Raw genomic sequence first — 57,378 nt, forward strand, 5'->3', positions numbered from 1 at the left:
CCCACCACCGGCGGCTCCAACCCTTCCTGCTCGGCCTTGCCATGAATCGCATGCTGCATGCCCTGCAGCTCCCATAGCGGGTTGGGCATGGACGCATTCGGGAACACGGCGTTGTTCCAGCCCAGCGGCCGTGACTCATCCACATAGAACGACTTGAGGTAGCTGTAGATCCAGTCGCTGCCGCGCACGCGCGCGATCAGGCTCAGGTCCGGCGGCATCTTGCCGAACCACTTGGTCGCCTCGTCGTGCGGCATTGCCACCTGGATCTGCTCGCCGTAAGCGGCACCGGTGAAGTTGAGGTTGTCCATCACCTGCTGCTCGGTGAGCCCCAGGTCGTCCCCCATCCGCGAATAGCGCAGGTATTTGAGCGAGTGGCAGCCCGAGCAGTAACTCATGTAGGCCTGCGCGCCACGCTGCAATGAGGCGCGGTCGCCCAGGTCATTGCCGGCCTGCATCAGCTTGCCGCCGCCGGAAGCAAACGCCGGGGCACAGAACAACATCGCGGCAGCCAAGGCCAGCCGCACAATCCACTTGTCAGTCATGCGTCGTCACCCGGTCCGGTACCTGCTTGGTGCTGTCGATCTTCGTCCAAAGCGGCATGGTGATGAAGAAGGCGAAGTACAGGAAGGTCAACACGCGGCCTACCCAGGTTTCCCAGATCGCCGTGCCGGGGCCGGAACCAATCACGCCCAGCCACACGAAGCACACCACCAGGATGCCGAGCATCACCTTGGAGATCGGGCCGCGGTAGCGCACCGACTTGACCTTGGCCTTGTCCAGCCATGGCACCAGGAACAGGATGGCAATGGCCGAGAACATCACCATCACGCCACCGAGCTTGTTCGGCACCACCCGCAACATCGCGTAATACGGCGTGTAGTACCAGACCGGCTTGATGTGCTCCGGCGTCACCAGCCGGTTGGCTTCGGTGAAGTTGTCATGCTCCAGGAACAGGCCGCCGAACACCGGCGCGAAGAAGATGATGAAGGCCGCCAGGGTAAGCAGGAAGCCGACCCCAACCAGATCCTTGACCGTGTAATACGGATGGAACGGAATGCCATCGGCCGGTGCAGTCGGCGACCAGCGGTTGCCCTTTGGCCCCTTCTTGATTTCCACGCCGTCCGGATTGTTGGAGCCCACTTCATGCAGCGCACCCAGATGCAGCACCACCAGCAACAGCAGCACCAGCGGCATGGCAATCACGTGCAGCGCGAAGAAGCGGTTGAGCGTGGCATCGCCGGGCAGGTAATCGCCCATGATCCATTCGGTCAACCCATTGCCGATCACCGGAATGGCGCCGAACAGCGAGATGATTACCTTCGCGCCCCAGAACGACATCTGGCCCCAAGGCAGCACGTAGCCCATGAAGGCTTCGGCCATCAGCACCAGGTAGATCAGCATGCCCAGGATCCACACCAGCTCACGCGGCTTCTTGTAGCTGCCGTACATCAGCCCGCGGAACATGTGCAGGTAGACCACGATGAAGAACAGCGAGGCACCGGTGCTGTGCATGTAGCGGATCAGCCAGCCCCACTCCACGTCACGCATGATGTACTCGACCGAGGCGAACGCCTCGGCCGCGCTGGGTTTGAAGTGCATCGTCAGGAAGATGCCGGTGACGATCTGGTTGACCAGGATCACCATCGCCAGCGAGCCGAAGTAGTACCAGAAGTTGAAATTCTTCGGCGCGTAGTACTCGCTGACGTGCTTGCGGTACACCGGCACCAGGCCCGGCGCACGCTCATTGACCCAGTCGGCCACGCCGCTGACGGTGCGGGTAAGAATATTGTCGGCCATGATCAGGCTGCTCCCTGCGGATCAACGCCAATGACAAGGGTGTTGTCATCCACATAGTGGTGCGGCGGCACCAGCAGATTGATCGGCGCCGGCACGTCCTGGAACACGCGCCCGGACATGTCGAAACGCGACTTGTGGCAGGGGCAGAAATAGCCGCCTTTCCACTGCGCGTCGTAAGGCTCGGGGCGGATTTCGGCAACCATTTCCGGCGAACAGCCCAGGTGCGTGCAAAGCCCCACCAGCACCGAGATGTCCGGCTTGATCGAGCGGAACTCGGGATTGCCCTTGAGCACGTAATCCGGCTGCTGGTCCTTGTTGCCGGACTCCGGATCCTTGAGCCGTGCATCCAGGGTAGGCAAGGCCTGCAGGATGGCCTTGGACCGTTTGACGATCCAGATTGGTTGGCCGCGCCACTCCAGAATAAGCCGTTGGCCTTCCTGCAGGGCACTGATGTCGGCAGTCACCGGGGCACCGGCCAATTTGGCACGGGCGCTGGGATTCCACGACTTGATGAAAGGAACTGCGGCGAAACCAACACCAACTGCTCCGACCACAGCGGTGGTCGCTGTCAAAAACCGCCGACGCCCGGTGTTGACTGGATCATTTACCCCATCGTTTGCCATCCGGCACTCCGATATTGATTAGGTAGCGAGATGCTGCCAGCGGTCTGGTGGGGGCCATCCCGCTCTGAATCGAATCGTTCCGGAGTGTAGCGGAACGCTTAACGCTCATACAACGCGATCAAACACCAGTCCGCGAAATTTGTCACGGCCTGTTGCAACAGAAACGGAGGTGGACCTTACTGACGCGTGGCCTGTTCGCCACGGTAGCGGTCGGCCAGCTGCGCAACGCGCTGCACGTAGTACTGGGTCTCCTTGTAAGGAGGCACACCGCCATGACGGTCCACGGCGCCTTCGCCCGCGTTGTAGCCGGCGGCCGCCAGGGTCAGGTTGCCGTTGAAGCGGCGCAGCAGCCACGACAGGTATTGCACGCCGCCGCGGATGTTCTGGCCGGCATCGAAGGAATCGGACACCCCGAAGCGACGCGCGGTGGGCGGCATCAGCTGCATCAGCCCCTGGGCGCCGGCGCGGCTGAGCGCGGTGGGATTGAACGCCGACTCGGCATGGATGATGGCCCGCACCACCGCTTCCTCGACACCGAACTCGCGTGCGGCCGCCGCGATCTCGGTGCTGTAGGCCTGGGTGTTGAGCCGCACCGAACCGAAGTTGACCCGCGACTGCACACCGCAGGCGAAGCAGCGCTCGATGTAGCTGTACTGGATGGTCCGCACCGTGCCGATATTGGCCACCTGGGCCGGCCGGCTGCTGGTGTAGTGGCGCACGCCATCCTTCATATAGGAATAGACCTGCCCACTGATCACCCGCTGCGCGCGCCCGGGCGAGACCGGTGCGGGAGCTGGCGTGGACGGCACCGTAGTGGGCGCGGTGCGCGCTGCCACGGCGGTGCTGGCACCAGCCTCGCTCACCTGGCCAACCGGCAACGCCGACGCTGCGGCTGGCGCTGAGGGAACGGCGGCGGACACCGGCGCCGGCGGCACATACCGCGGCGCTTCGCGCGTGGGCCGGTAGCTGCTGACCACGCTGCAGCTGGCGCCACTGACGCGCTTGCTGACGTAATTGGGCACCCCGTCGCTGCCAATGCACTTGTACAGCGTGCCGGCACTGGTCGGCAAAGCGGCCAATGCAGCAGCAAGAACGACGGTGATCCCCAAAATCCCCTTCATGGGCGGGGAGTCTCCCAGCTTCGCCAGGGCTTGCCAAGTATTTGACGCAGCAGCCTTCGTGCTGGGGCCGGCAGCCCGATACAATAGCCAGCTACGAATGCAGCCCCATGGGCTGCGTGCCCGCCCACCCGTCTGGAATAAGCGCCATGCCCGGGACGCCAGCTGCCCCTTTGCCGATCACGGCCGGTTTTGCCGTGACTACTGAAATGACCACTCCTGAATTGATTCCCCTGCCCGGCGTCAAGCCGACGGTTGCCGGCGGCGCGCGCGGCAAGCTCTACATCAAAACCCACGGTTGCCAGATGAACGAGTACGACTCGACCAAGATGGCCGACGTGCTTGCCGCTGCCGAGGGTCTGGAACTGACCGACAACCCCGAAGAAGCCGACGTGGTGCTGGTCAACACCTGCTCCATCCGTGAAAAGGCGCAGGAGAAGGTGTTCAGCCAGCTCGGCCGTTGGAAGGCGCTCAAGGCCAACGGACGCGACGTCATCATCGGCGTCGGCGGGTGCGTGGCCTCGCAGGAAGGCGAAGCCATCGTCAAGCGCGCACCCTACGTGGACCTGGTGTTCGGCCCGCAGACCCTGCACCGCCTACCGGAACTGATCCGCGCCCGCCGCGAGCAGAACAAGCCGCAGGTGGACATCAGCTTCCCGGAGATCGAGAAGTTCGACCGCATGCCGGAGCCGCGCGCCGAAGGCCCGTCGGCCTTCGTCTCGATCATGGAAGGCTGCTCCAAGTACTGCTCGTTCTGCGTGGTGCCCTATACCCGCGGCACCGAGGTCAGCCGCCCGTTCGAGGATGTGCTGGTCGAATGCGCGCAGCTGGCTTCCCAGGGCGTACGTGAGATCAACCTGCTCGGCCAGAACGTCAACGCCTACCGCGGCCCCTACGGCGACGGTGAGATTGCCGATCTCGGCCTGCTGATCCGCACCCTTGCCGAAATCGACGGCATCGGCCGCATCCGCTTCACCACCTCGCACCCGCTGGAATTCAGCGATTCACTGGTGGACGCCTACCGCGACGTGCCGAAACTGGCCAACTACCTGCACCTGCCGGTGCAGGCCGGCAGTGACCGCGTGCTCAGCGCGATGAAGCGCGGTTACACCGCCCTGGAGTTCAAGTCCAAGATCCGCAAGCTGCGCGCGGTACGCCCGGACATCTCGATCAGCTCGGACTTCATCGTCGGCTTCCCCGGCGAGACCGATGCCGATTTCGAGAAGACCATGAAGCTGATCGAGGACGTGGGCTTCGACCAGAGCTTCTCCTTCATCTATTCACGCCGCCCCGGCACCCCCGCCGCCGACCTGGAAGACAGCACCAGCGAGGCCGACAAGCACGCCCGATTGTCGCGGCTGCAGGCGCATATCAATGAGCACGCCGCCGGCATCTCCAAGGCCATGGTCGGCAGCGTGCAGAGCGTGCTGGTCGAAGGCCCCTCGCGCAAGGACCCGAACGAGCTGACCGGCAAGACCGAGAACATGCGCTCGGTGAACTTCGCCGCCAGCCCGCGCTTGATCGGCCAGTTCGTCGACGTGCTGATCACCGAGGCCTTCAGCAACTCGCTGCGTGGCAGGGTGGTCACACAGGACTGACGGGTCGCCGCAGCCTGCCATGGCGCTGGCTGCGGTTGCCAGGCCGGGGGCCTGAGCGGGGGCCTGGTCCGGAGCAGGAGCGCCCCCCCCCTGCCTCCGCTCCGCGCCCGGCCCTCGCGCTGGCGCAAGGGCGTTCGATGGGAGCGACCCGTGGTTGGCAAGCTGCCCCTCTCCCGCGTGTGGGGTAAGGGAAAGCCTCCGCTTTCCGTTGTTTCTATAGCCGATGGCTGGCCGCTGGATTGTTTTCCTGGATCTCGTCTTCCTTGCTTGATGCATGAGGCTTTTGCGTCGAGAGGCTTTCTCCCGCCCCCCAGAGCCTGCGGTCATTTATTCGCCACACCGACTCGAGGCCCGCCAATGCTGGGCTGCGCGCGGTTATCCACATGTTCATCCCGGATCGATCCACACAAATTGTGGACAACTCGTTAGCCGGCAACCGCCCAATGTGGCAGTTTTTTAACCACCCCGCCAAGAAGCTTATGCCGCAAGGGCTGGGCAGGGATATCCACAGCTTGGCCCACGCCACTTCCACATCGGCTGTGGAGAACCGTGACAGCTCCCAGTGGCTGGTGGTCCGCCTGCCACGGGGGTACCCTTCTCCGGTCCCAGGCACGGCTTCGCCGGCCAGTAACCGTTAGTAAAAATGACCACCACGACGCATCGCGATTTCACTCTCGACCCGGCTGACAACGAGCGGCTGGCCAACCTGGCCGGGCCGTTCGACGAGCACCTGCGCCAGGTAGAACTCAAACTGGGCGTGGAGATTGCCAACCGCGGCCATGTTTTCCGCGTCAGCGGCCCGGGCAAAACCGCGCTGGAAGCGGAAAAACTGCTCAAGGCGCTGTATGCGGAAGCAGGCGAAGCCGTCTTCGACAGCCATGCCATCCACCTGCGCCTGAACCGCGCCAACGTGGACCATGTAACCGAACAGGCCTACGAAGCGCAGGAAGTGGCGATCAAGGTCAAGCGCGGCACCGTGCGTGGCCGCGGCCTCAACCAAGCCAGCTACCTGCACCAGATCGCCACCCACGACATCAGCTTCGGCATCGGTCCGGCCGGCACCGGCAAGACCTTCCTGGCCGTGGCGATGGCGGTGGATGCCCTGAACGAATCACGCGTGCAGCGGCTGATCCTGGTGCGCCCGGCGGTGGAAGCCGGCGAGAAGCTGGGCTTCCTGCCCGGCGACCTCACCCAGAAGGTCGACCCCTACCTGCGCCCGCTGTACGACGCCCTGTACGAAATGCTGGGCGTGGAAAAGGTAGCCAAGCTGCTGGAAAAGAACGTCATCGAGATCGCCCCGCTGGCGTATATGCGCGGGCGCACCCTCAACGACGCCTTCGTGATCCTGGACGAGGCACAGAACACCACCATCGAGCAGATGAAAATGTTCCTGACCCGGCTTGGCTTCGGCTCCACCGCCGTGGTCACCGGCGACCTGACCCAGACCGACCTGCCCAAGCACGTCAAATCCGGGCTGCGCGACGCCATCGAAGTACTGCGCGGCGTGGACGGGGTCAGCTTCACCTTCTTCGAATCCCGCGATGTGGTGCGCCACCCGCTGGTGGCCCGCATCGTCAGCGCCTACGACCGCCGCGACCTGCAGCAGGTCAAACCCGGAGCAAGCGAATGACCAAGGGCCCTGTACGTCTGGACGTTGCCGTCAGCTACGCCCTGCCCCGCGCCGGCCTGCCGGCAGCGGTCAGCTTCCGCCGTTGGGTAGCTGCCGCCCTCAACGGCCGCATCCGCGAGGCCGACCTGGCCATCCGCGTGGTAGACGCCAAGGAAGGCCAATCGCTGAACCGCCATTACCGCGGCAAGGATTACGCCACCAATGTGCTCAGCTTTCCGGCCGACATCCCGGAAGGCCTGCCCAAGGGCGTGAAGTTTCCGCTGCTGGGCGACCTGGTGATCTGCGCGCCTGTGGTGGCCCGCGAGGCCGAGGAACAGGACAAGGCGCTGAACGCGCATTACGCCCACCTCACCGTGCACGGGGTGCTGCACCTGCTCGGCTGGGACCATGAAGATGACAAGGAAGCCGAGGCCATGGAGCAGCTGGAACGCGAGATCCTGGCCGACCTCGGCATTGCCGACCCCTACGCCAACGAGCAGTAGTGCCGAGCCATGCTCGGCATGGGCTTTCCCGGCAATCCCAGGTAGTGCCGAGCCATGCTCGGCAGAGGCCTTATCGATAGCCCAATGGCCCGCGAGGCTGTAGGAGCGGCGTCAGCCGCGAAGCAGATACACCTCTTGATCGCGGTCATGCCGGCCACTCGCGGAATGCCAGCTTCGCGGCTCCTGCCGCTCCCACAACCCGGCGCCAAGCCGCGATGCCGCTATCATCGGCACCAGGACTTCACCGAATGAACGCCGTGCGCCTGACCCGCCTGCTCCCGCTAGTATTTGCCGCCGCCGGTTCGGCCCACGCCCAGCCAGTCATTGACCTGCCCGCGCTGATCGAATGCCGGCAGAGCGTCAGTGAATTCGCGGCGCTGGCGCCCATCGCCAACGACCCGCTGAAAGCCGTGGCACTGGGCTGGCGGCCACTGCCGCAGGGCAACCTGTTCATGGCCGAATACATGCTCAACACCCCGATCAGCGTGTTCGGCCACAGTTCCGACCATATCGCCATGGCCGGCGGCACCATCATCGCCATCCTCGACATGCCGGACCCACGGCCGCTGGCCAAACAGCTGGAGCTGGAAACCGGCTACGACGCCCCGGACAAGTTCATGGCCGGCCGCGAGCTGGTCAGCCGCGATGTCAATGACGCCAAGACCGGCGAAGCCCTGATCGAATCGGTGATCCTGGGCGTCTCCACGGTCAAATCCCACCCCGGCAAGACGCTGGCCGGCTGCACCTACAGCCTGGACCTGCCGGCCGAGGAAGACCTCCCGGCCGCTCCCGGCGAGCCTGCCGACAACCCGGCAGATGTCCCGCCGATAGCGCCCAGCGTGCAGACCCCCAACCGGCCGGCTGCTTGAACAGGCAGCGGCAAACATCCTGCTAGACTTGTCGGCACCGCCCGGCGTGCCGGGTGCAGTCAAACCAAGAGATGTCTGAAGACGACAGTAGTACCTCGCCCGAAAACGGCGAGAAGAAACGCAGCTGGCTGGAGCGCCTGGGTTCGGCGTTCTCCAGCGAACCCCATACCCGCGACGAACTGGTCGCCATCCTGCAGACCGCACAGCAGGACGGCCTGATCGCCGCCGATACCTTGCGAATGATGGAAGGCGCCATTTCGGTGGCCGAGCTGACCGTCGGCGACGTGATGATCCCGCGCTCGCACATGGTGTCCCTGCCGGTGGATTGCCCCTTCATCGAGTTGATGAAGCAGGTGGTCGAGTCCGGCCACTCACGCTTCCCGGTGCACGGCGAGAACAAGGACGACATCCTTGGCATCCTGCTGGCCAAGGATCTGCTGCGCGGTGTGGTCGCCGACAATACCCACGCCAGCGTGCGCGAGCTGCTGCGTCCGGCCGTGCTCATTCCCGAATCGAAGAAGCTCAATGTGCTGCTCAAGGAGTTCCGGCTCTCGCGCAACCACATGGCCATCGTGGTTGATGAGTACGGCGGGGTCGCCGGCCTGGTCACCATCGAGGACGTGCTGGAGCAGATCGTCGGCCAGATCGACGACGAGCACGACGAGACCGAAGACCACACCTCGCAGATCGCCATCCTCGCCGATGGCCGCTACGTGGTGGATGCCTTGACCACCATCGGCGACTTCAACGAGCGCTTCGGTGCTGGTTTCTCCGATGACGACTACGACACCATCGGCGGCCTGGTCACCGAGGCGGTGGGCCACCTGCCGGAAATCGGCGATGAGCTGACCCTGGAGCGTTTCGTGTTCCGCGTGGCCAAGGCCGATGCACGCCGCGTGCAGGCCTTCCACGTCACCATCCTGCCGCCTGAAGACCAGGACGCCGATTGATTACCCTGCGCCTGCCGCGGCTGCTGTCCGCGTTTGCGATGCTGTTCCTGCTGCTGGCCGCGATGGCCAGCAGCGCACAGCCTGTCGCCCCCCCGCCCAGCGCTTCCAGCGCGGCACCGCGCATCGGCGTGGTGACCATGCTGCCGGGCGAAGTGTTCTTCGAGCGCTTCGGCCATGACGCCCTAGTGGTGATGGACCCGGCCAGCGGCCAGGCAACGTCATACAACTTCGGTTTCTTCGACCCGTCCGAGCCGGACTTCATCAGCAACTTCGTGCGCGGCAGGATGATGTATTACCTGGTCGCACTGCCGCTGGAAGAAGACCTGGCCCAGTACGAGCATGTCGGGCGCGGCGCCAGCATCCAGTGGCTCGACCTGCCGCCGGCGCAGGCACATGCCCTGGCCGATGCGCTGGCCGAACGGGCCAAGCCCGAAAACGCGCGCTACCGCTACGACTACTTCACCGCCAACTGCGCCACCATGGTGCGCGACAGCCTGGACCAGGCGATGGGCGGCGCCCTGCAATCGCAGCTGGCCGGCCGCTCACGCGGCAACAGCTACCGCAGTGAATCGGTGCGACTGGCCTCGCCTTCGCCGTGGATGTGGCTGGGCTTCGACCTGGGCCTGGGACCCAACGCCGACCAGCCGCTGTCACGCTGGCAGGAAGCCTTCGTGCCGATGCGCCTGGCGGACAGCCTGCGCGAAGTGCGCAACAGCGAAGGCCGGCCGCTGGTTCAGGCCGAACAACAGCTGCTGCCGCAACGCCTGGCGCCCGAGCCGAAGGAAAAACAGCGTTCCTGGTGGCCGTGGCTGCTGGTCGGGCTGGCGGTGGCGGCGGCGCTGCATGCCGCGCGCCGCAAGCCGCGCCTGATTGCCGCGTTCGCACTGCCGTTCTGGCTGTTCTGCGGTATTGCCGGCGCCCTGCTGACCTTCCTGTGGGGCTTCAGCGAGCACCAGGCCGCCTGGGCCAACCGCAACCTGCTGCTGCTCAACCCGCTGGCCCTGTTGCTGGTCGCGGGCGCATGGAGCCTGCTGCGCGGACGTCAGCCGCGTGCCTGGTTCCGGGTAGTGCTGTGGCTGATGACCGGCATCGCCCTGCTGGCCCTGCCCCTGCATTGGCTGTCACTGCAGGCACAGTTCAACGTGCAATGGATCGTGTTGCTGCTGCCCATCCATCTGGTCCTTGCGCTGATGTTTGGGCGCCGCAGCTTGGCGTCACCGGCCAGCTGAGGCACGATGCCGGGATGACAACCGGCATCACTCCCCAAACCGTACAGGCCAACCCGGCCTGCGTGATCAACTGCACTTGGTATGGCGCCGACGGCACACAGCGTGCGCTGGACCTGGACAGCATCAGCGACGTGCTGGCCGACGATGCCAAGGGTTTTGTCTGGGTCGGCCTGTACGAGCCCAATGACAGCGTGCTGGACAAGGTGCAGGAAGAGTTCAACCTGCACCCGCTGGCCATTGAAGACACGCGCAAGGCGCACCAGCGGCCCAAGATCGAAACCTACGGCAATTCGTTGTTCGTGGTGGTGCATACCGCGCAGGTGGTGGATGAGCGCATCCGCTACGGCGAAACCCATGCCTTTCTCGGCCCGCGCTTCCTGGTGACAGTGCGCCACGGCGCGTCGCTGTCGTATGCGCCGGTGCGCGCACGGCTGGAACGAGAGCCCGAGCTGTTGGCGATGGGGCCCTCGTTCTGCCTGTATTCGGTGCTGGACGCGGTGGTCGACCACTACCTGCCGATCACCGACAGCTTCCGCGACACCCTGGACCTGCTTGAGAAGGACATCTTCGCCGACAGCTACAAGCGGCGCACGGTGATCCGCCTGTACGAACTCAAGCGCGAGCTCAACAAGATGCGCCTGGCGGTAGCCCCGCTGCAGGACGCCCTGGCACAGTTGCAACGCAACCAGGCACAGCTGATCAACGAAGAAGTGCGGCTCTACCTGCGCGACGTGCAGGACCATGCCGCACGCGTCAATGAGGCCATCGACACCCTGCGCGAAATGCTGGGCACCGCCTTGAGCGTGAACCTGTCACTGGTGACGCTGGGACAGGGCGAAACCGTCAAGCAGCTCGGCGCCTGGGCTGCCCTGCTCGCCGCCCCCACGTTGGTCACCAGCTGGTACGGCATGAACTTCGCGCATATGCCGGAGCTGGGCGGGCGCTTTGCCTATCCATTGCTGATGGTCGGCGTTGGCGTGATCTGCGTGGTGCTGTACCGCCTGTTCAAACGTTCCGGCTGGCTTTGAGCCAGCGCACAGCCTTCAATGAGGGAAACCATGCAAGACAAGCAGCCCACACCCGCACGCCGCCGCTTCCTGCGCAACACGCTGATTGCGGGTGCCGCAGCGCTGCCCATGTCGCAGCTGGCGTCGGCCCAAGGTAGCGGCAACAGCGACGCCACGGTGCCGGCGTCGATGCGCGGGCTGAAACCGGTCGCCGCGCAGGTAGTGCCGATCGGCAATGACGAGCGCATTGCGCGGGTAGCCAAGGCCCAGCGGTTGATGGCCGAGCATGGCATCGACGCGGTGTTCATTGGCGCCGGCAGCTCGTTGACCTATTTCACCGGGATGCGCTGGTGGGACAGCGAACGCCTGACCGGCGTGATCCTGCCGCGCAAGGGTGAGCCGGTCTATGTCACCCCGGAATTCGAGCGGGTGCGCACGCTGGAGCAGATCAAGCTCGGCAACGACGTGCGCGGCTGGCAGGAAGATGAAGATCCCTACGCGCTGGTAGCCAAGGTGCTGCGCGACATGGGCCACGCCACCGGCACGCTGGGCATGGAAGAAGCCGTGCCCTATTTCCGCGCCAAGGGCATTGCCGATGCGCTGCCACAGGCCAAGGTGGTACCGGCCTGGCCGGTGGTGTCCGGCTGCCGCCGGGTAAAGAGCGCGGCCGAACTGGCACTGATGAAGCTGGCCAACGAAACCACGCTGGCCGTCTATGAAGCGGTGTGGAAGGCCTTGCAGCCGGGCATGACCGAACAGGACATCAGCGCGCTGCTGGCCATGGCCTATGCGCGCACCGGCCTGAGCGGCGATGCCAGCGTCAACATCGGCAAGTACACCGCCTCGCCGCATGGCTCGGACAAACCGCAACACCTGGTCGAAGGCACGCCGATCATCTTCGATGGCGGCTGCCGTGCCGGTGGTTACACCAGCGACATCACACGCACCGTAGTACTGGGCCAACCGAACGATGAGATCCGCAAGGTGTTCGACATCGTGTTGAAGGCGCAGACAGCGGCATTGCATGCCGCGCGTCCGGGCGTGGCGATGGGTGATGTGGACGCCGCGGCGCGCAAGGTGATCAGCGACGCCGGCTATGGTCCGGACTATCGCTATTTCAGTCACCGCCTGGGTCACGGCATCGGCATCGACATGCACGAATGGGATTACCTGGTGCGTGGCAACAAGCATTTGCTGGAGCCGGGAATGACCTTCAGCGACGAACCGGGTATCTACATCCCGGACCGTTTCGGCGTGCGCCTGGAGGACATCCTCTACGTCACCGAAGACGGCGCGGCACTGATGACGCCGCAGAGCAAGTCCATCGACCAGCCGTTTGGTTGATGAGAGCGGCAATCGCGCTGTTGTAGGAGAGGCGTAAGCCGCGAAGCCCCTGCCAAAACAGAGGCGGCAGAGCCAACCCCTCCCCAACCCTCCCCTTCGCTACGCGAAAGGGAGGGAGCTGCAATGTAGTGCCGAGCCATGCTCGGCAGGGGCTTTCCCAACTGCAGTTGCAGGCTTTCGCAGGCACACACGGACCACCAGCTTCGCGGCTTACGCCGCTCCTACAACCTCAGCGTCAGGCCACGTAAACGGTTTTGATATTCATGAACTCATGAATGCCCGGCCCCGCCAATTCGCGCCCAAAGCCCGAGCGTTTGGTGCCACCAAACGGCAAGCGTGCATCGCTCTTCACCACTGAATTGACGAAGGCCGCACCGCATTCCAGCTGCACGGCGACGTTCTCACCGCGCAGCACATCGCGGGTCCAGACGCTGCCGCCAAGACCGAAGCTGGTGTCATTGGCAACCCGCACCGCCTCGGCTTCATCCTTGACCCGGATGATCGCCGCCACCGGGCCGAACAACTCCTCGTCATAGGCGGGCATGCCGGGCCCGACATTGTCGAGAATGGTGGCCAGGTAGCCGGCATTGCTGTCGGCAACCGGTGCGCCACCCAGCAGCACCTTCGCGCCCTTGCCGATACTGGCCCGTACCTGCTTGTGCAGCTCATCGCGCAGGTCAGCGCGCGCCATCGGCGCCATGGTGGTCGCTTCCTCCTGCGGGTCGCCGTATACGCGCACCTGCGCCGCTTCAACGAAGCGCTGCACGAAGGCATCGGCAATCGAATCCACCAGGATGAAGCGCTTGGCCGCGATGCAGGTCTGACCGGCATTGTCGAAGCGCGAACGCACCGCAGCGGCGGCGGCCAGGTCCAGATCGGCATCGTCCAGCACCACGAAGGCATCGCTGCCGCCCAGCTCCATCACGCATTTCTTCAGCTGATCGCCCGCGTTGGCGGCAATCGAACGGCCAGCGCGTTCGCTACCGGTCAGGGTGACCGCCTTGATCCGTCGGTCACGCAGCACTTCGGCGGCCTGGTCGTTGTCGATATGCAGCACGTCGAACACACCCTCGGGTACGCCGGCGGCGGCCACAATCTCGCGCAGCAGATCGGCACAGCCGGGAACATTGCTGGCGTGCTTGAGCAGGGCGACATTGCCGGCCATCAGCCCCGGGGCCAGAAAACGGATCACTTGCCAGAACGGGAAATTCCACGGCATCACCGCCATCACGCAGCCGATCGGCTGGTAGATGACATAGCTGCGCTGGGCTTCGGTGGGGATGGGCTGCGGCTTGAGATAGTCCGCGGCGTGATCGGCGTAGTACCCGCAGGCTGCGGCGCTCTTTTCGATTTCGGCCAGTGCCTCGCGGCGCAGCTTGCCCATCTCGGCCGTCATCGTGCGCTGGATGTCGTCACGGCGCGCGCGCAGGCCGCCAGCGATGTTGCGCAGATAGTCACCGCGTTGATCCAGCGACAACCCCGCCCATTGCGGGAAGGCCGATGCAGCCGCTGCCAGCCGCTGCTCGATGGCAGCCGCCGTCATCAGCTCGACCGTGCGCACGACCTGGCCGCTGAAGGGATTGATAGTCTGATACGACGCCATGGAATCACCTGCACGCAACGAATGCAGGAATGGTAGCGCCGCAAGTGTTGCGGGCAGGTAAATCCCAAGCGAAGGCCTGCAACTCGGCACAGGGACTCATCTGTAGTGCCGAGCCATGCTCGGCAGGGGGCTTTACCGGTAGAGCCTCTGCCGAGCATGGCTCGGCACTACATCTGGGCGTCAGCCGTTTTCCTGCAGGGCCAGCTGCATGTCGCGCTGGCGGCGTTTTTCGGCGCGGGCCGAGATCCACCAACCCAGCACTGCCACCGTCGATACTGCCAGCACCATCAACGTGGCCAGGGCGTTGATCTTCGGGCTCACGCCCATTCTCACCGAGGCAAAGATCTTCATCGGCAGCGTGGTCGAGCTGGGGCCGGCGACGAAGCTGGCAATCACCACGTCATCCAGCGACAGGGTGAAGGCCAACAACCAGCCCGACATCAGCGCCGGCGCGATGATCGGCAAGGTGATCAGGAAGAACACCTTGACCCGGTTCGCACCCAGATCCATTGCCGCCTCTTCCAGCGAGCGGTCCAGCTCCTGCAGGCGCGAGGACACCACCACCGTCACGAAGGAGATGGTGAAGGTGACATGCGCGATCCAGATCGCCACCACGCCCTTGGACGGCAGCCCGAACAAGCCGCCCATCGATACCAGCATCAGCAGGATCGACAGGCCGATGATCACCTCCGGCATCACCAGCGGCGCCGTCACCAAGGCGCCGAACAGGGTCTTGCTGGGGAAGCGCTTGAAGCGGGTCATCGCCATCGCCGCCATGGTGCCGATCACCATTGATGCGCTCGCTGTCCAGAATGCGATCTTGATGCTGATCCAGGCCGCCTGCAGCAGCTGGCGGTCGCGGAACAACTCGCCGTACCACTGTGTGGAGAAGCCCGCCCATACCGTCGCCAGCCGCGAGGAATTGAACGAGTACACCATCAGCAACAGGATCGGCAGGTACAGGAAGGCAAAGCCGAGCAGCAGGATGCTCCAACCCAACCAGGAACTACGCCGGGTCATGCTCATGCCAGCTTCCCTTCCAGCTCACGCTGCTGGGACCGGTTGAAGATGATGATGGGCACCAGCAGCAACAGTAGCATCACGATGGCTACCGCCGAGGCCAGCGGCCAGTCGCGGTTGTTGAAGAACTCGCCCCACAGCACGCGGCCGATCATCAAGGTGTCCGGCCCGCCCAGCATTTCCGGGATGACGAACTCGCCCACCGCCGGAATCATCACCAGCATGCAGCCGGCGATGATGCCGCTGCGCGACAGCGGCAAGGTGATGCGCGCGAACGCCTGCCAAGGCTTGGCACCCAGGTCGTAGGCGGCCTCCAGCAGGCGGTTGTCCAGCTTGACCAGGTTGGCATACAGCGGCAGCACCATGAACGGCAGATAGCAGTAGACGATGCCGATATACGCGGCGACCGGGGTGTAGAGGATGCGCAGCGGCTCGTCGATCAGCCCGAGGTTCATCAGCGTCCGGTTGATCAGGCCGTTGCTGTCGAGGATGCCGATCCAGGCGTAGACGCGGATCAGGAACGAGGTCCACGACGGCAGCACCACCAGCATCATCGCGATGTTGCGCGCCGACGGTGACATCCGCGAGATCACGTAGGCCATCGGGTAACCGATCAGCAAGGTCAACAACGTCGAGATCACCGCGATCTTGATCGAACTCAGATAGGCGACCAGGTACTGGCTGTCGGTGAACAGCGCGGTGTAGTTGCCAAGATTGAGGTTCACCGTGAACGCGTTGTCCACGTATTCGACGATGGAGGTATACGGCGGCATGGCCACCGCCATCTTGGCGAAGGAGATCTTCAGCACGATCAGGAACGGGATGGCGAAGAACAGCAGCAGCCACAGGTAGGGCACGCCGATCACACCTGCGCGCGCACCGGGCAACCACCGCCGCCAACCGCGGGTGAGTGGGCTGGTCGCGCTCATGAGGTCAGCACCACGCCGTCGTTGTCGTCCCAGGACACCCAGACTTCATCGTTCCAGGTGATGCCGTCGCTGTCCCAGCGCTTCATGTTGGCGAAGTTGGACAGGATCTTGGCGCCACTGGGCAGGCGCACGTGGTAGACCGAGTGGCTGCCGAAATAGGCGATGTCCTCGACCACGCCGAAGGCCTTGTTGGTCTCCCCTTCCGGTTCTTCCTTGGCGATGTGGACCTTCTCCGGGCGCAGCGCGAACGCCACCGGCTGGCCTTCGTAGCCGGTGATGCCGTGGCCTACGTAGATCGGCGCCGGGAAATCCGCGGTGCGCACGGTGACGTATTCGGGCAGGTCCTCGTCGATCACGCCTTCGAAGGAATTCACCGAGCCGATGAAACCGGCTACGAAACGATTGGCCGGCTGCTCGTAGATGTCATCGGGCTTGCCGATCTGCTGGATCCAACCCTGGTCCATCACTGCGATGCGGGTGGCCATGGTCATGGCTTCTTCCTGATCATGGGTGACCATCACGCAGGTCACCCCCAGCTGCTCGATGATGTTGACCAGCTCCAGCTGCATCTTCGAGCGCAGCTTCTTGTCCAGCGCGCCCATCGGCTCGTCCAGCAACAATAGCTTGGGGCTCTTTGCCAGCGAGCGCGCCAGCGCCACGCGCTGCTGCTGGCCGCCGGACAGCTGGTGCGGCTTGCGCTTGCCCAGCTTCTCCAATTGCACCAGCTCCAGCATCTCGCCGACGCGGCGGGCGATGGCGTCCTTGGCCATGCCGTCCTGCTTCAGGCCGAAGGCGATGTTCTGCTCCACCGTCATGTGCGGGAACAGCGCATAGGACTGGAACATCATGTTGATCGGCCGCTCGTAGGGCGGCAGCGCGGTGATCGGCTGGCCGTCGAGCAGGATCGTGCCCTTGGTCGGGGTTTCAAAGCCGGCCAGGCAACGCAGCAGGGTGGACTTGCCACTCCCCGACCCCCCGAGCAGCGCGAAGATCTCGCCCTTGCGCACATCAAGATTGACGTCATCGACGGCGACGAAACCATCGAATTCCTTGCGCAGATCGCGAATGGACAGGTAGCCGGGCTCGCTGTTCAAAGCGATGGCCTCTGGCTTGGCGTCAACGGGCATGTAGGGCTCCGGAAGCAGGCAGATGAACAAACCAGCGTAGTTTAGCCCCCCCTTTTTGCTGACGACACCGCCGGCTGTGGCGGTTGGGGGCGATTGAACCTGCCAGGGCTGCAGGAGCGGCGTCAGCCGCGAAGCTGATAGTGCGTGAAGGCTCCACAAGAGCTTACCCCTCCCCAGCCCTCCCCTTGGCTACGCCAAAGGGAGGGAGACCAGCCGGCGCCTCGATGTTGTAGGAGCGGCGTCAGCCGCGAAGCTGGCAATGCCTGAAAGGCCGCAAGAGCTTACCCCTCCCAAACCCTCCCCTTGGCTACGCCAAAGGGAGGAAGAGCAGCTGGCGCGTCTCGAGCTGTGCGGGCTGTGGGAGCGGCGTCAGCCGCGAAGCTGGCAATGCCTGAAAGGCCACAAGAGCTTACCCCTCCCCAGCCCTCCCTTGGCTACGCAAAAGGGAGGGGGCGGACTTCTGGCTGCGTCGAGTGAAGTCCTGCTCACGCTGCTGCCGCCCCTTGGAGCACCACAAACAACAACGCCTACCCTTGTGAGGGAGGCGTTGTCTGGATCAGATGCGAAACGCGCCTTGGCCCTGATCACCCATCCCTCGGACGCGGGACGGGTGGCAGGCACGGCTTCAGATCAACGACCGGTCTTCACCTCGGTCCACAGACGGGTGTACAGCTTGTCCGTCTCCGGGCTGTTGATCGCATAGGTGAACATCTTGGCGGCCACGTCTTCGGCCGGGTAGATGGTCTTGTCGTCACGGATGGCCGGGTCAACCAGCGAGGTCGCCGACTTCACCGGGTTGGCATAGTGGGTCACGTTGGTGTTCTTGGCCGCGACTTCCGGCTCCAGCAGGTAGTTGATGAAGGCATAGGCATTGCCCGGATGCTTGGCATCCTTGGGAATGGCCAGCATGTCAAACCACTGCGGGGCACCTTCCTTGGGGATGGAATAGGCCACTTCCACGCCATTCTTGGCCTCTTCGGCGCGGTCACGGGCCTGGATGATGTCACCCGACCAGCCCACCACCAGGCAGGTGCTGCCGTTGGCCAGCGAGCCCACGTACTGCGAGGAGTGGAAGTTCTGCACGTACGGACGGATCGACTTGAGCAGGTCGGCAGCCTTCTGCAGCACGGCCGGATCGGCGCTGTGCGGGTCTTCGCCCAGGTAATGCAAAGCCACCGGGATCATGTCCGCAGGCGTATCCAGCAGGGTGACGCCGCAATCCTTCATCTTGGCGATGTTTTCCGGCTTGAACACCAGGTCCCAGCTGTTGGCGATGTCGGCGCTGCCGCCGAAACGCTCTTTCAGCTTGGCCACGTTGTAGCCGATGCCGGTGCTGCCCATCATGTACGGCACGCCGTACTGGTTACCCGGGTCCTGGCCGGCGATGCGCTGCATCACCGCCGGGTCAAGGTTGGCCAGGTTCGGGATCTTGCTCTTGTCCAGCGGCAGGAACACACCGGCCTGAATCTGGCGGCCGAAGAAGTTCAGCGTCGGCACCACGATGTCGTAGCCGCTGTCGCCGGTCAGCAACTTGGTCTCAACCATCTCGTCGCTGTCGAACACGTCGTAGGTGACCTTGATACCGGTCGACTTCTCGAAGTTCGGAATGGTGTCTTCGGCGATGTAATCCGAATAGTTGTAGACGTTGAGGACCTTGGCCTCGCCGCCTTCAGCAGGCTTGGCGCCGGGTTCCTTGCCGCCGCAGGCAGCAAGCAGGGAAATGGCGACACCAACGGTCAGAATGCGCAGATTCATGGGTTCTCCAGTGTGATCCGGGAGCGGTATGGGGGACCGGCCAAGCCGGGAGGTGGGCCATTGTCCCATCTGCGGCGCCTTTCTGTGTAGAAGGCGGGCTGCAGGGGGTTGTGGGAGCGGCGTGAGCCGCGAAGCAGGCAATGCTTGAAAGGCCAAAGAGCCAACCCCTCCACAACCCTCCCCTTTGCTACGCAAAAGGGAGGGAGACAAGCTGTAGGAGCGGCGTGAGCCGCGAAGCTGACATCGGTTCAGCGCCCGAGACACCCGCGACCTGACATCCTGCGAGCTTCGCGGCTTACGCCGCTCCTACAATCCTGCGCGCCCTGCCTTCCTGCGCGGATCACACGTTCAACAGCAGGAATTCACGCTCCCAGGAGCTGATCACGCGGAAGAAAGTCTCGTACTCCTTGCGTTTCACCGAGACGTAGGCACGGCAGAACCGGCGCCCCAGCAGCTCCTGCAGCGCGTCGCAGGCTTCCAGCCCGTCCAGCGATTCACCCAGCGAGCGCGGCAGCTCGTAGCCCAGCTCCTTGGCGTTGCCGCTGATCGGCGGGGTCGGCGTCAGCTTCTCGCGGATCCCCAGCAGGCCACAGGCCAGGGTCGCCGCCATCGCCAGGTAAGGATTGGCATCGGAACCGGCGAAGCGGCTTTCCACGCGGTTGTTTTCCAGGCTGTCCATCGGTACGCGCAGGCCGCAGGTGCGGTTGTCGAAGCCCCACTCAACGTTGCTCGGCGAGACTTCGCCAAACACCAGGCGGCGGTAGGAATTCACGTTCGGCGCGAAGAAACCCATCGCCGCCGGAACGTACTTCTGCAGGCCAGCCAGGTAATTGTCGAAGGTTTCGCTGTACTCACCTTCTTTTTTGCCGGCAAACACGTTCCTGCCATCGGACACACGCACCAGACTCTGGTGGATATGCATCGCGCTGCCGGGTTCGGTTTCCATCGGCTTGGCCAGGAAGGTGGCGTAGATGCCGTGGCGCAATGCCGCCTCGCGCATGGTGCGCTTGAAAAGGAACACCTGGTCGGCCAGCGACATCGCATCATCGTGGGTGAAGTTGACCTCCAGCTGGGCGGCGCCGGATTCGTGGATCAAGGTATCCACGTCCAGCTTCATCGCATCGCAGTAGTCGTACATCAGGTCGAGGATGGGATCGAACTCGTTGACCGCATCGATGGAATACGACTGGCGCGCGGTTTCCGGGCGACCGGAACGGCCCGCCGGCGGCAACAGCGGGAAGTCGGGGTCGGTGTTCTTCTGCACCAGGAAGAATTCCAGCTCCGGCGCCACCACCGGTTTCAGGCCGAGTTCCTCATAGGCGACCAGCACGCGCCGAAGCACGTTGCGCGGCGCCAGCTCATGCGGCTGGCCACTCTTGGTGTAGCAATCGTGGATGATCTGCGCGGTCGGGTCGGTCGCCCAAGGCACCATGCGCACGGTATCCGGGTCCGGACGCAGGATCATGTCCGCGTCGGCCGGCGAAGTCAGCTCGTAGTAGTCATCCGGGTAATCGCCGGTCACCGTGGTGGCGAAGATGCCTTCCGGAAGGCGCGTGCCGTAGTCGTGCGAGAACTTATCAGCCGGGATGATCTTGCCGCGCGCATTGCCGGTGATATCCGGCACCAGGCATTCGACCTCGGTGATGTGCCGGTCCTTGAGCCAGCGCAGCAGCGAGCTTTCTTCCTGTACGGCGGCGGCGGTCTTGCGGTTGCGGGGGCGCGAAGTCATGGGGAACCAACTTGTTTGTGTAACCGATAGCGGCGACAGGCCTCGCCGAAGGCTTGAAAAATACCCAGATAGAACGGATTTTCGGCAACCCGCCATTCCGGATGGAACTGCACGCCAAGCAGGAACGACGGGCCACTGCCACGAAAGGCCTCGATCAGGCCGTCCGGCGCGTGGGCCTCCACCTGCAGGCCTTCACCGAGGCGGGCAACGCCCTGGCCGTGCACCGAATTGACCATCACCTCGGTGCCGCCGGCAATGCCGGCCAGCAGGCCATCCGCACGCAATCGCAGCGTATGGGCCGGCCCGTATTGCACGTCCAGCGATGCCGCCGGGTTTTCACGATGATCAGCCAGACCGGGTACTTCATGCACCTTGGGGTGCAGGCTGCCACCGAAGGCGACATTGAGCTCCTGGAAACCCCGGCAGATGGCCAGGATCGGCATGCCCAGCGCAAACGCCTGCGGAATCAGCCCGAACACATTGGCATCGCGTGCCGGATCATGCGGATTGCCCGGCCAGCTGTCGCCGCCGTTGTAGTGATGCGGCTCGATGTTGCTGGTCGCACCGGTCAACAGCAGCCCATCCAGGGTGGCCAGCCAATCCCCTGCCGGCAGCGGCGGTTGCAGCAGCGGCAGTACCAGCGGGGTGGCCTGCGCGCCCTCGACAACGGCGCGCACATACTTTTCACCGACCACAAGAAAAGGATGGGAGCCGATCGGCTTGCTGTCGGTAGGCAAGCCGACCAGCGGCAGGCTGGCCATGGGTGAAGCTCGTGAGACGTGCTAGCACGCTACCCCTGCCCCGCGGATTAGGCAACCAAGCGCCATCTGTCATTCAAGTTGCAGGGGGCACACTAAGCCGCTTGTTCCCCCGCCTGCGCGCGCCGCATACGCAGGGGTCGTTACACTGCCCGCCCCTGATTCGGCCTGATGTCCGTGGACGCCGCTGCATCCGTTTACCCACCAAGCTGGTACGCCGCCAGTCAACCCGAGCTCGCCGCGCATGCACCGCTGCGTGGGCAGGCGCGTGCCGACGTGGCCGTGCTCGGCGCCGGTTACACGGGCCTGACGGCCGCACTGGCCCTGGCCGAAAAGGGCTACAAGGTCACCGTGCTGGAGGCCGAGCGGATCGGCTGGGGCGCTTCCGGCCGCAACGGTGGCCAAGCCATCGTCGGCTACGGCTGCGAGCAGGACACGCTGGAAGCGCTGATCGGCGACGACGATGCGCGGCTGCTGTTCGATTTCTCGCGCGATGGCATGCACATGCTCAAGCAGCGCATCGCCCGGCATGGCATCGACTGCGATTGGCGTGACGGCCATGCCAGCGTGCCGATCCACCCGCGTCAGGAACGTGCCCTGCGTGCCGACATCGAGCGCATGGCGCAGCGCTACGACTATCCGCTGGAATGGTGGGACCGCCCGCGCCTGCAGCAGGAGCTGGCCAGCGACCGTTACCTGGGTGCGATGTACGACCCTGCCAGCGGCCATCTGCATCCCTTGGCCTATGCGCAGGGCCTGGCCCAGGCGGCGGTGGCCGCGGGCGTCACCGTGCACGAGCATTCACCGGTCACCCGCCTGCAGCGCGGCACGCAGCCGGCGCTGATCACCGACCACGGCCGCGTCGATGCCGATTTCGTCGTATTGGCTGGCAACGCCTGGCTGCAGGGCATCGCACCCGAGCTGGAAACCCGGATGATGCCGGTCGGCACCTATATCGGTGCCACCCAGCCGCTCGGCGCCGAGCGCGCACGCGCACTGATCCGCAACGACATGGCCGTGGCCGATGTGAACTGGGCGCTGGACTACTTCCGGCTCAGCCGCGACCACCGCCTGCTGTTCGGCGGCCAAGCCAACTATTCCGCACTGCCACCGCCGGGCCTGCGCGCCAGCATGACCCGCCGTATGCGCCGGGTATTCCCGCAACTGGCCGACGTCGAGATGGAATACGTGTGGGGCGGCTATATCGACATCACCCGCAACCGCGCCCCGCATTGGGGCCGGATCACCCCGAACGTGTATTTCGCCCAGGGATTTTCCGGCCACGGCGTCGCCAGCACCGGGCTGGCCGGTGAAGTGATCGCCGCCGCCATTGCCGGCCAGGCGCAGCGTCTGGACGTGTTCGAACGCATCCCGCACGGCGTGTTCCCCGGCGGCAAGGCCCTGCGCATGCCGCTGTTGGTGGCGGCCATGTCCTGGTACAAGCTGCGCGACCTGCTCTGGTAAGGCCCGAGCACGGGGCGAGTGCGGCAAGCGGCAATGTCGACCGGTGGGTGAAGGCCAGCCTTCACGCCGGCGCGGCAACCGCAACGCGCGCTCCACCTCAAGTTCTTACGGCAGCTGCCGTTACACGTTCCGATGCTCCCTACTCTCGCCCCTCTTGCCACTCCGCCACAGCTCGCGTTCGACAGCCCGTCGATCACGCCGCTGCCGCAGCGCATTCTGCTGGTGGAGAACTCGCGCACCTTCACCACGATGCTGCGCGAGGCCATCGAGCAACGCCTGGAGCTGCCGGTCAGCGTCGCTTCCAGCCTGGCCGAAGCCGGCGAGCTGCTGGACCGCGAAGACGGTTGGTTCCTGGTGCTGACCGGGCTGGTGCTGACCGATGGCGACCGCGACCAGGTGGTGCAGTACTTCGTCAACCGCGGGCTGCCGACCATCGTGGTCAGCGGGGTCTATGACGAAGACCTGCGCAAGCGCGTGCTGCAGCAGCAGATCATCGACTACGTCCTGAAGAACACACCGGGCAGCATCGACTATCTGGTCTGGCTGGTACAGCGCATGGAGCGCAACCGCCGCATCGCCGCATTGGTGGTGGACGATTCGCCGTCGGCGCGCGCCTATGCCGCCGCCTTGCTGGCGATGTACGGCTACCACGTCATCGAGGCCGATGACGGCGCCTCGGCGCTGCGCGCGATCGAGGCCGACCCGGCCATCCGCCTGGTCATCGTCGATGAGGAGATGCCCGGCATGCAGGGCGTGGAACTGACCCGCCGGCTGCGCGCCCTGCGTGCACGCGACAAGGTGGCGGTGATCGGCATTTCCGGCAACACCGATCCCTCGCTGATCCCGCGCTTCCTCAAGAACGGCGCCAATGACTTCCTGCGCAAGCCGTTCTCGCGCGAGGAATTCTTCTGCCGGGTCTCGCAGAACGTGGACCAGCTGGAACTGATCGGCACACTGCAAGATCTGGCTACCCGCGATTTCCTGACCGGCCTGCCCAACCGCCGCAGCTTTCTGGAACAGAGCCAGCGCCAGCTCGGCGCCGCCGACAACGCCGGCATGGTGGCGGTGGCCATGGTCGACATCGACCATTTCAAGCACATCAATGACAGCCTCGGCCACGAGGCCGGAGACCAGGCCATCCGCGCCGTCGCCTCGGTACTGCAGGCGCATACGCGCGCGCACGACATCAGCGCGCGCTTTGGCGGCGAGGAGTTCTGCCTGATGGTCAGCGGCATGGACGCTGCCGCCAGCACCGACCATTTTGAACAGATGCGGCAGGCGGTGGCCGCCTTGCGCCTGCCGTTCGGCGACAACGTCCTGCGCATGACGGTCAGCATCGGCGTCTGCCGCATGCCGCTGCGTGGCGGCAACCTGCACCTGCTTATCACCGAAGCCGATCGCCAGCTGTACCTGGCCAAGGCAGGCGGGCGCAACCGTATCTGCAGCAGCGATACGCATTGAACGCGATCAGCCCGCGATCTGAACGAAAACCGCGCTGAAAACCCGGCATTGATCCAGATCAACGCGCCGGCCCGGTGCGCTCCCTAAAGTGCAGCTCAACGCACGCAGAGGGAGAAGGGGCGGTGGCATTACTGGTTTGGCAGGACGATCTCAATACGGGTGTGGAGGTCATCGACCACCAGCACATGCGCATCGTGGAGATGCTTAACCACCTGCATGTTGCGCAGAAAAGCCTCGAGCGCGTTGCCGTGGCCGAAGTCATCGACGAACTGGTGGACTACACCATGTCGCACTTCGCTTTCGAAGAAGAATTGATGGAAGAAGCCGGCTACCCGTTCTGCGCCGCGCACAAGCGCGTGCATGAAGTGTTCGGCAAACGCGTCTCCGAATACCGCTTGCGCTTCCAGGCCGGTGAGGACGTCACCGACGAGCTGCGCAACATGCTGTCACGCTGGCTGTTCAACCACATCCGTGGCGACGACAAGGCCTATGCCGAACACGTGAAGCGCCACCTCAACCAGTTTGCGCGTGATCATCAGGAAGGCAGCTGGCTGGGCCGCACGCTGAAACGCCTATTCCGCTGAGCCCTTGTTTGCGGGAGCAAGCAGTTGCCGGCACCTCCACAGATGCCGCAATCGCACCGCTCCCGGGTTTTCCGCCGCAGGTACGCCGCGAGGCGCACAGGTTGCCGATCTGTGTGGGATTGGCGCTGGTCGCGACTTACGGCGTTCCTGCGGCACCCCTGCCCTGCCGCCGCTTGATCGCCAGCAGGGCCAGGCCGGTCAGCAGCGCGGTAGCGCACAGGTAGCCGCCGACAGCGGCGATGCCGAATTTGCCGGCCAACCAGGTTGCCGCATATGGCGCCGGCGCCGCGCCCAGGATGCCGGCAAGATTGAATGACAGCGACGCGCCGGTATAGCGCACCTGCACCGGGTACAGCCCCGCCAGCATGGTGCCGCAGGGCCCATAGGTCAGCCCCATCAGGAACAGCCCCAACGACAGGAACAGCAGTACCTGCAACGGATGACCGGCCTGGAACAACGGCTGGAAAAACAAGCCGAACAGGAAGATGCCCAGCGTCGCCCACAACATTGCCTTGACGGTGCCGTGCCGGTCGCCATACAGCGCCGCCAGCGGTATGCCGGCCGCGAAGAACAGGATGCCGATCATCTGCAGCAGCAGGAAATCCTCACGTGCATAGCCCAGGGTCGAAGTGCCATAGCCCAGCGTGAAGACCGTCATCAGATAGAACAGCACAAAGGTGGCGAACGCCGCCAAGGTGCCGGCCAGCACGGCAAACCCGTGGCCGAGCAGCACCTCGCGCATTGGCAGGCGCACCCGCTGGCCCTGCTCCAGCGCCTTCTGGAAATCCGGCGTCTCGCGGATGTTCAAACGCACCCACAGGCCCACGATCACCAGCAGCGCACTGGCAATGAACGGCACCCGCCAGCCCCAGGCCAGGAAGCTGGCGTCATCCAGTACCCGCCCCAGCACCAGGAAGGTGCCAGCCGACAGCAGGAAGCCCAACGGCGCCCCCAGCTGGGGGAACATGCCGTACCAGGCACGCTTGCCGGGTGGCGCGTTCTCGGTCGCCAGCAGCACCGCACCGCCCCATTCCCCGCCCAGCCCCAGGCCCTGACCGAACCGGCACAGCGCCAGCAGCAGCGGCGCGATCACGCCGATGTCGTGGTAGGTCGGCAGCAGACCGATGGCCACCGTCGACAGGCCCATGGTCAGCAGCGCCGCGACCAGCGTGGCCTTGCGCCCGATCCGGTCGCCGTAATGGCCAAATACCGCCGAGCCCACCGGCCGGGCGATGAAGGCGACGGCAAAGGTTGCCAGCGACTGCAGCAGTGCCGCGTCGTTGCTGCTCTCGGGGAAGAACAGCTTGGGGAACACCAGCACCGCCGCCGTGGCGTAGATGTAGAAGTCGAAAAATTCGATGGTGGTGCCGATCAGGCTGGCCGCCAGTACGCGGCGCGGGGAGTTCAGGGGGGCAGAGCTGGCGGCAGCGGGCATGGGCGTTGCGGAAGAAAGAGTAGCGGCAGTCTGCCATGCACCGCCGCCGCCACTGCCAATTGGTTGCAGCCGACACCGTCCTTCCGCGGCCGGCCCAGTCCGGGGCATGCGAGCGGAACCTATTGCTGTACCTTGCGGTCACAACAGCGCCCCCCGCATGGATGCAATGGTGATGCCGGCAATTTCCAGATCTTTCCCACACCTGAGCGCAGCGTTGGTGGTCATCGCGGTGCATGTGGCCATTGCGTTGTGGCTGCTGCAGCCGCGCCAATACCGGCCCACCGACAATGGTGTACGTACCAGCCTGCGCTGGCTGCTGCCACGGCCTGTACCGCCGCGCCCGCCAGCCACGGCAGCCACGGCAGCCAGGCAACCGGCGCGCTCCAGCCAATTTCCGCCATCGCGGGCGCGGCAATCCCCCTCACAACCCTCGCCTTCCTCGATCGAGCAGGCCACGGCAAGTCCGTCACAGCCGCGCTTGGACCTGAGCATCCCCGACACTGCCCCTGGCGGTGCTGCACCGAACGCCGACACCTTCGCCCATCAGCCCTTCCGCCGGCTCAACAACGACCCGGCCTTTCAGCATGCGCCGCGCTACTTCCGCCTGAAGCCGCAGATGAGCCCCCGCCAGATGATCCAGGGGGTTGCCCGCAATTTGGGCTTTTGGCCGCCTGGCTACGAAATAGACCCCTGCAGCCTTAGCCGAAACGAGGTGAACCATCTCCAGAATGCGGTGAGCGAGGACGACCGTGCCGCCCTGCGCGGCGCCTTGCTGCAGGAAAGTGCGCGTTGCCGCCGTTGATATCTGCGTGATTCCCCACGGCTGCAAGGTGACGTGCAGCACATGCGAAGAAACACTCTGCGAACACTTTCTTGCGTTCCCCTGCACATCGATTAACCGCAGCCGGTTGCGCAGACGTCAAGCCGCGTCAATTCACGGACCGATACAGGGGTGCGCCTTTAGGGTTGATCCGCGCCAGAAGCGCCCGAATCCGAAGGAGCAGACCGATGAACAACCGACCCCTACGTACTGCCTTGTTTGCCGCTGTGGTGGCAATGGCCGGCAGCGGTATCGCCCAGGCCCAGGATGCCTTGACCGCCCCGCAGGTTCGCGCACAGCTGGAAGCGCAGGGCTATACCAACATCAACGACGTCAAATTCGAAGATGGCATGTGGGAGGCAGATGCGAAGAGTGCCGATGGCAAGCAGGTGGATGTGAAGCTCGACCCGCGCACGGGCAACGTGTATCCCGACAAGGCGGTTTCGCAGCTGAGCGAGGCGGACATACGCGCGCAGCTTTCCAGTGCCGGCTATACCGGTGTCAGCGACGTCAAACTCGACGATGGCATGTGGAAGGCCAAGGCCAGGACCGCCGGCGGCGAGAAGGTCAAGGTCCGTCTGGACCCGGCAACCGGCGCCGTGGTTGCGCAAGAAAAGGATTGATGCGCACACAGGCTCAGCGCTGCACGCATCACCCCTCCCCTTTGGCCTAGCCAAGGGGGAGGTTGGGAGGGGGTAGCTTTTGTTGTTGCGTATGAAGCTTCAAAGGCCAGAACCAAAGCGCAACAGTAAACCCCTCCCCAACCCTCCCCTTCGCTGCCGAAAGGGAGGGAGCAGAGCGCAGCGCTACATGCAACGCCCCTCCCTGGCCCAGCCAGGGGCCGCATATTAGCCTTCCAGATTGATCCAGGTGGCCTTCATCTCGGTGTACTTGTCGAAGGCGTGCAGCGACTTGTCGCGGCCGTTGCCCGACTGCTTGTAGCCGCCGAACGGCGCGGTCATGTCGCCGCCGTCCCAGTAGTTGACCCACACACTGCCCGCGCGCAGTCCGCGTGCAAGCCGATGCGCGCGCGAAATGTCGCGCGTCCACACACCCGCAGCCAGGCCATATTCGGTGTCATTGGCCAGCTGCAAGGCCTGCTGCTCACCATCAAACGCAATCACCGACAGCACCGGCCCAAAAATCTCCTCGCGGGCAATCCGCTGTTGCGGGCTTACCTCATCAAACACGGTCGGCTCGATGTAGCAGCCACCAGAAACTACCTCCGCACGTTTGCCACCCAGCAGCAGGCGCGCGCCTTCGGCAGTGCCCTGTTCGATGTAGCCGAGCACCCGCTGGGTCTGCGCTTCATCCACCATCGCGCCCATCGCGGCCTTGGGCTCGAACGGGTGCGCCGGCTGCATATGCCGGCCGTGTTCAATGACCTTGGCGACAAACGAATCCTTGATCGAGCGTTCCACCAGCAAGCGCGAACCCGCCGTGCATACCTCGCCCTGGTTGTAGAAAATGGCACTCGCCGCCGCCTCGGCAGCTTTGTCCAGATCCGGCGCGTCGGCAAATACGATGTTCGGGCTCTTGCCGCCGCATTCCATGTAGGCACGTTTCATGTTCGACAGGCCCGCACATTGCAGCAGGCGCTTGCCCACGGCCGTTGAGCCGGTGAACACCAGGCCGTCCACATCCATGTGCAACGCCAGCGGCTCGCCCGCACCCTTGCCGTTGCCCGGCACCACGTTGAACACGCCATCCGGCACACCGGCCTCGCTCACCAGTTCAGCAAAACGCAGGGCGCTAAGCGGCGATTTCTCGGACGGCTTGAGCACCACGGAATTACCCGCCGCCAGCGCCGGCGCGATCTTCCATGCCGCCATCAACAACGGAAAATTCCACGGCACGATGGCGCCGACCACGCCCAGTGGTTCGCGGGTGATCAGGCCCAGTTCGTTGGCGCCGGTGGGTGCCACCTCGCCATAGAGCTTGTCCACCGCTTCGGCCGTCCACTGGATGCAGCGCATCACCCCGCCGATATCGACACGGCGCGCCTCGGCGACCGGCTTGCCCATGTCCAGCGCTTCCAGCACGGCCAGTTCGTCGGCGTGCTGTTCAACCAATGCCGCCAACTTCAGCAAAACCTGCTTGCGCTTGGCCGGCTTCAGCCCGGCCCAGTGACCGGCGTTGAAACTGCGTCGTGCCGCCGCCACCGCGTGATCGACATCCACCTGGCCACATTCGGCGATGTGCCCCAGCACCCGCCCATCGATCGGGCTGATGCAGTCGAAGGTTGCGCCGGATGCGGCATCCACATATTGGCCATTGATGAACGCGCGGGTGCGCAGCGACAGGCCGTCGGCCAGCGCCTGCCATTGTTCACGGATATGGGGGCTGTTCATGCGGAGTTCCTTGTGACGAAGACGTTGCAGCAGGCCTTGATGGTACGCCGGCCACCGTAGGGCGCCGACATGGACCTGTTATTTCTGGCAAATGCAAGGGTTGGCCGTGGCCTCTGCGGGCTTCACAATGCCGCTCCACGTTTTTGGCAGCGCTCATGGACATCATCGTCAACGAAGAACTCAAGGCCTATATCGATCCGCTCACGCAGGACGAGCACGACGCGCTGGAGCGCAGTCTGCTGGCCGAGGGCTGCCGCGACGCGCTGGTGCTGTGGGGCGACGTGCTGATCGACGGCCATAACCGTTACGGCATCTGTTCCAAGCACGGCATCCCGTTCAATACGGTGCAGAACACCCGCTTCAAGTCGATGGACGATGTTCATCTGTGGATGATCGAGCAGCATCTTGGCCGCCGCAGTGTGTCCGACTACCAGCGCGGCGTGCTGGCCCTGCGCAAGCGCGACATCCTGGAAACCCGCCGCCGCGCGGAGCAGGAACAGCTGCGCCGCGAGAGCGAGGGTGAGGCCGCGCCCAGCGATGCGGGCGACAACGACAGCCCGCCGTGGGATCCGGCGCCCAAGCTGTCCAAGGCCGATCTGGCCCGCGAAGCCAAGCTCAGCCCCAGCCAGGTGACGATGATCGAGAAGATCCACGATCACGCCACCGCCGAAGTGATCGAAGCCATGCGGGTGGGCGCGATCTCGCTCAGCGCGGCAGCCACCGTGGCCAGCCTGCCCGAGGATGAACAGCGTGCCGCTGCGCGCGGCGGCAAGGACGAGCTGAAGCAGGCCGCCAAGCGCGTGCGTGACGCCAAGCGCAAGCCCAAGGCGGCGCGCGAGGATGCCGATGACGAGGCGCAGCCGCTGAGCATGGCCGAAGCCGATGGACTGGACGCTGGCGTCGTCGACAGCGCCGAAGTTCAGACCCTGCGCCAGCGCGTGGCCTCGCTCACCGCCGAGAACCAGGCCCTGCGCATGGAACTGGATGCCCTGCGTGCGCGCATGCTGGCAGCCCAGGTCGAACAACCGACCGACGCTTGATTGAGCTGAGCCGGCACCCTAGGCTGCGGTCATCCCTGCAAGGAGCATGTGATGGCCTCGGCCTCCCCGGAACTTGAAACCTTCGTCCGCGACGCCTTGATGCGCGGCCACAGCCGCCAGCAGGTCAGCAGCGCATTGCTGGCCGCCGGCTGGAGCGAACAGCAGATCAGCGGCGTCCTCGATGGCTGGGCCGAGGTGGACTTCCCACTGCCGGTACCCCGCCCACGCGCCTCCCTGTCGGCGCGCGAAGCCTTTGCCTACCTGGTGCTGTTCAGCACGCTGTACTTCTTCGCCTGGAACCTGGGCAGCCTGTTGTTCCAGTTGATCCAGTACGCGCTGCCCGATCCGGCCGACCCCGACTGGCAGTTGTTGCGCCTGAGCGGTGGCATCCGCTGGGCGATCTCTGCGCTGGTGATCGCCTTCCCGGTGTTCGTATTCGCCGCCCATCGCGTCAGCCGCGATGTGGACAAGCACCCGATCAAGCGTTTGTCACCGGTGCGCCGCTGGCTCACCTATCTGACCCTGTTCGTCGCCGCCACGGTGCTCATCGGCGACCTCACCGCGCTGGTCTACAACCTGCTGAGCGGCGAGCTGAGCCTGCGCTTCGTGCTCAAGGTACTGGTGGTCGGCGTGATCGCCGGTACCGTGTTTTCCTACTACCTGTGGGATCTACGCCAAGAGGAGGTTGAGGCATGAGCCGTACCGCTTGGGGCACCCGCGTCCTTTGGGCAACCGGCATCGTCACTGCGGCTGCAATTGCAGCCGGGGTCTGGGTCATCGATTCACCGTCGCAGCAGCGGCTCAAGCGCCTGGATGAGGCGCGCCTGTCGCATCTGCAGACGTTGGAGACCGCAGCCCGCAATTACTGGCGCGAGAACGACGCGCTGCCGCCCAACATCCTCGCGCTGGCGGCGCAGCCGGGCATGGTGCTGACCTACAAGGATCCGGCCGGCGGCCCCGACTACCGCTACCGAACTCTGGACGCCACCCATTACGAGCTGTGCGCGCAATTCGACACCAGCAGCGCCGACGGGCCGCAGGCCGGCCGCCCCAGTGAATGGGCGCACCCGGCAGGCAATCACTGCTTCCGCCGCGCGGTGAACGACAAGGGCACCGACTAGACCGTGAGCCCCCAGGACGATCCACGCCGCGCACAACTGCGCCGTCTCAAGCTGTACGCGGTGGCCATGCTGCTGGCGATGCTGGCCGGCTTCATCATCAGCCACATCAACGGCGAGCGCGGCATCTGGGCCTGGGTAGGTGCGTTCTGTGAAGCGGCCACCGTCGGCGCGTTGGCCGACTGGTTTGCGGTGGTGGCGCTGTTCCGGCGGCCGCTGAATCTGCCCATTCCGCATACGGCCATCATCCCGCGCAACAAGGAGCGCATCGCCGACAGCCTGGCGGTGTTCGTGCGCGATCACTTCCTGGAACCGGAAACACTGCTGGCCAAGCTGAAAGTGTTCGATCCCGCCACCCGGCTTGGCGAATGGCTGGCGCAACCGGCGCAGGCAAAAATGCTGGCCGGCATGGCGCGCGGCTGGGCGGTGCAGGCCTTGGATCTGCTCGACGAGGCGGCCGTGCGCCGCTCCATCCAGGGCTTCGTGGTGGCCCAGCTGCGGCAGTGGAATGCAGCGGCCACCGCCGGCGAACTGCTTGGGCTGCTGACCGCTGACAACCGCCACCAGCGGGTGCTCGACGAAGGACTTACCCGCGTCGCCCACTGGCTGGACAACGACAAGGTGCGGCAGCAGGCCTCGGCCTTGATCGTGCGTTACATCCGCAAGGAGTGGCCGAAGCTGGCCAGCACCGTGGATTGGGTAAAACCAATCGACGAGATCGGGGATTCACTGGCCGACCGCCTGGCACGCGCGGGGCTGGAAGAACTGCAGGCCATCCTCTCGCAACCCGAGCATCCGCTGCGCCAAGACTATGCGCTGTGGCTGGGCGACTACATGCGCCGCCTGCGCGAAGACCCGGCCTTGGCGGCCAAGGTTGATGCACTCAAGCAACAGGTGATCGACCACCCGGCTGTGCAGGAATATGTGCAGGGCCTGTGGCAGCGTGTGCACGAATATCTGCGGGCTGATCTGTCACGCGAGGATTCGGTATTGGCCGGCCACCTGGAGCGCAGCCTGGGCAAGCTGGGCACCACCATCGGCAACGACCCCGCCCTGCGCGACGCCCTCAACCAGCACATGCTGGCCGGTGCGGAGAAGCTGACCAATCGCCTGCGCAGTGGCGTCACCAGCCACATCGCGCAGACCGTCAAGGCCTGGGACGAAAAGAAGCTGGTCGAGCAATTGGAACTGAGCGTAGGCCGTGACCTGCAGTACATCCGTTTCAACGGCACCCTGGTAGGCGGCCTGATCGGCCTGCTGCTGCATGCACTGACCGGTTGGCTGAAATTCTAGGCGCGCAGCGTTGTGGGAGCGGCGTAAGCCGCGAAGCCAGGGCCGTATCAGGCCGAAGCATCATTGGCATCCGACAAAAGCCAATCACATCATGTGATTGCAACTGATGCGCGCGGTTGAAGAAGAGTCAGCTTCGCGGCTCACGCCGCTTCCACAACAGATGTCGCCGGGGATTTGTGGGAGCGGCGTAAGCCGCGAAGCCAGGACCGCATCAGATCGAAGCACTATCGGCATCCGACAAAAGCCGGACGCTTCTGGTGATTGCAGCTGCTGCGCACGACTGACTGATGACTAGCTTCGCGGCTTACGCCGCTCCTACAAATTGCCGCTCTCACAAATCTCCTGCGGCCCATGCTTGCCAACACCGCAACGACACATCAGCTTGCTTAATCAAATGCGAACAATTATCGTTAGCGCCTAGGCAGTACGCCCAGCCTCGTGCGGCACGGATGCTACGCATCGTTCCGCCACGCCCCGTGTACCCCCGATATCCAAACTGATGCCGCGCGCCCTGGCAGGCCGCGCCGTGCATGCAGGTCAACTGGCGGGAGCGGTATACCCGGGGCATCCACGCATCGTGCGGGCTGCGCCGTGCACGACTCCTGTGGTTGGCAAACCCCTTTGCCCAACAGGAATCCAACATGCCCTCCCGCCCCACCCTCCCGCAGCCCGCACTGCTGACTGTCGCGCTTTCGATTGCCCTGTCCAGTGCTGCGCTGCCGGTATTTGCCGAAGAAGCGGCGCCCGCCTCGGCCACCAACCTGGACACGGTGAAAGTCGTCGCCGATGCCGACATCCCCACCTCGTACACGGTGAAGCAGGCGCGCACCGCCACCAAGCTGGATCTGTCGCTGCGCCACACTCCGCAGTCGGTCACGGTGCTGACCCGCCAGCGCCTGGATGACATGGGCCTGTACGCGATGTCCGATGTGATGGGCCAGGTAACCGGCGTGCACGTCGCGGTCACCGACAGCGAGCGCATCAGCTTTGTCTCGCGTGGCTACACCATCAACAATTTCCAGGTTGATGGCATGCTCAATACCTTCGGCGGCTACATCAAGACCAACAACGACAGCGTCATCTACGACCGCATCGAAGTGGTACGCGGCGCCACCGGCTTGACCACCGGCGCGGGTGATCCCTCGGGCACCATCAACTACGTGCGCAAGCGCCCCACCGACGAATTAGCGATGAGCACCAACCTGATGCTGGGCCGTTGGGGCAACAAGCGCCTGGAGGCGGATATCGGCGGACCGATAGCCCTGGATGGCCGCATCCGTGCGCGTTTCGTCGCCGCCAAGCAGCAGAGTGATTCGTTCCGCGATGTCTATCAGCTGGACAAGGACGTGTTCTACGGCATCGTCCAGGCAGACCTCAGCGACAGCACCCTGCTGGAAGTCGGCTACGAATACCAATCGCCGGAAACCTCGGGCGTTACCTGGGGCGTGGTGCCGTACTGGGGCGCGGACGGCAAGCCGGCCAAGCTGCCGCGTTCGACCAACCTTTCGGCGCGCTGGAGCCGCTGGCCGATCGTCGAGAAGACCGCATTCGCGCGACTGGAACAGAGCCTGGGCCACGACTGGGCGATCAAAGCCAGCTACACCCGCTCCAAGCGCGAGACCGAAGGTGAGGTCTGGTATGGCGCCTCCGGTTATCCGCGCGCCGATGGCAGCGGCGTCAGTGCATTCATCGGTGCGTTCGGTGAACGCGGTGACATGCAGGTATTCGACCTCAACGCCGGTGGCCCGTTCAAACTGTTCGGCCGTGAGCACGAACTGGTGGTCGGCCTGGGCCAATCGCTGCGCAAGGGCGAAGTGCCGGGCTCGGACTTCGATTACGCCGACGGCTACGACAAGGTTCCGAATTGGCGCCATTGGACCGGCGATGTGGTGCCGCTGCAGGTCAACCGCTACAACTGGCTGTCCTCGCGCGATGAGCTCAAGCAGCGCGCCGCTTACATAGCTGCACGCCTGCAACTTGCCGACCCGCTGATGGCGGTGGTGGGCGCACGCTACGGCAGCTGGGAAACCCGCAACTGGAACTACAAGCGCGATGCTGCCGGGCAATTGCTGGGCACCACCCGTGGCGGCTACAAGCCGGATGATTCGCTGACGCCCTATGCCGGCCTGATCTATGACTTCAGCAAGTCGTTCAGCGCCTACGCAAGCTACACCGACATCTTCCAGCCGCAGAACTACCGCGACAAGAACAACAACTACCTGGAACCGGTGGTCGGCGACATGTGGGAAGCCGGCATCAAGGGCGAGCTGTTCGACGGCCGCATGAATGCATCGGCGGCCGTGTTCAAGGGCGTCAAGGACAACGTCGCCGAGATCGATGACTCGGTGCCGGAGGCCTCGCTGCCGGATGGTTCCAGCGCCTACCGTTCCACCGGCAAGGGCAACAAGGTCAAGGGTTGGGAAGTGGAAGCGCAGGGCAGCATCAGCGAACACTGGAACCTGTCGGCCGGCTACGCGCACACGGTGATCCGCAACCAGCAGGGCGTGCGCCAGAACACCACCACGCCGGTCAATACGTTCCGCCTCAACACCGGCTGGCGTCCCGGCGGCGCGTGGAGCCGGCTGTCGCTGGGTGGCGGCGTGACCTGGCAGAGCGAAATCTGGCGCATGAGCAACCGCCCTGCCGATGACTACCTCAGCAGCGGCAAGACCTACAAATCGCGCATCACCCAGGACGCAGTAGTGCTGGTCAATGCGTTTGCCGGCTACCAGTTCAACGACAACTTCTCCGCACAGTTGAACCTCAACAACCTGCTCGACAAGAAGTACTACAGCAACGTCGGCTTCTATGACGGCGTCAACTGGGGCGAGCCGCGCAACGTGCGCCTGAGCCTGCGCTGGAAGCTGTAAGCCCTCCAGGGAAACCACTGCCAGGCAGTGGCGGCCATGGACGGCCGACTTGTTCCGCGCCACCGCGACGCCGGTGGCGCCCGTATTGATTCGACTTTGCAGGTTTCTGTGGACAGCACGCCTCTTGCCAGCCCCTGGTACAACCGTCTTCTCGGCTTCTTCGCGCGCCCCTGGCTGGGCGTGTTGTCGCGCTCGCTTGCCGCCATCGTTGGTGGCTACGCGCTGGCAGCGACAAGCGCGATGTTCTTCGCGGTGGCGCTGCCCATCGCCCGTAGCCAGGCCGTACTGACCGGCATGCTGATCGCCATCGTGCTCTGCGCCTGCGCGGCGCTATGGGCATTCGCTACCCGCAGCGCGCTGCGTGCATGGCTCGGCATCGTGATTCCGGCCGCACTGTTCTGGTTGGCCACGCAATGGTTGGGAGGTGCGGCATGAAGAACGGATTCCGCCAATCGATGGCCTGGCTGCACACCTGGACCGGGCTGCTGGTTGGCTGGCTGTTGCTGCTGATCTTCATGGCCGGTACCGCCAGTTATTACCGCGAAGAGATTAGTCGCTGGATGCGACCGGAACTGCCGCGCAGCACGGTCAGCGCCGACGATGCCGCCGCACGCGCACTCAGCTTCCTGCAGCACAAGGCGCCACAAGCCGAGAGCTGGAGCGTTACCCTGCCCGACGCCCGCAACCCGGCGCTGCGCATGTTCTGGCGCAACCCAGAATCCATGGTCAAGCCACCGGCCGAAGGCGAGAAACGCCGGCGCCGTGGTGGCGGTCGCTTCGGTGATGCCACGGTCGATCCCAACACCGGCAACGAGGTGACTGCACGCGAAACCCGCGGTGGCGACTTCTTCTATCGCCTGCACTTCGACCTGCACTACATTCCAGTGGTGTGGGCGCGCTACATCGTCGGTTTCTGCGCGATGTTCATGCTGGTGGCCATCATCAGCGGTGCCATCACCCACAAGAAGATCTTCAAGGACTTCTTCACCTTCCGACCGAAGAAAGGCCTGCGCTCGTGGCTGGACTTCCACAACGTCAGCGCGGTGATGGCACTGCCTTACCACGCCATGATCACCTACACCGGCATCGTCACCCTGATGTTCATGTACCTGCCCTGGGGTGTGAGCACCGCCTATCCAAACGACGAGGACGCCTTCTTCAGTGAAGCCTTCGCACGCATGGCCGATATCGAATCACCGGGGCAAGGCCAAGCGGTGCCGGTGCCGATCCAGCAGTTGATGGACAGCGCGCGCAAGCACTGGAACGGTGCAGAGATCGGCGGCTTCACCGTATACCGCCCGGGCGCGGCAAACGCGGTGATCGACATCCAGCAACGCGACGGCAAGCACCTGTCGGTGGATACGCCATCGCTGCGCTTTGACGCAATCAGCGGCGAGTTGCTGGAAGCCAGCCCCAGCGCCGGTGGTGCCACCGCCACGCGCGGCGTCATGTACGGCCTGCATCTGGCGCGTTTCGCCGATTGGGGCCTGCGCGGCCTGTTCTTCCTGTCCGGATTGATCGGCTGCCTGATGGTCGCCAGCGGCGTGGTGTTGTGGGCGGTGAAGGAGCGGCCCAAGCACGCCAAATCCGGCAAGACCGGCTTTGGCCTGCGGTTGGTGGATGCACTGAACATCGGCGCCGTCGCCGGCCTGCCGATTGCCTTTGCCGCTTACTTCTGGGGCAACCGCCTGCTTCCGCTGCAGCTGGCCGAGCGCAGTGACGCCGAGATCAGCGTGTTCTTCTACGCATGGGCGGCATCACTGCTGGCTGCCTTCATCTGGCCCAAGCGGATGATGTGGGCCTGGCAGTTGTATGCAGGCGCGGCGATCTTCGCCTTGATACCGCTGCTCAACGCCTTGACCACCCGCAGCAACCTGGGCGTGGCCATCGCCAGCGGTGACTGGGTATTGGCCGGCTTCGACCTGTGCATGCTCGCCTTCGGTGTGATGCTGGGTTATTGCGGCTGGCGCATGCAGCATTGGCAACCGCCGTTGAGTGCGGCAGAGAAGAAACGCAGGCAACAGGCCGCTGCCGTCGCGGAGGCCAGCGCATGATGCTGCTTGCGCTTGGCTTGTCGTTCGCCGCTTTTGTTGCCTTGTCGCTGGCAATGGAGAAACACCAGTTGGACCTGCATGGCAAAGCCGCTGCCAGCAGCGCGCGCATGCGGCTGTGGCGCTGGCTGGGCTGGGGCCTGCTGTCGGCCGCGCTGGCGCTATGCGTGTGGCGGGATGGCTGGGGATTGGGGCCGGTGTGGTGGCTGGGTGCGATGACCGCTGCCGGCCTGCTGCTGGCCTTCGGTCTGTACCCATACCGCCCACGCTGGATCGTGCCGTTGGCGTGGGCCATGCCGTTGGCAGGTGTGGCCGCAGCAAGCCTGCTGTAGAGCCGAGCCATGCTCGGCTGGGGCATTACCGGGAACGCTTCCTGTAGAGCCGAGCCATGCTCGGCTGGGGCATTACCGGGAAAACCTCTGCCGAGCATGGCTCGGCACTACAGGTGTCACGTCGCCTTAAACCCGGCGCAATTCCCAGGCGCGGTGGATGCGGGCGTTGCGCTCGAAATCCGGGCCGATGGTCTGTGCGGAAATCTCGCGGCAGTTGGCGAACTCGGCGATGGCGTTCTCTTCCAGCTTGAAACGGCGGAAGTTGTTGGAGAAGTACAACACGCCATCCGAAGTCAGCCGCTCCATCGCCGCACGCAGCAGGCGTACATGCTCGCGCTGGATGTCGAAATCTTCAGCGCGCGCCGAGTTGGAGAAGGTCGGCGGATCGCAGAAGATCACGTCGTAACGGTTCTTCTCCGCTTCCAGCCAGGTCACCGCATCGGCCTGCACCAGGGTGTGCTGGCTGCCGCCCTTGCCGTTGAGCGCGAGGTTGTCGGCGCACCACTGCAGATAAGTACCCGACAGATCGACGCTGGTCGTAGACGAGGCACCGGCAACCGCTGCTTCCACACTGGCCACGCCGGTGTAGCAGAACAGGTTGAGGAAACGCTTGCCGCGCGATTCCTGTGCCATATGCGTACGCAGCGGGCGGTGGTCGAGGAACAGGCCGGTGTCCAGGTAATCGAACAGATTGACCCGCAGCAGCGCATCGTTCTCACGCACCAGGATGAACTCGCCGCGTTGCTCGAAGCGGCCGTACTTGCTGCCGCCCTTGCCACGTTCACGCGACTTCAATGCCACCTGCTCGGCCGGCACCTGGAACACCTCGCGCGCAGCCGCCAGCAGCTCGTTGCGGCGACGGCGCACGTCCACGTCCGGAATGGTGGCCGGTGCAGCGTATTCCTGCACATGCAGGAAGGTGCGGGCCTTGCCGCCGTCTTCGCGGTAGATGTCGATGGCGGCCGCGTATTCCGGCAGATCGGCGTCATAGGCGCGGAAGCAGGTGATGCCTTCGCGGGTCAGCCAGTTCTTGAATTTCTTCAGGTTCTTGCGCAGGCGGTTGGCCACCATCTGCGCGCCTTCGCTGAGCTCGCGCGGCTGGCCGGCGTTCTCGCGCTCAGGCACCGCAATCGGGTCGCAGACGATCAGCGCACATTCGATGGCACCGTTGAACATCTGGTACTTCTTGGCCGCGCGCAGGCCGGTGGCGTAGGCCAGATCGGCGCTGCCGCACAGCAGGCTTGCACGCCAGGTCGGCACGGCGCGCTTGAGCGCATCACCGATACGGCGGTACAGCACGGTATCGGCGGCCAGGCGTTCGTCGTAGGGCGGATTGCAGACCACGCAGCCGGTTTCCTGCGGCGGTACCTGCACGTCGGCAACGTCACGCACGCCGAACCAGATGGCCTCGCTGACGCCGGCCACTTCGGCATTCTCCTTGGCCGCACGAATCGCCTGCGGATCGATATCGCTGCCGTGGATGACCTGCTTGAGCGCAGCGCGGCCAACCTGCTCGCGCTCACGCGCTTCAGCCGTCAATTCCTTCCACTGTGCTTGGTCAAAACCGCGCCAGCGGCTGGGCGGAATGCTGCCATGGCGCTGCAGGCCCGGTGCCACATCGGCAGCCATCAAGGCGCCTTCGATCAGCAAAGTGCCGCTGCCGCACATCGGGTCGAGCAGGCCACCGCCTTCGGCATGGATCTTCGGCCAGTTGGCGCGCAGCAGCACGGCTGCGGCCAGGTTTTCCTTCAGCGGCGCGTCGTTCTGCGCCATGCGCCAGCCGCGGCGATGCATTGGACCACCGCCCAGATCGATCGAGATCGTGGCCCTGCCCTTGCGCAGCGACAGGTTGATGCGCACGTCCGGGAATTCAACATTTACCGATGGCCGCTCCATGCCCTGCCCACGCAGGCTGTCGACCACGCCATCCTTGACCCGCTGCGCGGCGAAACGCGCGTGGGTGATGGCGGTGCCGGACACATGCGCGTCCACCGACAAGGTCAGCTCGGGGGTGATGTGCTGGTCCCACGGCATTGCCGCCACGCCCTGGTACAGCGAATTCTCGTCCGGGCAGTCAAATTCCTGCAGCGGCCACAGCACGCGGCTGGCCAGGCGTGACCACAGCACCACGCGCTGGGCATCGCGCAGTTCGCCCTCGGCGTTGACGCCGGAAATGGTGGCGGTGGCGCGCGGCAGGCCCATCGCCAGCAGTTCGTCGGCGAGCAGGTATTCGAGGCCCTTGGCGCAGGAAACAAAGAAATTCACGGGAGATATCAACTTTCGTAGAGGGAGTCAGGCCAGCCAGGCGGACAGGCACGGTGGCCGGCCCCGGGGCATCCAAGGCCGCTATTGTAGGCAGTTGCCCGCCGCGCCGCCGGTTTCACCCGGCAACCGCGTTCACAAACCGCGCAGCAGGGCCTCGAACGCCTGGCAGGAGGCGTCCACATGGCGCATCAGGCGGTGGCCGTCATTGACCAGCAGAAGGCGCGCCTTGCGCTCGGCGGCCCAGGCAATGACGTCGGCGGCCGGGATCAGCTCATCATTCCAGGCATGTACCACGCTGATCGGCACGGCGGCGGCGTCCAGCGCCGGCATCGGCCCCATCGTGGTGGGCGGCACCATCAGGAACAGCCCGGCCACCGGCACCTGCAGCGAGGTGATCGCCGAGATATACGCGCCCAGGCTGGAACCGGCCAGCACCAGTGGGCCGCGCGCGGCCATTTCGGCCGCACGTTCGATCAGCCGCTGCAGCCGCGCAGGCACGTCGCCCACCCGGCTGATCTCATGCCGGGCGTCCAGATCGGTGTAATCCGGGCGTTCGTGGCTCCAGCCCAGGCGCTCGGCCACATCGGCCAGCGCGGTGACCTTGGTCGCGTCCGGGCCGCTCTCGAAACCGTGTGACAGGATGCAGTGGCCGCGGCTCATGGCTGGCGGTGTGAAATGGGTGAACTCATGCGCGAATGCTAGCATCCACCCATGCATCTGCCGCCCCCCATCATTGCCAAACCGCTGCCGTACGAGCACCAGCTGACGCAGCGCAAGCCCACCGATATCGATCTGGTGGTGATCCACTGCACCGAACTGCCGGACCTGGCCACCGCCCGCGAGTACGGTGAGCGCGCCCTGTACGACAACGGCAGCGGCAACAGCGGCCACTACTACATCGACCGCGATGGCAGCATCCAGCAATACATCGCATTGGACCGCGTTGCCCACCACGTGCGTGGCATCAACCCGCGTTCGATCGGTATCGAGCTGGTCAACCGCGGGCGCTGGCCGAACTGGTTCGACTCCACCAACCAGACCATGAGCGAGCCCTACCCCGAGGCGCAGATCGCAGCCCTGGTGCGCCTGCTGGAATGGTTACCGCAGGCACTGCCCTCGCTGCGCTACATCGCCGGCCATGAGCAGTTGGACACAGCGCTGGAGCCGGCCAGCGACGATCCTGGCCGCAGCGTGCAACGCAAGCTGGACCCGGGCCCGCTGTTTCCGTGGGAACTGGTACTGCGCGCAGTCGACCTGCAACGTTTTCCGGGCTGACTGCAGCAGCGGTCCACACCCGCCGGGCCTGCGCCTGACGCCCTGTTACTGCGCCAGGTACTGGAACTTCTCGCCGGCGGTGACCGCCAGATCCAGCCGGTTGATCGCCGGTGCGATCGGGCACACCACGTGCGGGGTCAGCGCGCAGGGCGGGTTCTCGGCGCGGTTGAAATCCAGCTGCAGCACGCCGTTGCTGGGCAGTGACGCGTACAGATAGCGGGCGCCACCATAGGTTTCCCGGCCGCTGGTGCGGTCGGACAACAGGAAGAACAGGCGCTGCGATTCCGGCGCCGCTTCATCCAGTACCGGCTGCAGGTGATAACTGCGCCCGCCGACCTCGAACACCGCCTCACCCGGCACCAGCGCCGGCAGCGGCGTGCCTATCGAGGTCAGCAGCACCGCCTGCTTGGGCTTGGGGAAGGGATTCCAGCGCGCACGCACGTTCCATTTCAGATCCACCGGGAAGTGCTCGATGCCACTGAACGCCAGCCGGCGCGGCGACTGCGGGTCACGGAAGCGCCACCCCAGGATGTTGCCGGTGCGCACCAGGTAGAACTCGGACGCGCCCACCTGCACACGGCTGGCCTCGTTGACGTGGGCAACCCCAGGCACCAGCTCCGCCTGCTGCAGCGGCTGGCCGTTCATCCGCGCCTGCGCGCGCGTGTTGATGTCGATGCTGGCTTTGCCGTCGTTGCTCACCTGCAGGAAACCCAGGTCGGCCGGGCCGCCGGGCAGGACGATGTCATTGGTCGTGGCGCTGCCCACCCGGTAGGCACCGGCCTTGAGCCGGCCCGAGCCGGTGTAGCTGAGCCAACCTTCCGGCGCGCGCAGGCTGGCCAGCCGTTGCGCGCGCCAGCGCTCGACATCGCGCAGGTACTGCCGTTCGCCGGCCGCGGACACGCCATTGCCGGGCGCATTGCATGCACCCAGAACCATCACCAACAGCGCCACGCCGAGCAATCTGTATACGCCCACGCTTCCCCCGAAGCACCCATCCATTCGCAACGCGCCCAATGCGCGCTGCGGTCACAACTCAGCCGGTGGCAACCGGCCTGCGCGGATCGCTGGACCAGCCGCTCCACGAATCACTGAACACACGCAGCCCCGGCAACCCGGCATGCGCGAACCCCAGCAGCAGGTGACAGGCCGTCACCCCCGAGCCGCACATCACCGCCATCTGTTCCGGTGCCTGACCATCCAGCAAGGGCAGCAACTCGGCACGCAGTTCCTGCGCCGGGCGGAAACGGCCTGCCTGCAGGCTGGTGCCGAACGGACGGTTGATGGCACCGGGGACATGCCCGGCCACCCGGTCCAGCGGCTCCACTTCGCCCCGGTAACGCTCAGCTGCCCGGGCATCCACCAACCACGCCGGGCGCTGCGCCAGGCGCGCCTGCACCTCGTCGGCGCTGACAACCTGGGTCATATCGAACTGGCCCGGATACGGCGGCAACGGGTTCACTGCTACCGCGCCGGTTTCCAGCGCATGCCCGGCCGCCTGCCATGCCGCCAGGCCACCGTCGAGCACCGCCACCTTGCGATGGCCGATCAGACCCAGCAGCCACCACAGGCGCGCCGCGGCCATGCTGCCGTCGGCCGCGTCATACACCACCACCTGGGTGTCGGCATCGATACCCCAACGCCCCAGCGTCGCGGCAAAGACCTCGCTGTCCGGCAAGGGATGCCGGCCGTGGCCTTGTTTGCGCATGTCCGACAGGTCTTTCTCCAGATCGGCATACACCGCGCCGGGGATGTGCCCGGCCGCGTACTGGGCAGCACCGGACTGCGTATCGGCCAGCGAAAACCGTGCATCAACCACCCGCAGCGCGGTACTCGCAACGGCGCGCGCATCGACCACGCGCGCCTGCTGCTGCGCCAGGGCATTGGCCAGCGCATCCACATCCACCAGCGTGTTCCACGAACTTCCGCCCAGGCTCATGACACTTGCTCCAAACGACGACGCAGGTTGTAAAGGATGGCCGCGGTGGCGCCCCAGATGCGCTGACCGGGCCAGCTGTATTCCATGACATGGCGGATACGGCCGCCATGTTCGATTTCCACACGGCGCAGGTTGGCCGGGTCCATCAGGTAGTCCAGCGGCACTTCGAATACCTCGGCCACTTCGCCCGGTTCGGGCCGGGCGATGAAGGCCGGGTCAACCACCGCCACTACCGGCGTCACCCGGAAACCGGTGATGGTGATGAACGGGTCCAGATAGCCCAGCGCCAATACCTGGCTGCGCTGCAATGCAATTTCCTCGTCACTTTCGCGCAATGCCGCGGCCAGCGGGTTACGGTCCAGCGTTTCGATGCGCCCGCCCGGAAACCCCACCTGGCCGCCGTGGTTGCGCAGCGCCTCGGTACGCCGGGTCAGGATCACCTGGGTGCCCTGCGGACGTGGCACCAGCCCCGCCAGCACCGCCGCTTCCACCGGTGGCCCTGGCGGCAGCAGATCTTCCAGTTCAGAGCGGTTCCAGCCCAGCCCGGCCGGCGCCTGGGTCAGCGGCATCAGTGCCCGCTGCAGCCGATCGCGCCCGGCCAGTTGCTCGGCAAAGGCCACCGCCTGGCGCGAACGCCGTGGCAGCTCGTGTGCCATCAAGCGGCGACGGTCGTCCTCGCTCATGCGCATCCACCCGCCAATCTCGGCACCACTGCGCCAACAACCACGGCAGTAGCCCTGTTCATCAAGCGCGCAGATGCCGATACAAGGGCTGGAGACGACACGAGCAGGTGCATCCATCAATTCAGACATCACCCTAGCGTAGCGCGAGCCGAACCCCGCGGACCAGCTCCCGCCCACTGAAAACGCTGCACTTGCCTTGCCACGATGGCAATGTTGCTGGCGCCGCGTCCTCCCAATTCAGCAGAACCGCCCGTCGGCTGACCACATTCATTATGTGACGCATATCAATTTCCGGTTGAGCGGGGGTTCATCCAAGGGCACACTGCGGTTGCCGACAGGGGGAACACGAATCATCCGATGCGCGGGACGCGCGTTCGATCAGCGTGGCTGTTCGACATCAGCCGCGCCCGCATACGGATGGAGCCTTATCGCTTTTCACTCTGTAGCGGAGCCCGGAAATGAGAATGGCAAAACCCTCCTTGTTGTTATCGGCGCTGGCACTAACGGCCAGCCTTTCAGTACAGGCCCATGAGCCGCCAACGGACGGCAACCCAAGTACCCCTACCGAAAGCGGCATGGTTGCCGGCATCGATGCCAAGACCGGCAAGCTGCGCAAACTCACCGACACGGAAATCCGCGCACTTTCCGACAAGGCCAACGCCATGCCGTCGGCAAGCCGCAGCGCGGCCGGTACCAATGCCGCCTGGGCACGCATTCCGCAGACCGGCACCGACGCTGCCAGGACCATCCGCGCGCACAGCAACGGCATGAGCACGGCCGACCTGCCGCTCTCCGCGTTGAACTCGCTGAGCGTTGAACGCGATGCCAACGGTGAGGTGCAGATGCTGGAGAACGGCGCCCCGCTCTCGCACGGCCGACAGGAGGTCTCCGAATGAAGATGCTGCTGCTTTCCTCCATCATCGGCAGTGCCGTACTCAGCGCCCCGGCCAACGCCGGCATCATCACGCCGATCAACCAGGATCCGGCAGGCATCGGCCTCAACGATCCCACCGTGCGCGCGCCCGAAGGCGGCAACCCCGGCAAGACGGTTGGCGAACAACGCCGCATCGTCTATCAATTCGCCGCTGATCTATGGGGCGCAGTGCTGCAGAGCGATGTGGAAACCTTCGTTGGCGCCAGCTTCCAGGACCTGACCTGCACCGCAACCGGTGGCACCCTCGGTTCGGCTGGCGCCTCGTGGATCGCCACCACACCACCCAACGGTGCTGAGCTGGGCATGATCTACCACGCGCCCTTGGCCAACGCACTCAACGGCAGCCGCATCACCATCAGCGCCGCCGGCACCGACATCACCAGCCGCTTCAACGCCAACCTGGGCGGCAGCAACCCGGACGGCACGCCGTGCATGACCGGTTCCGGCTGGTATTACGGGCTGGACGGCAACGCCCCGGAAAACCGCATCAGCTTCCTGGATGTGGTGATGCATGAAATCGGCCACGGCCTGGGCTTCTCCGGCTTCGTCGGCTACACCAGCGGCCGCCTGGGCGAACGTGTCGGTATTCCGCAGTACTACGGCTACTCGGACGTCTATACCGAAAACGCGTTCGACAACCTGTCCGGCAAACGCTTCGCCGAAGCCAGCATGACCAACGCGCTGCGCGCCACCGCGATCAAGACCCGCGGCGCACCCGCCTGGAATGGTGTGACGACGCGCGCACAGACCCCGCAATGGCTGGATCCTGCGGTGGTGCTGTCGGTCAACGGCAGCAGCGTGGTCACGCAGTTCTTCGGCACCGCCTCGTTCGGCCCTGCGGCCACTCCGGCCAACTTTGCCGGCCCGGTTGTGGTTGCCAACGACGGCACCGGCGCCGACACCGCCGACGCCTGTGAAGCACTGCCCGCCGGCAGCCTGAGCGGCAAGGTGGCCTACATCAACCGCGGCAGCTGCGCGTTCGAGATCAAGGCCGCCAATGCGCAGGCGGCAGGCGCGGTCGCCGCCATCATCGGCAACGTGGCCAGCTCCGGCGACCCCGCCACCGCACCGGGCATGGCCGAAGATCCAAGCGTCAACGCCACCATCCCTGCGCTGAGCGTCAACCTGACCGATGCCAATCTGATCAAGGCCGCAGCACAGGCCGGCACGGCGCTGACTGCGGCACTGGGCCAGGTTGCAGGGCAATACGCCGGCGCCGACTCCAGCGGTCGGCCACTGCTGTACGCACCGGCGGTGGTAGCGGGCGGCTCAACCTTCTCGCACTTTGAAAGCGTGTTGGTGCCCGATGCCTTGATGGAACCGGCCAACAGCCCCAACACCGACGCAGGGCGCATGGTTGACCTCACCCTGGCGGCCTTTGTCGATGAAGGCTGGAGTTTGAACCCAGGCACCGCGCGCATCGGCAGCTGCGATACGGGCGTGAAACTGTTCAAGAACCCGGGCCTGATCGCCGGTGCCAATGTGCAGGCGCAGGACCGCCTGTGCCGCACCACCGCCAACGGCAACCGGGCGCTCTACCTGCGCTGCATGAACGACACTGCTGCCTCGCTGAAAGCGGCCAGCATGATCAGCACGGTGGAACAGGCCGGTATCCGCACTTGCGCGGCCAAGGTGGCCTCGCCGTAATTCTGCTGATGTAAAAGAGAGCCGGCGCCTCACAGCGCCGGCTCTGGTTGGATCTACCGCACTGACCTGGTGATGGCCAAGCCGATCTACTCCGGTGCAGGCGAGGCATCAGCACACGATGTCGACGTGTCCTTCCAACAGCCTGTTGCACGAACCACCGTGCCGCAGCCGGCCAATGCCTGCTACAGCTTGGCAACGCATTGCCTGGCCTTTGCCACCTCCAGCGATGTGATCAAGGACTGCGCATGCAGTGAACTGATGTGGTCATTCATGCAGCGTAGCTGCTGACTGCGGTTCCCCGCAGCCGTAGACCGGCAGAGATTGCTCTGCGCTATGAGGTTGGCACCGGGAATGAACGAATCACGGTAGACCGGTATCGAGGTATCGCAGTTGCCCAGCTTGGCGGTGCCATTGCGATTGGTTGGCCAGCCCATTTCCTCGAACATCTCCAACGCCACATCCACCATCACATCCGCACGCAAGGTCTTGGTTTCCGCCGGTTCCATCAGGAAGTTCGGGGACATGTCGGAGTCAACATGCGAGAACGAGGACCCCGCCTGATAGACCGCAGGCGTGAACAGACGCATGCTGCCACCGGAATCCAGGCCATGGAATCGTTTCGGGTCGTCAACAAGACCCGCCGATAACACCGGTGCATCACTGCGCAGCAGGCTGCCAACTTCCCGGGTGACGCTGACCACAGGAATGGTGACCTGGTAACCCACCGTACCGCCGCCCGCATTGAGCTCGGTTTTTGGCACGTTGTTCGCAAGAATTACCGCTACAGCGCCAAGATCCTGCGCGTTCAAGGCCTTCCTCGAGAACTCGCAGCCCCCTCGGTCAACCAGTACAACCTTGCCCTGCAGTGCGGCTCCGTTGGCGATAAGCGGCTGACCGTCCTGGCCATTGCAGCCGGTATGCATGTCCACCCCACCCTCAGCCACGGCATCCTTCATCAGTACGATTTCGCCCTTCAGCGGCGACAGATCCCCGCTGCCAAACGCAGCCGGAATGTAGTCATGGTCCGCTGCAACGGGAGCGGTAATGCGCAGCATCTTCCGGTGATCCGCAAACAGTGCGGCCAGACGATTGGTTGCGCGCCCCCTCCATACCGTTTCACCTGGGGTGGTGAGAGCAACACCCATGCGCTTGTCAACAACATCGAAATCGTTGTAACTCATCGCATGCGGATTCGACCACGCCATACCATCCCACGGCCCCTTGCTAAAACGGATCGGCGTATTGAAAAAGAAGCGCGCATTACCTGACGCACCCAGGCCATGGCCGATCTCATGCATGATGACGTTCAGGAAGTTGGCACGATCTTCAATGTTGTGCGGTTTGTTGCCGGCCAATCCGTAGTACCAGCCGCTTGCTCCCAGTGCTTGACAGGACGGCGTATCGATCGCAGAGCTGAAGTTGGTCAGAATGTCGTTTCTGTCGGGATCGAGATCGCGGCTGACCAAGGCATTTGCCAAAGCAACGGGATATTCGTAGTCGTCCGCCCCACCCTGTGAAACCTCACTGGCCTTGATCTTGGCAATGGCAGCGGCCTGGCCAAGTACGATTTCGCCCTGTGTGCAGTTCAGCGGTGCAAACGACGCTTCCACCTTGATCTCGGCCGAGCTGCGCAACAACGCCCCCCACAGATCCATCGCGAATTGATAGGAAATCATCCGCTGCTGTCCCAAGGTTCTACCGGGGTTCCCACCAATTGGCGTTACCGGCGTCGGGTCATTCAAGCCAACACCGGGGCTATCGAGATTGACCAACGTTATTCTGGCCTGCGCCTGCGCTGGAGAGATAACAGCGCACAGTGCCGCTGCGGTACAGACCGCAAGTAGTTTCATTTTCATGGCTTCTTCTCCCTTCAGCGCGTGCTGTTGTCGTTGACACCATGCGAAGCGTTCATGCCGCCGCCTTTGAGCGGCACCGCATACATCGGCTCGATTTCCTGACGCGACGTCAACACGACCCCCGCTCCGCTGCGGTCCGCTGCCGCTTGCCGTAGTGCCTGCTCAACCGTCTCCGGCATCCGCGCCAAGGCACGATTCAAGCCGTCCGATGCTGCGCGGTCCGCGGCGCTGCGACGCAGACCTGCCGCAGCTATCCTGCGCTGTACGTCCTGCGCATCACTCGTTCTCGCACGCGTACGCAGGACCTCGGCTGCAGACATCGGAACACCTATCAGCGCGGCATGGTCCGGCACGGGCTCCGTCGCGGACTGCGCAAACGCACCATTGCCGACCGCCCCACCCAAGACGGCAGTCACGGCGCACAACCAGCAAAGAACCCATTTACGATCTCGTTGCATTTCGTCACCCCTTCAATGGAACGCGGTAAGCATGGCCGCGAACGGGAAACCGAAACCCCAACATCCGACAGCGGAAGCCTCCGCTGCGCTGCAGCCTCCTGCGTAAACCTGACCATTGACGGCCAATCAACCTGGTTGGGTGCTGCGGCTCCGCCTGCTGGACGACCTCGTCGATGCACGTGCTGCAGAAATGCAACGTGCCGCAGAAATCATAGGTTGGTATCACGCAAGGAAATTGACATTTGTTCGGAGCCCGAAGCTCATGTTCGTTCTTATGCGAGGAACAGGCACGGCAGAACATGGCTACACCGTCGAGTGCGGCAGCCGGGATACAACGCTCAACACTGCTTGTTGACTATCGAGCAACGGAACGCAGGCGCGGTTGGAACCCGTCGCTCAAGCCCGCACGCGCACCACGTTGATTCGTACAGAACAGGCAGCACATCCACCTATCTGATCGCGACGCAATGCCGTGGGCGCAGCCAGATTGCGACAACCCGTGCTTACCGCTACCACTGAGGTATTTCCGATAAAGCCCTTGCCGAGCATGGCTCGGCACTACATGCGATTGCGGGCACAAAAAAAGCGCCGGTGTTGCCACCGGCGCTTTTTATTGCATCACTGGCGCGCTGTTACTTGACGCTGACCAGCTTGATTTCGAACTGCACAGCCACGTTCGGCGGGAACGGGGTGCGCGGGTCGGCACCGTAGGCCTTTTCCGGCGGCAGGGTGACTTCCCACTTGGCGCCGGCCGGCATCTGCAGCAGGGTTTCGCGCATGGCTGCCATCTCGACTTCGCTCAGCTTGATCGACGGGATCGACTGGGCCGGGCGAGCTTCGGTCGGGCGCTGGCCGTACGGGAACGGACCGGCCACTTCCAGCGCAACGGTGCTGGCCTGGGTCGGCTTGGCGCCGTTGCCGGCTTCGATCACGCGGTACTGCACGCCGCTGGCCAGGGTCTGCACGCCGGCCTTGGCCTTGTTGGCGGCAATGAACTGGTCACTGCGGGTCTTGTTTTCGGCAGCCGCCTTTTCGTACTCGGCCTTGGCAGCCTGGGCACGGCTCTGCTCGCGACGCTGGAACGCTTCAACGGCAGGCTTGAGCTGGTCGGCGGTGATGGCCGGCTGCTTCTTGGCATAGGCGTCCTGCAGGCCCTTGACCACCGAAGCGATGTCCAGCTGTTCGCCACGGCCGGTGAGCTCGGCCAGGTTGTTGCCGTAGTCATAGCCGAAGTAATAGCTCAGCTTGCCCTTCTCGGACGCGATGTCCTGGGCGAAAGCAGTGCCGGTGACGGCCAGGGCGGCCACGGCGACCGCGATAGAACGCAACTTCATCAAACAGTTCTCCAGGAAAGGTGTCTCAGGGCAAACATGCCGCTAGAGGCGACGGGTTAGGATAGCCGTCACAAAGGCTGTCCGCCACTGACGACGCGTTCTATGACCGCCGTCGGTTAAAAGAGTTCAATTCCTCACTTTTTTTTAACGTTTTGAGGTTCTGCCCGTATGTCCGATGCACCGGTTTCAACCAGCACCCACGCAGGCATCCGCACCATTACCGTGCAGCGCCCGGAAAAGCTCAATGCGCTCAACCGCCAGACCCTGGAAGCCCTGGATGCCGCCTTCGCCGAGGCGGCACTGGCTGCAGACGTAAGAGTGGTAGTCCTGACTGGCGCCGGCAGCAAGGCCTTCGTGGCCGGGGCGGACATTGCCGAAATGAATACCCTGACCCCAGTTCAGGGCCGCGACTTCTCACTGGTCGGGCAGCGCCTGATGCGCCGTATCGAGCGCCTGAACAAGCCGGTGATCGCCATGATCAATGGTTTTGCGCTGGGCGGCGGCATGGAGCTGGCCATGGCCTGCCACCTGCGCATCGCCGCCGACAGCGCCAAGCTGGGCCAGCCGGAGATCAACCTGGGCCTCGTGCCGGGCTTTGGCGGCACCCAGCGCCTGCTGCGCCTGGGCGGCCGTGCCGCCGCGCTGGAGTTGTGCCTGCTGGGCGCGCCGATCAGCGCCGAGCGTGCGCTGCAGCTGGGCCTGGTCAACCGCGTGGTCGCCGCCGCCGAACTGGAAACCCAGACCACCCAGCTGGCCGAGCAGCTGGCCAACGCCGCGCCGCTGGCCCTGCGCGGCATTCTGGATGCGATCAATGTGGGCGGTGAATGCGGCATCGAAGAAGGGCTGGAATACGAAAGCGCGCAGTTCGGCCTGGTGTTCTCCACCCAGGACATGCGTGAAGGCACCAGCGCCTTCCTGGAACGCCGCAAGCCGGAATTCAAGAACCACTGAGTTGTCCATGGTTACCGCAAGCACCCCACCCCGCCAGTTGCTGCAGTTCGTGCTGGACGATGATCTGGATGCGGCGCTGCGCGCCGGGCTGATGGACTACCTGCCGCAGCCCGGCGATGCGTTGCTGGATCCAGCCTGCCCGCAGCTGCCTCAGCAGCTGCAGCAGGCCCAGCAACAACTTCGCACCGCCTGGGCCGCACGCGAGCGCTACCGCGCACGTGCCGCCCGCCTGGAACGGCGCGCGGCCGAGCGTCAGGCCCGTCGCGCACCGCCACCTACCGCCGACAGCAAACCTGCCCTGCCCTCGGCTGCGGCAGCCATTCTGGCGCGGGCCAAGGCCCGTGCGGCAGGGAATCCCAGCGCATGAAAGCAACTCCCGGGAAAAAGGCGGCGGCCAAGACGGCTGTCGGCAAAAAAGTGATCACCAAAAAAACCGGCGCCAAGCCGATTGTCAGCAAGCAGGCTGCCACGCCCAAACCTGCGGCACCCAAGGCGCCGGCAAGCCGCAGCAGCAAGCGCATGAACGCTGCACAGGTGCTGGAGATGTTCACCCGCCTGCGCGAGCTCAACCCGCACCCGACCACCGAGCTGGAGTACAGCACGCCGTTCGAGCTGCTGGTCGCGGTGACCTTGTCGGCACAGGCTACTGACGTGGGTGTCAACAAGGCCACCCGCAAGCTGTTCCCGGTGGCCAATACCGCCCAGGCCATTCTTGCGCTGGGCGAGGAAGGATTGAAGCCGTACATCGCCACCATCGGCCTGTTCAATGCCAAGGCCAAGAACGTGATTGCCGCCTGCGCGATCCTGGTCGACAAGTACGGCGGCGAGGTGCCGGCCGAGCGCGCCGCGCTGGAAGCCCTGCCCGGGGTGGGCCGCAAGACGGCCAACGTGGTGCTCAACACCGCCTTCGGCCAGCCGACCATGGCGGTGGACACGCATATCTTCCGCGTTGCCAACCGCACCGGGCTGGCACCCGGCAAGGACGTACGCGCGGTCGAGGATGGCTTGATGAAGGTCATCCCGGCTGAGTTCCTGCAGGATGCGCATCACTGGCTGATCCTGCACGGGCGCTATGTCTGCAAGGCGCGCAAACCGGATTGCCCGCAATGCGTGATCCGTGACCTGTGCCAGTTCAAGGACAAGACAGCCGACGCCGCGTGAACGCCCGCGGCTGCCATCTGGACGACACGTTCCGGTAACAGCCCCAAGGCTCAATACGCAGGTGCTTGCACTGACGGGCGCAAGCCAGTCGCCGGGCTGTCACATTTACGCAATCTTTACGCCCTAGCCTTCGCAGCAACCTCCAACCGCCTGCAAGGCTACCCACCCAATGAAACTGCATCGCCAACTCCTCACTGCGGCCGTGGCTGCTGCACTGTTCGCGCCGGCTGCACACGCTGAAGTCGCCATCGACGTTATTGGCGGTTCCGAAATCACCTTCGAAGGCCTGGTGCAGGCTGACGGCAACTGGTTCAGCAATGACAAGGCCGACTTGAACGGCAACACCGGCAAGAACGGCAAGGACAGCGAGTTCGAACTGCGTCGCGCCGAGCTGGTGCTCAAGGGCAAGGGCCCGGGCAACATCGAGTGGGTGGTGGGCTACGACGCCAAGGCAGACAAGTTCCTGGACACCAACGTCAAGTACAAGCTGGGCGGCAACAGCAACCACTTCCTGCAGGCCGGCCAGTTCAAGCAGCCCAACAGCCTGGAAGAACTGTCCAGCACCAAGAACAACGACTTCATCTCCAAGGCCACCGTCACCAACACCTACGCCGTTGCCCGCCGCCTCGGCGTCGGTTATGGCGTTGGCGACAGCAACTGGTCGGTCACCGCTTCGGCCTTCGGCCGCGAGTTGACCCGTGATCTGGCCCACGGCAGCGGCTACGGCGTGCGCGGCACCTTTGCCCCGATCAACGAGAAGGGCAACATCCTGCACCTGGGCCTGAGCTACGTCGATTACGACACCGATGCCGACCTGCTGCGCCTGCGCGCGCGTCCGAATGCCGACCTTGCCACCGTGCGCCTGGTCGACAGCGGCGACCTGAAGGACACCGACCGCCTGAGCACCATCGGCGCCGAAGCCATGTACGTGCGCGGCCCGTTCAAGGCCCAGGGCGAATACTACAGCTCCAAGGCCAAGCGCTACGACCACGACAACTACAGCACCGACGGCTATTACATCAGCGGCGTGTGGAACGTCACTGGCGAGACCTGGGGCTACAAGGGCGGCACCCCGAGTCTTGGCCTGCCGGACGAGCCGGGCCGCGGCATGTGGCAGCTGGGCGCACGCTTCGATCACATCGACCTCAACGACGGCGGCCTGAAGGCACCGGCGGTGGTCGGCGGCACCCCGCTGGTGGACGGCGTGCTCGGCGGCAAGATGGACATCTGGACCGTCGGTGCCAACTGGTACTGGCGCTCCAACTTCAAGGCCTCGCTGAACTACGTGATGGTCGACAGCAACAAGTACGCCTCGGCCAGCAAGAAGTTCGTCAGCGACAAGCCGGACATCCTGGAAGCACGCCTGCAGTTCTTCTGGTAAGAAATCGCTGCCTGCACTACCTCGAACGCCCCGCAAGGGGCGTTCTTTTTTCCGCTGGACCGGCATCGTTGTGGGAGCGGCGTAAGCCGCGAAGCTGATGGTCTGGATGCGTACGCTGACCCTGCGATCTGAATATCTGTCAGCTTCGCGGCTTACGCCGCTCCCACATGCCGACAGCTGCGACGATGCGGTTGTCCCCGGCGATCTGAAGCTGTGTAAGCTTCGCGGCTCATGCCGCTCCCACAACAAACCACAGGGGCGCATCAACCGGACGGATCCATGCGCACCTGCCTGCTTGTACTGCTGCTCTCCCTGCCCTTGACCGCCTTCGCCCAGGACTGTGGCGACGACAGCGCTGCGCGCATCACCCAGGCCTATGGGCAACGCGATATCAATGCCCTGCCCGATCGCCCCGGCTGGGCCATCGACGCCTCACGCGGTGCATGCCGGGTGTGGCCGGCCGATACGTCGCTGACCCTGCTCGCGGTGCCGGTGCTTGGCCCGGAAGAATTCAACGGCGAGGTGCAACAGGGCGACCTGGATGTACTGGTCGTCGACAGCACCACGCTGCGCCCGCGCGCGGGGCTGCGGCTCGCTGACGTGATGAGCAGCGATGCCATCCATGTGGACAGTGTCAGCCTGGATACCGCGCGCTATCGCCTGGCACCCGACGTGCGCGCCTTCGGCATCCGCAGCGCGCGCAGCAATTCCTCGCAGCCCAATCCTTTCAGCGACACCCGCCTGCAGCTTCTGGTGTTCGACGGCACTACCCTGAAGACCATTACCGGGCAGATCGTCGTCTCCAGCAGCGGCGGCGAATGGGACACCCGTTGCGCCGGTGAGTTTCATGAAACAAAGCGCACGCTGGAAGTTGGCCCGCTGCCGGCACAAGGCTGGGCAACGCTGACAGTACGTGAGCGCAGCGCCACCACCGCAAGCCGCGAGGACGCCAACGGCAACTGTATTGAAGAGCGCGAGGACCTGCCCGTGCGCAGTTTCACCCTTCGCCCGGTGCAACGCAGCTACCCGCTGCCGAGCACGATGGAGGCAAACTTCTGACGGCTGACGGCGCTGTCATTTGAACGTCATATGACAGTCGCTGCGCTGTCATCAAATGGTTATGGAATAGGCCCCGGGCGGAACTCACCGCACATTCACACCTCCCAGGAGCCACTTGTGATCCACGCCATCAAATCGCGCGCAGCCATCGCCATCCTCGCTGCGTCGTCCGTGTTCGCCGCCAATGCTGCCGATGTCACTGGCGCCGGCGCGTCCTTCATCTACCCGGTCATGTCCAAGTGGTCGGCCGATTACAACACCGCCACCAGCAAGCGCGTGAACTACCAGTCGATCGGCTCCGGCGGCGGCATCGCGCAGATCAAGGCCAACACCGTGGACTTCGGTTCGTCCGATGCCCCGCTGAAGCCGGAGGAACTGGCTGCCGCAGGCCTGGTGCAGTTCCCGTCGGTGATCGGCGGCGTGGTGCCGGTGCTCAACGTGGCCGGCGTCGAGCCGGGTGCGATGAAGCTCGACGGCCCCACCCTGGCCAACATTTTCCTGGGCAAGATCAGCAAGTGGAATGACCCGGCCATCGTCGCGCTGAACACCGGCCTGACCCTGCCGGACACCAAGATCACCGTCGTGCACCGCTCCGATGGTTCGGGCACCACCTTCAACTTCGTCAACTACCTGTCCAAGGTCAACGCGGACTGGAAGAACAGCGTCGGTGAAGGCACCAGCGTGCAGTGGCCGGCCGGCATCGGCGGCAAGGGCAACGAAGGCGTGGCCGCTTACGTCAAGCAGATCAAGGGCGCCATCGGTTATGTCGAGTTCTCCTACGCACTGCAGAACCGCCTGACCTTTTCGCGCATGAAGAACGCCGCCGGCAACTTCGTGCAGCCGCGCGACGAGACCTTCTCGGCCGCTGCCGCCAGCGCTGATTGGGCCAATGCCCGTGACTTCTACCTGGTGATGACCAATGCCCCGGGCGAACAGTCCTGGCCGATCACTGCCACCAACTTCATCCTGATGCGCAAGCAGCCCAAGAGCGCCGAAGGTGCCAAGGCGACGGTCGAGTACTTCCGCTGGATCTACGCCAACGGCGACGCCCAGGCTCGCCAGCTGGACTACGTGCCGCTGCCGGATCCGTTGGTGCGCCAGATTGAAACCTACTGGCAGCAGAACCTGAATTATTGAGTAAAGAGCCGGCGGGTCCCTCTCTCCCTCGTCGTCTCAAGCGCGGATCGAGCGATCCGCGCTTTTTTTTGCCTTGTTTTGTAGTGCCGAGCCATGCTCGACAGAGGCATTACCGGTGAAGCCCCTGCCGAGCATGGCTCGGCACTACAGGGCGGCTTGGCTTCGGCTCCACCTGTAGAGCGGAGCCGTGCTCCGCTGGGGCTTTACCGGGAACGCCCCCCTGCCGAGCAGGGCTCGGCACTACAGGGCATTGCGGCGCCGCTCTCGCTGTCATCAAGCTGCCGAATCCCTACCCTGGCCCTACCCGCGGCCAACTTTACAGCCATTGATTCCATTGGCTTTTCCATATTTTTTTTACGATGTAATCAGGCTGTAACAAAAACATCATTTCATAGCCGCATCCGCCGGCAGTGCCGGCACTTCTCCCGCTATGGAGTGACGCATGAAGCTGCACACAACCGGTCTGGCCGCCCTTTCGCTGGCCATTGCGCTGGGCCTGTCGGCCTGTGGTGACAAGGGTAATCAGGCCGCTTCCGCCCCGGGCGCAGCCGGTGCGTCGGCCAATGCCGCCGGTGACAAGGTTTCCGTCGAGATCTCCGGCGCCGGCGCTTCGTTCATCTTCCCGCTGGTGTCCAAGTGGTCGGCCGATTACAACGCCGCCACCGGCGCCAAGATCAATTACCAGTCGATCGGCTCGGGCGGTGGTATCGCCCAGATCAAGGCCGGCACCGTCGACTTCGGCTCGTCCGACAAGCCGCTGTCCACCGAAGAGCTGGCACAGGCTGGCCTGGGCCAGTTCCCGTCTGCCATCGGCGGCGTGGTGCCGGTGGTCAACCTGGAAGGCCTGCAGCCGGGCCAGCTGCGCCTGACCGGCACCCTGCTGGCGGACATCTTCCTGGGCAAGATCAAGACCT

At 64.5% G+C, this 57,378-nt stretch carries 52 protein-coding genes (2 of these 52 only partly in view); 31 read left to right on the top strand and 21 right to left on the bottom strand.

The window, feature by feature from the left end:
• From BCV67_RS02825 to BCV67_RS02840, 4 genes are all read right to left on the bottom strand, one after another.
• Positions 1-542: the 5' portion of a cytochrome c1 gene (locus BCV67_RS02825; protein WP_062166377.1), read on the bottom strand. Its footprint begins 202 nt before the window's first position; only the first 542 of its 744 coding nucleotides appear in the window; its start codon is at positions 540-542; its stop codon lies beyond the left edge, outside the window.
• Complete coding sequence (locus BCV67_RS02830) at positions 535-1,797, bottom strand: cytochrome b (RefSeq protein ID WP_062166378.1); 1,263 nt, start codon at positions 1,795-1,797, stop codon at positions 535-537. The genes BCV67_RS02825 and BCV67_RS02830 overlap by 8 nt, the downstream gene beginning before the upstream one ends.
• Before the next feature lie 2 nt (positions 1,798-1,799).
• On the bottom strand, positions 1,800-2,420 hold the full coding sequence (gene petA / locus BCV67_RS02835; RefSeq protein WP_057629370.1) for a ubiquinol-cytochrome c reductase iron-sulfur subunit: 621 nt from the start codon (positions 2,418-2,420) through the stop codon (positions 1,800-1,802).
• A gap of 176 nt (positions 2,421-2,596) precedes the next feature.
• The gene (locus BCV67_RS02840; protein ID WP_062166379.1) at positions 2,597-3,541 is read right to left on the bottom strand and encodes a lytic transglycosylase domain-containing protein; all 945 of its coding nucleotides are present in this window, start codon (positions 3,539-3,541) and stop codon (positions 2,597-2,599) included.
• Positions 3,542-3,687: 146 nt separating this feature from the next.
• On the opposite strand from BCV67_RS02840, the gene miaB reads away from it, so the two are divergent.
• The 8 genes from miaB (at position 3,688) to BCV67_RS02880 (ending at position 12,647) form a co-directional block, all read left to right on the top strand.
• On the top strand, positions 3,688-5,136 hold the full coding sequence (gene miaB, locus BCV67_RS02845; protein WP_062166380.1) for a tRNA (N6-isopentenyl adenosine(37)-C2)-methylthiotransferase MiaB: 1,449 nt from the start codon (positions 3,688-3,690) through the stop codon (positions 5,134-5,136).
• 643 nt (positions 5,137-5,779) lie between these two features.
• Positions 5,780-6,766 (top strand): PhoH family protein, encoded by a 987-nt coding sequence (locus BCV67_RS02850; RefSeq protein ID WP_062166381.1) that lies wholly within the window; start codon positions 5,780-5,782, stop codon positions 6,764-6,766.
• Positions 6,763-7,248 carry an rRNA maturation RNase YbeY gene (ybeY, locus tag BCV67_RS02855; protein WP_062166382.1) on the top strand — a complete coding sequence of 162 codons (486 nt, stop codon included), beginning with the start codon at positions 6,763-6,765 and terminating at the stop codon, positions 7,246-7,248. Before BCV67_RS02850 ends, ybeY begins: the two co-directional genes overlap by 4 nt.
• A gap of 248 nt (positions 7,249-7,496) precedes the next feature.
• A complete protein-coding gene (locus tag BCV67_RS02860; protein WP_231732442.1) occupies positions 7,497-8,117 on the top strand; it encodes a hypothetical protein in 621 nt (206 codons plus the stop codon).
• Between the two features lie 71 nt (positions 8,118-8,188).
• Complete coding sequence (locus tag BCV67_RS02865; RefSeq protein ID WP_062166383.1) at positions 8,189-9,067, top strand: HlyC/CorC family transporter; 879 nt, start codon at positions 8,189-8,191, stop codon at positions 9,065-9,067.
• Between the two features lie 38 nt (positions 9,068-9,105).
• Entirely contained in the window at positions 9,106-10,296 is a 1,191-nt protein-coding gene (locus tag BCV67_RS02870; RefSeq protein WP_062171371.1) for a DUF4105 domain-containing protein, read from the top strand.
• 14 nt (positions 10,297-10,310) lie between these two features.
• Positions 10,311-11,324, top strand: a complete 1,014-nt coding sequence (locus tag BCV67_RS02875; protein WP_062166384.1) for a magnesium and cobalt transport protein CorA — start codon at positions 10,311-10,313, stop codon at positions 11,322-11,324.
• 30 nt (positions 11,325-11,354) lie between these two features.
• Positions 11,355-12,647 (top strand): M24 family metallopeptidase, encoded by a 1,293-nt coding sequence (locus tag BCV67_RS02880; protein WP_062166385.1) that lies wholly within the window; start codon positions 11,355-11,357, stop codon positions 12,645-12,647.
• Positions 12,648-12,882: 235 nt separating this feature from the next.
• Here BCV67_RS02880 and BCV67_RS02885 read toward each other — a convergent pair whose 3' ends face one another.
• From BCV67_RS02885 to BCV67_RS02915, 7 genes are all read right to left on the bottom strand, one after another.
• Positions 12,883-14,250 (bottom strand): NAD-dependent succinate-semialdehyde dehydrogenase, encoded by a 1,368-nt coding sequence (locus tag BCV67_RS02885; protein ID WP_062166386.1) that lies wholly within the window; start codon positions 14,248-14,250, stop codon positions 12,883-12,885.
• A 180-nt stretch (positions 14,251-14,430) separates the two neighbouring features.
• A complete protein-coding gene (locus BCV67_RS02890) occupies positions 14,431-15,276 on the bottom strand; it encodes an ABC transporter permease subunit (RefSeq protein WP_057628950.1) in 846 nt (281 codons plus the stop codon).
• The gene (locus BCV67_RS02895; RefSeq protein ID WP_082746474.1) at positions 15,273-16,199 is read right to left on the bottom strand and encodes an ABC transporter permease subunit; all 927 of its coding nucleotides are present in this window, start codon (positions 16,197-16,199) and stop codon (positions 15,273-15,275) included. Before BCV67_RS02895 ends, BCV67_RS02890 begins: the two co-directional genes overlap by 4 nt.
• Complete coding sequence (locus BCV67_RS02900; RefSeq protein WP_062166388.1) at positions 16,196-17,326, bottom strand: ABC transporter ATP-binding protein; 1,131 nt, start codon at positions 17,324-17,326, stop codon at positions 16,196-16,198. Before BCV67_RS02900 ends, BCV67_RS02895 begins: the two co-directional genes overlap by 4 nt.
• Positions 17,327-17,956: 630 nt before the next feature.
• On the bottom strand, positions 17,957-19,081 hold the full coding sequence (locus BCV67_RS02905) for a polyamine ABC transporter substrate-binding protein (protein ID WP_062166389.1): 1,125 nt from the start codon (positions 19,079-19,081) through the stop codon (positions 17,957-17,959).
• A 340-nt stretch (positions 19,082-19,421) separates the two neighbouring features.
• Positions 19,422-20,810 (bottom strand): glutamine synthetase family protein, encoded by a 1,389-nt coding sequence (locus tag BCV67_RS02910; protein WP_062166390.1) that lies wholly within the window; start codon positions 20,808-20,810, stop codon positions 19,422-19,424.
• Positions 20,807-21,571 carry a gamma-glutamyl-gamma-aminobutyrate hydrolase family protein gene (locus tag BCV67_RS02915; RefSeq protein WP_062166391.1) on the bottom strand — a complete coding sequence of 255 codons (765 nt, stop codon included), beginning with the start codon at positions 21,569-21,571 and terminating at the stop codon, positions 20,807-20,809. Before BCV67_RS02915 ends, BCV67_RS02910 begins: the two co-directional genes overlap by 4 nt.
• 168 nt (positions 21,572-21,739) lie before the next feature.
• Between BCV67_RS02915 and BCV67_RS02920 the strand changes: the two genes are divergently transcribed.
• The 3 genes from BCV67_RS02920 (at position 21,740) to BCV67_RS02930 (ending at position 25,077) form a co-directional block, all read left to right on the top strand.
• Positions 21,740-23,032, top strand: a complete 1,293-nt coding sequence (locus tag BCV67_RS02920) for an NAD(P)/FAD-dependent oxidoreductase (RefSeq protein WP_062166392.1) — start codon at positions 21,740-21,742, stop codon at positions 23,030-23,032.
• Positions 23,033-23,164: 132 nt separating this feature from the next.
• On the top strand, positions 23,165-24,493 hold the full coding sequence (locus tag BCV67_RS02925; RefSeq protein ID WP_062166393.1) for a sensor domain-containing diguanylate cyclase: 1,329 nt from the start codon (positions 23,165-23,167) through the stop codon (positions 24,491-24,493).
• A 122-nt stretch (positions 24,494-24,615) separates the two neighbouring features.
• Positions 24,616-25,077: a bacteriohemerythrin gene (locus BCV67_RS02930; protein WP_062166394.1), complete on the top strand. Its 462-nt coding sequence runs from the start codon at positions 24,616-24,618 to the stop codon at positions 25,075-25,077.
• A 136-nt stretch (positions 25,078-25,213) separates the two neighbouring features.
• Here BCV67_RS02930 and BCV67_RS02935 read toward each other — a convergent pair whose 3' ends face one another.
• Positions 25,214-26,512, bottom strand: coding sequence for an MFS transporter (locus tag BCV67_RS02935; RefSeq protein ID WP_062166395.1), 1,299 nt, complete (start codon positions 26,510-26,512; stop codon positions 25,214-25,216).
• A gap of 478 nt (positions 26,513-26,990) precedes the next feature.
• Here BCV67_RS02935 and BCV67_RS19920 point away from each other — a divergent pair, with 478 nt between their 5' ends.
• Both BCV67_RS19920 and BCV67_RS02945 read left to right on the top strand, forming a co-directional pair.
• Positions 26,991-27,314 carry a hypothetical protein gene (locus tag BCV67_RS19920; protein ID WP_156455740.1) on the top strand — a complete coding sequence of 108 codons (324 nt, stop codon included), beginning with the start codon at positions 26,991-26,993 and terminating at the stop codon, positions 27,312-27,314.
• Positions 27,315-27,520: 206 nt separating this feature from the next.
• Positions 27,521-27,955 (top strand): PepSY domain-containing protein, encoded by a 435-nt coding sequence (locus BCV67_RS02945; RefSeq protein ID WP_062166397.1) that lies wholly within the window; start codon positions 27,521-27,523, stop codon positions 27,953-27,955.
• Positions 27,956-28,180: 225 nt separating this feature from the next.
• On the opposite strand, the gene BCV67_RS02950 is transcribed toward BCV67_RS02945, so the two are convergent.
• A complete protein-coding gene (locus BCV67_RS02950; protein WP_062166398.1) occupies positions 28,181-29,683 on the bottom strand; it encodes an aldehyde dehydrogenase in 1,503 nt (500 codons plus the stop codon).
• A gap of 155 nt (positions 29,684-29,838) precedes the next feature.
• Between BCV67_RS02950 and BCV67_RS02955 the strand changes: the two genes are divergently transcribed.
• The 8 genes from BCV67_RS02955 (at position 29,839) to BCV67_RS02990 (ending at position 38,387) form a co-directional block, all read left to right on the top strand.
• A complete protein-coding gene (locus BCV67_RS02955) occupies positions 29,839-30,723 on the top strand; it encodes a hypothetical protein (protein WP_062166399.1) in 885 nt (294 codons plus the stop codon).
• Between the two features lie 51 nt (positions 30,724-30,774).
• Positions 30,775-31,419, top strand: coding sequence for a DUF5671 domain-containing protein (locus tag BCV67_RS02960; RefSeq protein ID WP_062166400.1), 645 nt, complete (start codon positions 30,775-30,777; stop codon positions 31,417-31,419).
• On the top strand, positions 31,416-31,844 hold the full coding sequence (locus tag BCV67_RS02965) for a hypothetical protein (protein WP_062166401.1): 429 nt from the start codon (positions 31,416-31,418) through the stop codon (positions 31,842-31,844). Before BCV67_RS02960 ends, BCV67_RS02965 begins: the two co-directional genes overlap by 4 nt.
• Positions 31,845-31,847: 3 nt before the next feature.
• Complete coding sequence (locus BCV67_RS02970) at positions 31,848-33,134, top strand: DUF445 domain-containing protein (protein WP_062166402.1); 1,287 nt, start codon at positions 31,848-31,850, stop codon at positions 33,132-33,134.
• A gap of 641 nt (positions 33,135-33,775) precedes the next feature.
• A complete protein-coding gene (locus BCV67_RS02975; protein WP_062166403.1) occupies positions 33,776-36,004 on the top strand; it encodes a TonB-dependent siderophore receptor in 2,229 nt (742 codons plus the stop codon).
• 36 nt (positions 36,005-36,040) lie between these two features.
• Entirely contained in the window at positions 36,041-36,439 is a 399-nt protein-coding gene (locus BCV67_RS02980; protein ID WP_082746475.1) for a DUF3649 domain-containing protein, read from the top strand.
• Positions 36,436-38,058, top strand: coding sequence for a PepSY-associated TM helix domain-containing protein (locus BCV67_RS02985; protein ID WP_062166404.1), 1,623 nt, complete (start codon positions 36,436-36,438; stop codon positions 38,056-38,058). The genes BCV67_RS02980 and BCV67_RS02985 overlap by 4 nt, the downstream gene beginning before the upstream one ends.
• Entirely contained in the window at positions 38,055-38,387 is a 333-nt protein-coding gene (locus BCV67_RS02990) for a DUF3325 domain-containing protein (RefSeq protein ID WP_062166405.1), read from the top strand. The genes BCV67_RS02985 and BCV67_RS02990 overlap by 4 nt, the downstream gene beginning before the upstream one ends.
• Before the next feature lie 126 nt (positions 38,388-38,513).
• On the opposite strand, the gene rlmKL is transcribed toward BCV67_RS02990, so the two are convergent.
• Both rlmKL and BCV67_RS03000 read right to left on the bottom strand, forming a co-directional pair.
• The gene (rlmKL, locus tag BCV67_RS02995) at positions 38,514-40,652 is read right to left on the bottom strand and encodes a bifunctional 23S rRNA (guanine(2069)-N(7))-methyltransferase RlmK/23S rRNA (guanine(2445)-N(2))-methyltransferase RlmL (RefSeq protein ID WP_062166406.1); all 2,139 of its coding nucleotides are present in this window, start codon (positions 40,650-40,652) and stop codon (positions 38,514-38,516) included.
• A gap of 132 nt (positions 40,653-40,784) precedes the next feature.
• Entirely contained in the window at positions 40,785-41,312 is a 528-nt protein-coding gene (locus BCV67_RS03000) for an alpha/beta hydrolase (protein ID WP_062166407.1), read from the bottom strand.
• A gap of 51 nt (positions 41,313-41,363) precedes the next feature.
• Here BCV67_RS03000 and BCV67_RS03005 point away from each other — a divergent pair, with 51 nt between their 5' ends.
• On the top strand, positions 41,364-41,927 hold the full coding sequence (locus BCV67_RS03005; protein ID WP_065868020.1) for an N-acetylmuramoyl-L-alanine amidase: 564 nt from the start codon (positions 41,364-41,366) through the stop codon (positions 41,925-41,927).
• A gap of 45 nt (positions 41,928-41,972) precedes the next feature.
• Here BCV67_RS03005 and BCV67_RS03010 read toward each other — a convergent pair whose 3' ends face one another.
• The 3 genes from BCV67_RS03010 to BCV67_RS03020 are packed head-to-tail and all read right to left on the bottom strand — an operon-like array spanning position 41,973 to position 44,663.
• Positions 41,973-42,926: a DUF1684 domain-containing protein gene (locus BCV67_RS03010; RefSeq protein ID WP_062166409.1), complete on the bottom strand. Its 954-nt coding sequence runs from the start codon at positions 42,924-42,926 to the stop codon at positions 41,973-41,975.
• Positions 42,927-42,960: 34 nt separating this feature from the next.
• Entirely contained in the window at positions 42,961-43,863 is a 903-nt protein-coding gene (locus BCV67_RS03015) for a sulfurtransferase (RefSeq protein WP_062166410.1), read from the bottom strand.
• The gene (locus BCV67_RS03020; protein ID WP_062166411.1) at positions 43,860-44,663 is read right to left on the bottom strand and encodes a CoA pyrophosphatase; all 804 of its coding nucleotides are present in this window, start codon (positions 44,661-44,663) and stop codon (positions 43,860-43,862) included. The genes BCV67_RS03015 and BCV67_RS03020 overlap by 4 nt, the downstream gene beginning before the upstream one ends.
• A 347-nt stretch (positions 44,664-45,010) precedes the next feature.
• Here BCV67_RS03020 and BCV67_RS03025 point away from each other — a divergent pair, with 347 nt between their 5' ends.
• Positions 45,011-45,442 (top strand): post-PEP-CTERM-1 domain-containing protein, encoded by a 432-nt coding sequence (locus tag BCV67_RS03025; RefSeq protein WP_156455741.1) that lies wholly within the window; start codon positions 45,011-45,013, stop codon positions 45,440-45,442.
• On the top strand, positions 45,439-47,127 hold the full coding sequence (locus BCV67_RS03030) for a PA domain-containing protein (protein WP_082746476.1): 1,689 nt from the start codon (positions 45,439-45,441) through the stop codon (positions 47,125-47,127). The genes BCV67_RS03025 and BCV67_RS03030 overlap by 4 nt, the downstream gene beginning before the upstream one ends.
• A 182-nt stretch (positions 47,128-47,309) precedes the next feature.
• Here BCV67_RS03030 and BCV67_RS03035 read toward each other — a convergent pair whose 3' ends face one another.
• The 3 genes from BCV67_RS03035 to BCV67_RS03045 form a co-directional block, all read right to left on the bottom strand.
• Positions 47,310-48,983, bottom strand: coding sequence for a PA domain-containing protein (locus BCV67_RS03035; protein WP_082746477.1), 1,674 nt, complete (start codon positions 48,981-48,983; stop codon positions 47,310-47,312).
• Positions 48,984-48,997: 14 nt separating this feature from the next.
• Positions 48,998-49,399 (bottom strand): hypothetical protein, encoded by a 402-nt coding sequence (locus BCV67_RS03040; RefSeq protein WP_156455742.1) that lies wholly within the window; start codon positions 49,397-49,399, stop codon positions 48,998-49,000.
• Positions 49,400-50,073: 674 nt separating this feature from the next.
• Positions 50,074-50,775, bottom strand: coding sequence for an FKBP-type peptidyl-prolyl cis-trans isomerase N-terminal domain-containing protein (locus BCV67_RS03045; protein WP_062166416.1), 702 nt, complete (start codon positions 50,773-50,775; stop codon positions 50,074-50,076).
• A 168-nt stretch (positions 50,776-50,943) separates the two neighbouring features.
• Between BCV67_RS03045 and BCV67_RS03050 the strand changes: the two genes are divergently transcribed.
• From BCV67_RS03050 to pstS (BCV67_RS03080), 7 genes are all read left to right on the top strand, one after another.
• On the top strand, positions 50,944-51,726 hold the full coding sequence (locus tag BCV67_RS03050) for an enoyl-CoA hydratase-related protein (protein ID WP_062166417.1): 783 nt from the start codon (positions 50,944-50,946) through the stop codon (positions 51,724-51,726).
• Between the two features lie 7 nt (positions 51,727-51,733).
• The gene (locus tag BCV67_RS03055; protein ID WP_062166418.1) at positions 51,734-52,093 is read left to right on the top strand and encodes a hypothetical protein; all 360 of its coding nucleotides are present in this window, start codon (positions 51,734-51,736) and stop codon (positions 52,091-52,093) included.
• Positions 52,094-52,245: 152 nt separating this feature from the next.
• The gene (gene nth, locus BCV67_RS03060) at positions 52,246-52,887 is read left to right on the top strand and encodes an endonuclease III (protein WP_062171373.1); all 642 of its coding nucleotides are present in this window, start codon (positions 52,246-52,248) and stop codon (positions 52,885-52,887) included.
• A gap of 169 nt (positions 52,888-53,056) precedes the next feature.
• Entirely contained in the window at positions 53,057-54,268 is a 1,212-nt protein-coding gene (locus BCV67_RS03065; RefSeq protein WP_062166419.1) for an OprO/OprP family phosphate-selective porin, read from the top strand.
• 279 nt (positions 54,269-54,547) lie between these two features.
• Positions 54,548-55,327 carry a hypothetical protein gene (locus BCV67_RS03070; protein ID WP_062166420.1) on the top strand — a complete coding sequence of 260 codons (780 nt, stop codon included), beginning with the start codon at positions 54,548-54,550 and terminating at the stop codon, positions 55,325-55,327.
• Between the two features lie 117 nt (positions 55,328-55,444).
• Positions 55,445-56,464 carry a phosphate ABC transporter substrate-binding protein PstS gene (gene pstS, locus BCV67_RS03075; protein WP_062166421.1) on the top strand — a complete coding sequence of 340 codons (1,020 nt, stop codon included), beginning with the start codon at positions 55,445-55,447 and terminating at the stop codon, positions 56,462-56,464.
• A 442-nt stretch (positions 56,465-56,906) separates the two neighbouring features.
• Positions 56,907-57,378 carry the 5' portion of a phosphate ABC transporter substrate-binding protein PstS gene (gene pstS, locus BCV67_RS03080; protein WP_062166422.1) on the top strand. Its footprint extends 617 nt past the window's final position, so the window shows 472 of its 1,089 coding nt (coding positions 1-472); the start codon lies at positions 56,907-56,909; its stop codon lies beyond the right edge, outside the window.

This window comes from Stenotrophomonas nitritireducens, from assembly GCF_001700965.1.
GTDB classification, from domain to species: Bacteria; Pseudomonadota; Gammaproteobacteria; order Xanthomonadales; family Xanthomonadaceae; genus Stenotrophomonas; species Stenotrophomonas nitritireducens_A.

Coding starts and splice junctions, on each gene's coding strand:
- BCV67_RS02985 (WP_062166404.1), top strand. CDS start 36,436: ATGAAGAACGGATTCCGCCAATCGATGGCCTGGCTGCACACCTGGACC.
- miaB (WP_062166380.1), top strand. CDS start 3,688: ATGCCCGGGACGCCAGCTGCCCCTTTGCCGATCACGGCCGGTTTTGCC.
- nth (WP_062171373.1), top strand. CDS start 52,246: ATGAACGCTGCACAGGTGCTGGAGATGTTCACCCGCCTGCGCGAGCTC.
- BCV67_RS02960 (WP_062166400.1), top strand. CDS start 30,775: ATGGCCTCGGCCTCCCCGGAACTTGAAACCTTCGTCCGCGACGCCTTG.
- BCV67_RS02945 (WP_062166397.1), top strand. CDS start 27,521: ATGAACAACCGACCCCTACGTACTGCCTTGTTTGCCGCTGTGGTGGCA.
- BCV67_RS02950 (WP_062166398.1), bottom strand. CDS start 29,683: ATGAACAGCCCCCATATCCGTGAACAATGGCAGGCGCTGGCCGACGGC.
- BCV67_RS03010 (WP_062166409.1), bottom strand. CDS start 42,926: ATGGATGGGTGCTTCGGGGGAAGCGTGGGCGTATACAGATTGCTCGGC.
- BCV67_RS02965 (WP_062166401.1), top strand. CDS start 31,416: ATGAGCCGTACCGCTTGGGGCACCCGCGTCCTTTGGGCAACCGGCATC.
- BCV67_RS02865 (WP_062166383.1), top strand. CDS start 8,189: ATGTCTGAAGACGACAGTAGTACCTCGCCCGAAAACGGCGAGAAGAAA.
- BCV67_RS02920 (WP_062166392.1), top strand. CDS start 21,740: ATGTCCGTGGACGCCGCTGCATCCGTTTACCCACCAAGCTGGTACGCC.
- BCV67_RS03035 (WP_082746477.1), bottom strand. CDS start 48,983: ATGAAAATGAAACTACTTGCGGTCTGTACCGCAGCGGCACTGTGCGCT.
- BCV67_RS02975 (WP_062166403.1), top strand. CDS start 33,776: ATGCCCTCCCGCCCCACCCTCCCGCAGCCCGCACTGCTGACTGTCGCG.
- BCV67_RS02895 (WP_082746474.1), bottom strand. CDS start 16,199: ATGAGCGCGACCAGCCCACTCACCCGCGGTTGGCGGCGGTGGTTGCCC.
- BCV67_RS02890 (WP_057628950.1), bottom strand. CDS start 15,276: ATGAGCATGACCCGGCGTAGTTCCTGGTTGGGTTGGAGCATCCTGCTG.
- BCV67_RS03020 (WP_062166411.1), bottom strand. CDS start 44,663: ATGGATGCACCTGCTCGTGTCGTCTCCAGCCCTTGTATCGGCATCTGC.
- BCV67_RS02905 (WP_062166389.1), bottom strand. CDS start 19,081: ATGAATCTGCGCATTCTGACCGTTGGTGTCGCCATTTCCCTGCTTGCT.
- BCV67_RS02880 (WP_062166385.1), top strand. CDS start 11,355: ATGCAAGACAAGCAGCCCACACCCGCACGCCGCCGCTTCCTGCGCAAC.
- BCV67_RS02915 (WP_062166391.1), bottom strand. CDS start 21,571: ATGGCCAGCCTGCCGCTGGTCGGCTTGCCTACCGACAGCAAGCCGATC.
- BCV67_RS02900 (WP_062166388.1), bottom strand. CDS start 17,326: ATGCCCGTTGACGCCAAGCCAGAGGCCATCGCTTTGAACAGCGAGCCC.
- BCV67_RS03050 (WP_062166417.1), top strand. CDS start 50,944: ATGTCCGATGCACCGGTTTCAACCAGCACCCACGCAGGCATCCGCACC.
- BCV67_RS02955 (WP_062166399.1), top strand. CDS start 29,839: ATGGACATCATCGTCAACGAAGAACTCAAGGCCTATATCGATCCGCTC.
- BCV67_RS03015 (WP_062166410.1), bottom strand. CDS start 43,863: ATGAGCCTGGGCGGAAGTTCGTGGAACACGCTGGTGGATGTGGATGCG.
- BCV67_RS03065 (WP_062166419.1), top strand. CDS start 53,057: ATGAAACTGCATCGCCAACTCCTCACTGCGGCCGTGGCTGCTGCACTG.
- BCV67_RS02840 (WP_062166379.1), bottom strand. CDS start 3,541: ATGAAGGGGATTTTGGGGATCACCGTCGTTCTTGCTGCTGCATTGGCC.
- BCV67_RS02925 (WP_062166393.1), top strand. CDS start 23,165: ATGCTCCCTACTCTCGCCCCTCTTGCCACTCCGCCACAGCTCGCGTTC.
- ybeY (WP_062166382.1), top strand. CDS start 6,763: ATGACCAAGGGCCCTGTACGTCTGGACGTTGCCGTCAGCTACGCCCTG.
- BCV67_RS02870 (WP_062171371.1), top strand. CDS start 9,106: ATGCTGTTCCTGCTGCTGGCCGCGATGGCCAGCAGCGCACAGCCTGTC.
- BCV67_RS02860 (WP_231732442.1), top strand. CDS start 7,497: ATGAACGCCGTGCGCCTGACCCGCCTGCTCCCGCTAGTATTTGCCGCC.
- BCV67_RS03070 (WP_062166420.1), top strand. CDS start 54,548: ATGCGCACCTGCCTGCTTGTACTGCTGCTCTCCCTGCCCTTGACCGCC.
- BCV67_RS02875 (WP_062166384.1), top strand. CDS start 10,311: ATGACAACCGGCATCACTCCCCAAACCGTACAGGCCAACCCGGCCTGC.
- BCV67_RS03030 (WP_082746476.1), top strand. CDS start 45,439: ATGAAGATGCTGCTGCTTTCCTCCATCATCGGCAGTGCCGTACTCAGC.
- BCV67_RS02935 (WP_062166395.1), bottom strand. CDS start 26,512: ATGCCCGCTGCCGCCAGCTCTGCCCCCCTGAACTCCCCGCGCCGCGTA.
- BCV67_RS02850 (WP_062166381.1), top strand. CDS start 5,780: ATGACCACCACGACGCATCGCGATTTCACTCTCGACCCGGCTGACAAC.
- BCV67_RS02990 (WP_062166405.1), top strand. CDS start 38,055: ATGATGCTGCTTGCGCTTGGCTTGTCGTTCGCCGCTTTTGTTGCCTTG.
- BCV67_RS03005 (WP_065868020.1), top strand. CDS start 41,364: ATGCATCTGCCGCCCCCCATCATTGCCAAACCGCTGCCGTACGAGCAC.
- BCV67_RS03045 (WP_062166416.1), bottom strand. CDS start 50,775: ATGAAGTTGCGTTCTATCGCGGTCGCCGTGGCCGCCCTGGCCGTCACC.
- petA (WP_057629370.1), bottom strand. CDS start 2,420: ATGGCAAACGATGGGGTAAATGATCCAGTCAACACCGGGCGTCGGCGG.
- BCV67_RS02980 (WP_082746475.1), top strand. CDS start 36,041: ATGGACGGCCGACTTGTTCCGCGCCACCGCGACGCCGGTGGCGCCCGT.
- BCV67_RS02910 (WP_062166390.1), bottom strand. CDS start 20,810: ATGACTTCGCGCCCCCGCAACCGCAAGACCGCCGCCGCCGTACAGGAA.
- BCV67_RS03055 (WP_062166418.1), top strand. CDS start 51,734: ATGGTTACCGCAAGCACCCCACCCCGCCAGTTGCTGCAGTTCGTGCTG.
- BCV67_RS03025 (WP_156455741.1), top strand. CDS start 45,011: ATGGCAAAACCCTCCTTGTTGTTATCGGCGCTGGCACTAACGGCCAGC.
- BCV67_RS02830 (WP_062166378.1), bottom strand. CDS start 1,797: ATGGCCGACAATATTCTTACCCGCACCGTCAGCGGCGTGGCCGACTGG.
- BCV67_RS03000 (WP_062166407.1), bottom strand. CDS start 41,312: ATGAGCCGCGGCCACTGCATCCTGTCACACGGTTTCGAGAGCGGCCCG.
- BCV67_RS02885 (WP_062166386.1), bottom strand. CDS start 14,250: ATGGCGTCGTATCAGACTATCAATCCCTTCAGCGGCCAGGTCGTGCGC.